General features: G+C 74.3%; 59 protein-coding genes (1 of these 59 running past the window's edge). 13 read left to right on the forward strand and 46 right to left on the reverse strand.

Annotation, left to right across the window (positions count from 1 at the left end; all coding sequences use genetic code 11):
• Nucleotides 1–43: 43 nt before the first annotated feature.
• The 3 genes from RHODO2019_RS11090 to RHODO2019_RS11100 are packed head-to-tail and all read right to left on the reverse strand — an operon-like array spanning nt 44 to nt 2,915.
• Complete coding sequence (locus tag RHODO2019_RS11090) at nt 44–1,294, reverse strand: deoxyguanosinetriphosphate triphosphohydrolase (protein ID WP_265381859.1); 1,251 nt, start codon at nt 1,292–1,294, stop codon at nt 44–46.
• A gap of 5 nt (nt 1,295–1,299) precedes the next feature.
• Nucleotides 1,300–1,938: a YdcF family protein gene (locus RHODO2019_RS11095; RefSeq protein WP_265381860.1), complete on the reverse strand. Its 639-nt coding sequence runs from the start codon at nt 1,936–1,938 to the stop codon at nt 1,300–1,302.
• Entirely contained in the window at nt 1,935–2,915 is a 981-nt protein-coding gene (locus tag RHODO2019_RS11100) for an XdhC family protein (protein ID WP_265381861.1), read from the reverse strand. Before RHODO2019_RS11100 ends, RHODO2019_RS11095 begins: the two co-directional genes overlap by 4 nt.
• A gap of 138 nt (nt 2,916–3,053) precedes the next feature.
• On the opposite strand from RHODO2019_RS11100, the gene RHODO2019_RS11105 reads away from it, so the two are divergent.
• Nucleotides 3,054–4,253, forward strand: coding sequence for a DUF4032 domain-containing protein (locus RHODO2019_RS11105; protein WP_435532217.1), 1,200 nt, complete (start codon nt 3,054–3,056; stop codon nt 4,251–4,253).
• A 3-nt stretch (nt 4,254–4,256) separates the two neighbouring features.
• On the opposite strand, the gene RHODO2019_RS11110 is transcribed toward RHODO2019_RS11105, so the two are convergent.
• The 6 genes from RHODO2019_RS11110 to RHODO2019_RS11135 form a co-directional block, all read right to left on the reverse strand.
• Nucleotides 4,257–4,805, reverse strand: a complete 549-nt coding sequence (locus tag RHODO2019_RS11110; RefSeq protein WP_265384733.1) for a response regulator transcription factor — start codon at nt 4,803–4,805, stop codon at nt 4,257–4,259.
• Nucleotides 4,806–4,858: 53 nt separating this feature from the next.
• Entirely contained in the window at nt 4,859–6,010 is a 1,152-nt protein-coding gene (locus tag RHODO2019_RS11115) for a sensor histidine kinase (protein ID WP_265381863.1), read from the reverse strand.
• A gap of 41 nt (nt 6,011–6,051) precedes the next feature.
• A complete protein-coding gene (locus RHODO2019_RS11120) occupies nt 6,052–6,837 on the reverse strand; it encodes an ABC transporter permease (RefSeq protein ID WP_265381864.1) in 786 nt (261 codons plus the stop codon).
• Nucleotide 6,838: 1 nt separating this feature from the next.
• On the reverse strand, nt 6,839–7,768 hold the full coding sequence (locus tag RHODO2019_RS11125) for an ABC transporter ATP-binding protein (RefSeq protein WP_265381865.1): 930 nt from the start codon (nt 7,766–7,768) through the stop codon (nt 6,839–6,841).
• A gap of 84 nt (nt 7,769–7,852) precedes the next feature.
• Nucleotides 7,853–9,238 carry a glycine--tRNA ligase gene (locus RHODO2019_RS11130; RefSeq protein WP_265381866.1) on the reverse strand — a complete coding sequence of 462 codons (1,386 nt, stop codon included), beginning with the start codon at nt 9,236–9,238 and terminating at the stop codon, nt 7,853–7,855.
• Between the two features lie 10 nt (nt 9,239–9,248).
• On the reverse strand, nt 9,249–9,626 hold the full coding sequence (locus tag RHODO2019_RS11135) for an antibiotic biosynthesis monooxygenase (RefSeq protein ID WP_265381867.1): 378 nt from the start codon (nt 9,624–9,626) through the stop codon (nt 9,249–9,251).
• Between the two features lie 51 nt (nt 9,627–9,677).
• Here RHODO2019_RS11135 and RHODO2019_RS11140 point away from each other — a divergent pair, with 51 nt between their 5' ends.
• Both RHODO2019_RS11140 and RHODO2019_RS11145 read left to right on the forward strand, forming a co-directional pair.
• On the forward strand, nt 9,678–10,061 hold the full coding sequence (locus RHODO2019_RS11140) for an ArsR/SmtB family transcription factor (RefSeq protein ID WP_265381868.1): 384 nt from the start codon (nt 9,678–9,680) through the stop codon (nt 10,059–10,061).
• A gap of 5 nt (nt 10,062–10,066) precedes the next feature.
• Nucleotides 10,067–10,471 carry a Fur family transcriptional regulator gene (locus RHODO2019_RS11145; protein WP_265381869.1) on the forward strand — a complete coding sequence of 135 codons (405 nt, stop codon included), beginning with the start codon at nt 10,067–10,069 and terminating at the stop codon, nt 10,469–10,471.
• On the opposite strand, the gene RHODO2019_RS11150 is transcribed toward RHODO2019_RS11145, so the two are convergent.
• The 14 genes from RHODO2019_RS11150 to hrcA form a co-directional block, all read right to left on the reverse strand.
• On the reverse strand, nt 10,468–10,887 hold the full coding sequence (locus RHODO2019_RS11150; protein WP_265381870.1) for a hypothetical protein: 420 nt from the start codon (nt 10,885–10,887) through the stop codon (nt 10,468–10,470). The two genes, RHODO2019_RS11145 and RHODO2019_RS11150, sit on opposite strands and share 4 nt — an antisense overlap.
• Entirely contained in the window at nt 10,884–11,714 is an 831-nt protein-coding gene (locus tag RHODO2019_RS11155; RefSeq protein WP_265381871.1) for an isoprenyl transferase, read from the reverse strand. Before RHODO2019_RS11155 ends, RHODO2019_RS11150 begins: the two co-directional genes overlap by 4 nt.
• On the reverse strand, nt 11,671–12,519 hold the full coding sequence (gene recO, locus RHODO2019_RS11160; protein ID WP_265381872.1) for a DNA repair protein RecO: 849 nt from the start codon (nt 12,517–12,519) through the stop codon (nt 11,671–11,673). Before recO ends, RHODO2019_RS11155 begins: the two co-directional genes overlap by 44 nt.
• 38 nt (nt 12,520–12,557) lie before the next feature.
• Nucleotides 12,558–12,923, reverse strand: coding sequence for a DUF2752 domain-containing protein (locus RHODO2019_RS11165; RefSeq protein ID WP_435532218.1), 366 nt, complete (start codon nt 12,921–12,923; stop codon nt 12,558–12,560).
• Between the two features lie 53 nt (nt 12,924–12,976).
• The gene (locus RHODO2019_RS11170) at nt 12,977–13,774 is read right to left on the reverse strand and encodes an RDD family protein (RefSeq protein WP_265381874.1); all 798 of its coding nucleotides are present in this window, start codon (nt 13,772–13,774) and stop codon (nt 12,977–12,979) included.
• A gap of 108 nt (nt 13,775–13,882) precedes the next feature.
• Nucleotides 13,883–14,797 (reverse strand): GTPase Era, encoded by a 915-nt coding sequence (gene era, locus RHODO2019_RS11175; RefSeq protein WP_265381875.1) that lies wholly within the window; start codon nt 14,795–14,797, stop codon nt 13,883–13,885.
• Nucleotides 14,798–14,820: 23 nt separating this feature from the next.
• Nucleotides 14,821–16,143, reverse strand: a complete 1,323-nt coding sequence (locus RHODO2019_RS11180; protein ID WP_265381876.1) for a hemolysin family protein — start codon at nt 16,141–16,143, stop codon at nt 14,821–14,823.
• Nucleotides 16,140–16,682, reverse strand: coding sequence for an rRNA maturation RNase YbeY (gene ybeY / locus RHODO2019_RS11185; RefSeq protein ID WP_265381877.1), 543 nt, complete (start codon nt 16,680–16,682; stop codon nt 16,140–16,142). Before ybeY ends, RHODO2019_RS11180 begins: the two co-directional genes overlap by 4 nt.
• Nucleotides 16,679–17,719 carry a PhoH family protein gene (locus tag RHODO2019_RS11190; RefSeq protein ID WP_265381878.1) on the reverse strand — a complete coding sequence of 347 codons (1,041 nt, stop codon included), beginning with the start codon at nt 17,717–17,719 and terminating at the stop codon, nt 16,679–16,681. The genes ybeY and RHODO2019_RS11190 overlap by 4 nt, the downstream gene beginning before the upstream one ends.
• A 48-nt stretch (nt 17,720–17,767) precedes the next feature.
• Complete coding sequence (locus RHODO2019_RS11195) at nt 17,768–18,139, reverse strand: histidine triad nucleotide-binding protein (RefSeq protein WP_265381879.1); 372 nt, start codon at nt 18,137–18,139, stop codon at nt 17,768–17,770.
• Nucleotides 18,140–18,166: 27 nt separating this feature from the next.
• The gene (locus RHODO2019_RS11200) at nt 18,167–19,057 is read right to left on the reverse strand and encodes an alpha/beta hydrolase family protein (protein ID WP_354005531.1); all 891 of its coding nucleotides are present in this window, start codon (nt 19,055–19,057) and stop codon (nt 18,167–18,169) included.
• 13 nt (nt 19,058–19,070) lie between these two features.
• On the reverse strand, nt 19,071–19,826 hold the full coding sequence (locus tag RHODO2019_RS11205) for a 16S rRNA (uracil(1498)-N(3))-methyltransferase (protein WP_265381880.1): 756 nt from the start codon (nt 19,824–19,826) through the stop codon (nt 19,071–19,073).
• Between the two features lie 18 nt (nt 19,827–19,844).
• Nucleotides 19,845–20,990, reverse strand: coding sequence for a molecular chaperone DnaJ (dnaJ, locus tag RHODO2019_RS11210; protein WP_265381881.1), 1,146 nt, complete (start codon nt 20,988–20,990; stop codon nt 19,845–19,847).
• Nucleotides 20,991–21,070: 80 nt separating this feature from the next.
• Entirely contained in the window at nt 21,071–22,105 is a 1,035-nt protein-coding gene (gene hrcA, locus RHODO2019_RS11215) for a heat-inducible transcriptional repressor HrcA (protein WP_265381882.1), read from the reverse strand.
• Between the two features lie 84 nt (nt 22,106–22,189).
• On the opposite strand from hrcA, the gene RHODO2019_RS11220 reads away from it, so the two are divergent.
• Nucleotides 22,190–22,507, forward strand: coding sequence for a type II toxin-antitoxin system VapB family antitoxin (locus RHODO2019_RS11220; protein WP_265381883.1), 318 nt, complete (start codon nt 22,190–22,192; stop codon nt 22,505–22,507).
• Between the two features lie 12 nt (nt 22,508–22,519).
• On the opposite strand, the gene hemW is transcribed toward RHODO2019_RS11220, so the two are convergent.
• Nucleotides 22,520–23,695, reverse strand: coding sequence for a radical SAM family heme chaperone HemW (hemW, locus tag RHODO2019_RS11225; protein ID WP_265384735.1), 1,176 nt, complete (start codon nt 23,693–23,695; stop codon nt 22,520–22,522).
• Between the two features lie 81 nt (nt 23,696–23,776).
• Between hemW and RHODO2019_RS11230 the strand changes: the two genes are divergently transcribed.
• The gene (locus RHODO2019_RS11230) at nt 23,777–24,577 is read left to right on the forward strand and encodes an enoyl-CoA hydratase-related protein (protein ID WP_265381884.1); all 801 of its coding nucleotides are present in this window, start codon (nt 23,777–23,779) and stop codon (nt 24,575–24,577) included.
• A gap of 125 nt (nt 24,578–24,702) precedes the next feature.
• On the opposite strand, the gene RHODO2019_RS11235 is transcribed toward RHODO2019_RS11230, so the two are convergent.
• Complete coding sequence (locus RHODO2019_RS11235) at nt 24,703–24,912, reverse strand: hypothetical protein (RefSeq protein ID WP_265381885.1); 210 nt, start codon at nt 24,910–24,912, stop codon at nt 24,703–24,705.
• Nucleotides 24,913–24,949: 37 nt separating this feature from the next.
• On the opposite strand from RHODO2019_RS11235, the gene RHODO2019_RS11240 reads away from it, so the two are divergent.
• From RHODO2019_RS11240 to RHODO2019_RS11250, 3 genes are read left to right on the forward strand one after another with little or no spacing between them, the layout of a single operon-like run.
• Nucleotides 24,950–25,915: a zinc-binding dehydrogenase gene (locus tag RHODO2019_RS11240; protein WP_265381886.1), complete on the forward strand. Its 966-nt coding sequence runs from the start codon at nt 24,950–24,952 to the stop codon at nt 25,913–25,915.
• The gene (locus RHODO2019_RS11245; RefSeq protein WP_265381887.1) at nt 25,915–27,882 is read left to right on the forward strand and encodes a glycoside hydrolase family 15 protein; all 1,968 of its coding nucleotides are present in this window, start codon (nt 25,915–25,917) and stop codon (nt 27,880–27,882) included. The genes RHODO2019_RS11240 and RHODO2019_RS11245 overlap by 1 nt, the downstream gene beginning before the upstream one ends.
• Nucleotides 27,883–27,938: 56 nt before the next feature.
• A complete protein-coding gene (locus RHODO2019_RS11250; protein WP_265381888.1) occupies nt 27,939–28,874 on the forward strand; it encodes a DNA-3-methyladenine glycosylase family protein in 936 nt (311 codons plus the stop codon).
• 28 nt (nt 28,875–28,902) lie between these two features.
• Here the strand turns inward: RHODO2019_RS11250 and RHODO2019_RS11255 are convergent, their stop codons facing one another.
• Nucleotides 28,903–29,967: an NAD(P)H-dependent flavin oxidoreductase gene (locus RHODO2019_RS11255; protein ID WP_265381889.1), complete on the reverse strand. Its 1,065-nt coding sequence runs from the start codon at nt 29,965–29,967 to the stop codon at nt 28,903–28,905.
• Nucleotides 29,968–30,013: 46 nt separating this feature from the next.
• Nucleotides 30,014–31,909 (reverse strand): translation elongation factor 4, encoded by a 1,896-nt coding sequence (lepA, locus tag RHODO2019_RS11260; RefSeq protein WP_265381890.1) that lies wholly within the window; start codon nt 31,907–31,909, stop codon nt 30,014–30,016.
• Between the two features lie 54 nt (nt 31,910–31,963).
• Between lepA and RHODO2019_RS11265 the strand changes: the two genes are divergently transcribed.
• Nucleotides 31,964–32,527 (forward strand): type II toxin-antitoxin system PemK/MazF family toxin, encoded by a 564-nt coding sequence (locus RHODO2019_RS11265; protein ID WP_265381891.1) that lies wholly within the window; start codon nt 31,964–31,966, stop codon nt 32,525–32,527.
• A gap of 28 nt (nt 32,528–32,555) precedes the next feature.
• Here the strand turns inward: RHODO2019_RS11265 and RHODO2019_RS11270 are convergent, their stop codons facing one another.
• The 4 genes from RHODO2019_RS11270 to RHODO2019_RS11285 all read right to left on the reverse strand — a co-directional run bounded on the left by RHODO2019_RS11270 (nt 32,556) and on the right by RHODO2019_RS11285 (nt 36,938).
• Entirely contained in the window at nt 32,556–33,398 is an 843-nt protein-coding gene (locus RHODO2019_RS11270) for a transglutaminase family protein (protein WP_265381892.1), read from the reverse strand.
• Between the two features lie 19 nt (nt 33,399–33,417).
• On the reverse strand, nt 33,418–34,392 hold the full coding sequence (locus RHODO2019_RS11275; protein ID WP_265381893.1) for an alpha-E domain-containing protein: 975 nt from the start codon (nt 34,390–34,392) through the stop codon (nt 33,418–33,420).
• Nucleotides 34,392–35,912 carry a circularly permuted type 2 ATP-grasp protein gene (locus tag RHODO2019_RS11280; protein WP_265384736.1) on the reverse strand — a complete coding sequence of 507 codons (1,521 nt, stop codon included), beginning with the start codon at nt 35,910–35,912 and terminating at the stop codon, nt 34,392–34,394. The genes RHODO2019_RS11275 and RHODO2019_RS11280 overlap by 1 nt, the downstream gene beginning before the upstream one ends.
• Before the next feature lie 222 nt (nt 35,913–36,134).
• The gene (locus RHODO2019_RS11285; RefSeq protein ID WP_265381894.1) at nt 36,135–36,938 is read right to left on the reverse strand and encodes a TSUP family transporter; all 804 of its coding nucleotides are present in this window, start codon (nt 36,936–36,938) and stop codon (nt 36,135–36,137) included.
• A gap of 104 nt (nt 36,939–37,042) precedes the next feature.
• Between RHODO2019_RS11285 and rpsT the strand changes: the two genes are divergently transcribed.
• The gene (gene rpsT / locus RHODO2019_RS11290) at nt 37,043–37,303 is read left to right on the forward strand and encodes a 30S ribosomal protein S20 (protein WP_265381895.1); all 261 of its coding nucleotides are present in this window, start codon (nt 37,043–37,045) and stop codon (nt 37,301–37,303) included.
• Nucleotides 37,304–37,379: 76 nt separating this feature from the next.
• Here the strand turns inward: rpsT and holA are convergent, their stop codons facing one another.
• The 11 genes from holA to RHODO2019_RS11345 form a co-directional block, all read right to left on the reverse strand.
• Nucleotides 37,380–38,342, reverse strand: a complete 963-nt coding sequence (gene holA / locus RHODO2019_RS11295; protein ID WP_265381896.1) for a DNA polymerase III subunit delta — start codon at nt 38,340–38,342, stop codon at nt 37,380–37,382.
• 36 nt (nt 38,343–38,378) lie between these two features.
• Nucleotides 38,379–40,727 (reverse strand): ComEC/Rec2 family competence protein, encoded by a 2,349-nt coding sequence (locus RHODO2019_RS11300; RefSeq protein WP_265381897.1) that lies wholly within the window; start codon nt 40,725–40,727, stop codon nt 38,379–38,381.
• Nucleotides 40,724–41,503, reverse strand: coding sequence for a helix-hairpin-helix domain-containing protein (locus RHODO2019_RS11305; protein WP_435532219.1), 780 nt, complete (start codon nt 41,501–41,503; stop codon nt 40,724–40,726). Before RHODO2019_RS11305 ends, RHODO2019_RS11300 begins: the two co-directional genes overlap by 4 nt.
• A gap of 63 nt (nt 41,504–41,566) precedes the next feature.
• Nucleotides 41,567–42,478 (reverse strand): DegV family protein, encoded by a 912-nt coding sequence (locus tag RHODO2019_RS11310; RefSeq protein ID WP_265381899.1) that lies wholly within the window; start codon nt 42,476–42,478, stop codon nt 41,567–41,569.
• Nucleotides 42,479–42,504: 26 nt separating this feature from the next.
• Nucleotides 42,505–43,254: a diglucosylglycerate octanoyltransferase gene (octT, locus tag RHODO2019_RS11315; RefSeq protein ID WP_265381900.1), complete on the reverse strand. Its 750-nt coding sequence runs from the start codon at nt 43,252–43,254 to the stop codon at nt 42,505–42,507.
• Nucleotides 43,247–43,792: a histidine phosphatase family protein gene (locus RHODO2019_RS11320; RefSeq protein ID WP_435532220.1), complete on the reverse strand. Its 546-nt coding sequence runs from the start codon at nt 43,790–43,792 to the stop codon at nt 43,247–43,249. The genes octT and RHODO2019_RS11320 overlap by 8 nt, the downstream gene beginning before the upstream one ends.
• Nucleotides 43,793–43,857: 65 nt before the next feature.
• On the reverse strand, nt 43,858–44,310 hold the full coding sequence (gene rsfS, locus RHODO2019_RS11325; protein ID WP_265381902.1) for a ribosome silencing factor: 453 nt from the start codon (nt 44,308–44,310) through the stop codon (nt 43,858–43,860).
• Entirely contained in the window at nt 44,307–44,987 is a 681-nt protein-coding gene (nadD, locus tag RHODO2019_RS11330) for a nicotinate-nucleotide adenylyltransferase (protein WP_265384737.1), read from the reverse strand. The genes rsfS and nadD overlap by 4 nt, the downstream gene beginning before the upstream one ends.
• Before the next feature lie 52 nt (nt 44,988–45,039).
• Nucleotides 45,040–46,494, reverse strand: a complete 1,455-nt coding sequence (locus RHODO2019_RS11335) for a vWA domain-containing protein (RefSeq protein WP_265381903.1) — start codon at nt 46,492–46,494, stop codon at nt 45,040–45,042.
• Nucleotides 46,494–47,360, reverse strand: a complete 867-nt coding sequence (locus tag RHODO2019_RS11340) for an AAA family ATPase (RefSeq protein WP_435532221.1) — start codon at nt 47,358–47,360, stop codon at nt 46,494–46,496. The genes RHODO2019_RS11335 and RHODO2019_RS11340 overlap by 1 nt, the downstream gene beginning before the upstream one ends.
• A 68-nt stretch (nt 47,361–47,428) precedes the next feature.
• Nucleotides 47,429–48,703, reverse strand: coding sequence for a glutamate-5-semialdehyde dehydrogenase (locus RHODO2019_RS11345; protein ID WP_265381905.1), 1,275 nt, complete (start codon nt 48,701–48,703; stop codon nt 47,429–47,431).
• 53 nt (nt 48,704–48,756) lie between these two features.
• On the opposite strand from RHODO2019_RS11345, the gene RHODO2019_RS11350 reads away from it, so the two are divergent.
• Nucleotides 48,757–50,928: a RecQ family ATP-dependent DNA helicase gene (locus RHODO2019_RS11350; RefSeq protein WP_265381906.1), complete on the forward strand. Its 2,172-nt coding sequence runs from the start codon at nt 48,757–48,759 to the stop codon at nt 50,926–50,928.
• Between the two features lie 36 nt (nt 50,929–50,964).
• Here RHODO2019_RS11350 and RHODO2019_RS11355 read toward each other — a convergent pair whose 3' ends face one another.
• Nucleotides 50,965–51,189, reverse strand: coding sequence for a DUF3072 domain-containing protein (locus RHODO2019_RS11355; RefSeq protein ID WP_265381907.1), 225 nt, complete (start codon nt 51,187–51,189; stop codon nt 50,965–50,967).
• 66 nt (nt 51,190–51,255) lie between these two features.
• Between RHODO2019_RS11355 and RHODO2019_RS11360 the strand changes: the two genes are divergently transcribed.
• Both RHODO2019_RS11360 and RHODO2019_RS11365 read left to right on the forward strand, forming a co-directional pair.
• The gene (locus RHODO2019_RS11360) at nt 51,256–51,858 is read left to right on the forward strand and encodes a molybdopterin-dependent oxidoreductase (protein ID WP_265381908.1); all 603 of its coding nucleotides are present in this window, start codon (nt 51,256–51,258) and stop codon (nt 51,856–51,858) included.
• 18 nt (nt 51,859–51,876) lie between these two features.
• Nucleotides 51,877–52,584 carry an FAD-binding oxidoreductase gene (locus RHODO2019_RS11365; RefSeq protein ID WP_265381909.1) on the forward strand — a complete coding sequence of 236 codons (708 nt, stop codon included), beginning with the start codon at nt 51,877–51,879 and terminating at the stop codon, nt 52,582–52,584.
• Nucleotide 52,585: 1 nt separating this feature from the next.
• On the opposite strand, the gene proB is transcribed toward RHODO2019_RS11365, so the two are convergent.
• The 3 genes from proB to rpmA all read right to left on the reverse strand — a co-directional run.
• Nucleotides 52,586–53,710 carry a glutamate 5-kinase gene (gene proB, locus RHODO2019_RS11370; RefSeq protein WP_265381910.1) on the reverse strand — a complete coding sequence of 375 codons (1,125 nt, stop codon included), beginning with the start codon at nt 53,708–53,710 and terminating at the stop codon, nt 52,586–52,588.
• 2 nt (nt 53,711–53,712) lie between these two features.
• Nucleotides 53,713–55,167, reverse strand: coding sequence for a GTPase ObgE (obgE, locus tag RHODO2019_RS11375; RefSeq protein WP_265381911.1), 1,455 nt, complete (start codon nt 55,165–55,167; stop codon nt 53,713–53,715).
• Between the two features lie 159 nt (nt 55,168–55,326).
• Nucleotides 55,327–55,431, reverse strand: the end of a protein-coding gene (gene rpmA / locus RHODO2019_RS11380; RefSeq protein WP_265381912.1) for a 50S ribosomal protein L27. The gene runs 171 nt beyond the window's last position; only the last 105 of its 276 coding nucleotides appear in the window; its start codon lies off the right edge, out of view; the stop codon is at nt 55,327–55,329.

Consider the following 55,431-nt stretch of genomic DNA (forward strand, 5'->3'; position numbering starts at 1 on the left):
CGGGCTGAGCGGTCGGGGGGAGCGTCCGGCCGGGGGCGCACGGTCACATGCGCTCGAGGCGCCCCTCGGTCACCGACGCGATCTGGTCCACCACCACGCGCAGCCGGGCGGCGTCGTCGAGCGCTGCGTCCCACTCCGCGGCGAAGAACGGGTCCAGCGCCGACGAACCTGCCGCACACAGCCTCTCGGCCACCGCGTGCACCGTCTCCCGCTGGCGCTCCTGCGCGGCCAGGTGCAACGCGTCGGACATCACGTACCGCAGCGCCATCGCCTTGAGCAGCGCCACCTCCGCGGCCACCACGGCCGGCACCACCAGCTGGGCCTCGTACCGGCGCACCGGACGCCCGTCGGCCGCCGCCCGGGTGCCCGTGGTCGCCGCGGAGGCGAAGCGGCCCACGAGCTCGCTCGTCAGCCGCTTGAGCGCCACCGCCGCGGTGAGGGTCCCGTCGTAGACCCCGAGACCGGCCACCACGGGCAGCGCCGCGAGACGCTGGGCGGCCTCGACCAGCACGGCGTGGTCCGCGCCCCGCACGTAGGCCAGGCCCAGGTCGGCCAGGGCGTCGCGCTCGCCCGACGATCCCAGGGCGCGCAGGTCCAGGCGCCCGGCGAGGATCCCGTCCTCCACGTCGTGCACCGAGTACGCCACGTCGTCGGACCAGTCCATCACCTGCGCCTCGACGCACTGCCGCACCCCGGGTGCACCCTCGCGGATCCAGGCCAGGGCCGCGGCGTCCTCGGCGTAGGCGCCGTACTTCGAGCCCGGCGCGGTGCGCACCCACGGGTACTTGGTGGCCGCGTCCAGCGCGGCGCGGGTGAGGTTGAGCCCGGCCGAGGACCCGTCGGCGGCCAGCACCTTGGGCTCCAGGCGCGTGAGGATCCGCAGGTTCTGGGCGTTGCTCTCGAACCCGCCGCAGCCGGGCAGCCCGCCGCAGCCGGCAGCCACCTCGTCCAGGGCGCGCTCCCCGTTGTGCCCGTAGGGCGGGTGGCCGATGTCGTGGGCCAGGCCCGCGGCATCGACCAGGTCGGGGTCGCAGCCCAGCTCCTCGGCGATGCCGCGGCCGATCTGGGCGACCTCGAGGGAGTGGGTGAGCCGGGTGCGCGGGGTGTCGCCCTCGCGCGGGCCGACCACCTGGGTCTTGTCGGCCAGCCGGCGCAGGGCTGCGGAGTGCAGGACGCGCGCGCGGTCGCGGGAGAAGGCGGAACGGTCCACGGTGCTGCCGGGCAGGCCTGCGGTCTTGGCGACCTCGGGGACGTGCCGGGCGGTGGCGTGGCCGTCGTAGGCGCCCCCGACCACCGGGTTCACCCGCTCGCGTTCGACGTCGCGGCGAAGTCGGCCGAGGCGTGGCTGAGCCGGTAGTACAGCAGCGCTCCGGTCTCCCGGACGATGCCGTGCCACTGGGCGTCCCGGGTGAGCACCGCCGGGCCCTGCCGGGTGGGCGAGGTGTGCACGTCCAGACCCGCGTCGGCGGCCATGATCCGGGTGCGCAGCGAGTGCCACGGGTCGCTCACCAGCACCGCGCTGGAGAGCCCGTCTGCGCGCAGGGTGTCGGCCACGGCCCGGATGCTCTGCAGCGTGTCCGAGCCCACCTCGACGGCGACCACGGCCCCGGCGGGAACGCCCTCGGCCACCAGGTAGCTCTTGCCCGCGGCGGCCTCGGTGTACACGTCCCCGGGCTGCTTGCCGCCGACGGTGACGATCCGCGGAGCCACACCGGAGTCGTAGAGATCCTTGGCCTGCTCCAGGCGTGCGGCGAACACCGAGGACGGGGTGCCGTCGTACTGGGCCGCCCCGAGCACCACGAGCGCGTCGGCCGGCCTGCGGTCGTCGACCCGCGCCACCTGCCACACCCGCACGGCGGTCCCGCCGACCACGAGCAGCCCGAGCAGCACGGTGCCCGCGACGAGCCGTCCGGCCCAGCGACGCAGACCCCCGCTCACACCCCGATCCTGCCTGCGGTCGCGCCGAGGGCCGCCGGTGTGCGCCCGCCCCGTCGCGCCAGCACCTCGGCCACCACGCTGACCGCGGTCTCGGCCGGGGTGCGCGCGCCGAGGTCGAGGCCGACGGGTCCCCGGACGCGATCGAGCTCGGCCTCGCTGGCCCCGGCCGCGGTGAGCCGGTCGCGACGGGCCGACTGGGTGTGCCTGGACCCCAGGGCGCCCGCGAAGGCCGGGCCCCGCGCGCACGCCAGCAGTGCGCCGTCGAAGTCGGGGCTGTGGTCCAGGAGCACCAGCACGTCCGCCGCGGTCAGCGTGGCCACGGCCGCCTCGGTCTCGGCCACCGCGGTCACGGTCTCGCTGGTCCACCCCAGCATAGCGGCCTGGGCGGCGATCGCGGCCCCGAGCACCCCGGCGCCCACCAGGAGCACCCGGGGCACCGGCACCCACAGGTCCAGCAGCACGTCCTCGCCGTCCACCTCCAGGTGCTCGGTGGCGCTCACCCCGCGGCGGAGCAGCTGGCCGGCCCGCTCGTCGACGGCGGTGCCACCCACGGACCCGGCGCTGCGCTCCAGCGCGGCACCTACGAGCACCCGTGCCCCGCGCGGGCCCGCCGCGAGCACGGCCGGCTCGCCCCCGGACAGGGCAGAGCCCAGCAGGTGGGCGGCGTCCACGTCGAGCCGGTGGGCGAGCAGGGTGACGGTGCCTGCGCAGGCCAGCCCCGCGGCCACCGCGGCGTCCTCACCGAGCGCAACCGTGCGGCCGGCCACGGGGGTCCCACCGAGGACCTCGCCCGCCAGCTCGGCGACCGCGGTGTCCAGGGCCCCACCCAGCAGCTCGCCGGCCGAACCGCGGGCGGTGCGCACCACGAGCTCGCCGGAGGTCACCGAGCCGAGCCCGCTGCGGTCGGAGACCCGCACCACGCAGACCGCGTCGGTGGCTCCCGTCAGCTCGGCCCCGGGGGTCATCTGCTCGTCCATGCCCCCAGTGTCCCCGACCCCGTGCCCGACGGTGGTCCGGCGCGCACGGCACCCGCTAGGTTCGGCGGTGCCGTCGACCGCGAGGAAGTGACCGCCGTGGCCCTGCACCTCATCGGCTCCCCCGACGAGCCGGAGCTGATGTTCCTGCCCTGGGAGACCCCGCTGGACAGCTGGCCGGAGCAGCACCTGGTGCACCTGCCCCGCGGCATCTCCCGGCACGTCGTGCGGTTCACCCGGTTGAACAACCGCATCTACGCGGTCAAGGAGGTGGGCACCTACCTCGCCGAGCACGAGTACCAGCTGCTGCGGCGCCTGGAGAAGCTCGACGTGCCGTGCGTGCACCCCGTCGGCATCGTCACCGGGCGCGTCTCGGTCACCGGCGAGGAGCTCGAGCCCGCCCTGGTCACCGAGCACCTGCAGTTCTCGCTGCCCTACCGCGCCCTGTTCTCCACCACGCTGCGGCCGAACACGGCCAACCGCCTGCTCGACGCGCTCACCGCCCTGCTGGTGCGGCTGCACCTCTCCGGGTTCGCGTGGAAGGACTGCTCGCTGTCGAACACGCTGTTCCGCCGCGACGCCGGCGCCTTCGCCGCGCACCTGGTGGACGCCGAGACCGGGGAGCTGCACGACGAGCTCTCGACCGGCCAGCGCGAGAACGACGTGGAGGTGGCCTTCCTCAACATCTACGGCGAGCTGCTGGACCTGCAGGCCGGCGGGCTGCTGCACGAGGGGATCGATCCCGAGCACACCGCCGACGCCGTGCTGCGCCGCTACCACCGGCTGTGGGCCGAGCTCTCCTCGGCCGTCGTCATCGACCGCACCGAGCGCTACAAGGTGGAGGAGAAGGTCCGCACCCTCAACGAGCTGGGCTTCGACGTCGGGGAGTTCCAGGTGGTGGCCGAGCCGGACGGCTCGCACGTGCGGGTCCAGCCGAAGGTGGTCGACGCGGGCCACCACAGCCGTCGGCTGCTGCGGCTGACCGGCCTCGACGTGCAGGAGAACCAGGCGCGGCGGCTGCTCAACGACCTCGACACCTACCGCGCGTCGCTGGGCATCGCCACCGAGGACGAGCAGATCGCCGCGCACCGCTGGGTCACCGAGGTGTTCGAACCCGTCGTCCGGCAGGTGCCGAAGGCCCTGCGGGGCAAGCTCGAGCCGGCCGAGATCTTCCACGAGGTGCTCGAGCACCGGTGGTTCCTGTCCGAGGCCGCGGGCAAGGACGTGGGTTCGCTGCCCGCCGCGCGCTCGTACGTCAGCGAGGTGCTGGCCCACAAGCCGGACGAGCAGGCGGTGCTGGGCGAGGCCACCGGGGCGCTCCCGGTGCGCGCCGACGACTGACCGCTACAGCCAGCCCCTCAGCTCCGCCACCCGCACGGCGTCGGCCCGGCTGCGCGCGCCGGTCTTGCCGATGGCGGCCGACAGGTGGTTGCGCACCGTGCCCTGCGAGAGGTGCACCCGCGCCGCCACCTCCGACACCGGCGCACCGTCGGCGGCGAACCGCAGCACCTCGTGCTCCCGGGGCGTGAGCGGGCTCGTGCCACTGGCCAGCGACTCGGCCGCGAGCACCGGGTCCACCACCCGCAGCCCGGAGTGCACCCGCCGCACCGCGTCCACGAGCTGCTCGGGCGGAGCGTCCTTGACGACGAAGCCGGCCGCACCGGCCGCCATGGCCCGCGCGAGGTAGCCCGGCCGGCCGAAGGTGGTGCACACCAGGACACGGCACTGCGGGACCCGATCGCGCAGCTGCTCGGCCGCGGTGAGCCCGTCCACCCCGGGCATCTGGACGTCGAGCAGGGCCACGTCGGGGCGGGTGCGCACCGCCTCGGCCACGGCGGCCGCACCGTCGCCGACCTGGGCCACCACCTCGATGTCGTGCTCCAGGCCCAGCATCGCGGCCAGCGCCCCGCGCACGAGCGCCTGGTCGTCGGCGATCAGCACGCGGATCACGCCGGCACCGCCGTGGCGGGCTCGTCGGCGCTCACCCGGAGCAGGAAGCCACCGCCCGGGGCGGGCCCCGCGTGCACCGTCGCGCCCAGAGGCCCCAGCCGCTCGCGCAGCCCGGCGATCCCGGTGCCCGGTGCGCTGCCCACCACCGCGCCGCTGCCGTCGTCGCGCACCTCCACCCAGCTGGGGCCGAGCCGGACCTCGCACCGGCGGGCCCCGCTGTGGCGCACCACGTTCGTCACCGCCTCCCGGAGCACGTGGGCGAAGGCCTCCCGGTAGGGCTCGGCGACCTCGTCGGTGGCCTGCGGCAGCACGGCCTCGATACCGGCGGCGGTGAGCACGGCGCGGCTGCCGGCGAGCTCGGCGGGCAGCGAGGCCCGGCGCTGCGCGGAGACGGTGGAGCGCACGTCGGCCAAGGTCTGGCGGGTGAGCACCTCCACGTCGGTGATCTCGGCCGTGGCGCGCGCGGTCTCCCCCGCCTCCATCAGCCGCCGGGCCAGCGCGGCCTTGACGGTGATGGTGGTGAGGCTGTGGCCGAGCACGTCGTGCAGGTCCCGGGCCAGGCGGGCACGCTCGTCGGCGACGGCGAGCCGGGCCACCTCGTCGTTGGCCTCGCGCAGCGCGAACACCGCCGTCCGCAGGCTCATCAGGATCACGAGCATGAGCGCGGTGCCGCCGTAGACGCTGACCTCGGCCCAGTGCGGGCCGTCCCCCACCAGTCCGGTGTAGAGCAGCATCCCCGCGCAGGTGACCCACACCACGGGGATCGCCCGCGCGGGCGGCAGCGTCGTCGCCGCGCTGACGAGGGCGTACATCAACAGCCCGATGCTGTCCGGTCCGAGCAGGGCCACCAGGACGACACCCAGCGTCCCGAGCACCGCGACGGTCCGCGCGTCCCGGTAGCTCGCCACCTCGCTGGGCAGGACGGCGAGGTAGACCGCGCCGTAGGCCGTCATCAGGCTGAGCACCAGGACCTTGAGCGCGAGCGGGTCGCCGGAGCGGACCTCCTCGACCGCGGCCACCACCAGGAAGCTCAGGAAACCCAGGGCCACCACCCGCCACACCCACGGGTTGCGCACCCAGAACGGACGGGGCAACGGGTCGGGGACGGCGGCGGGGGCCACGTCACGGGAGGGCTCGGGCGGGGCCACGTCCGCGACGCTAGCCCCGCCCGCGGCCGAGAGGGCTCTCATCAGACCCGACGGGTGTCGCGACGGAACAGCAGCACGGCACCACCGGTGAAGACCGTGGCCCAGACGAGCACGTTGAGCACCGAGGCGACGGTGAACCCGTCGCCGGTCAGCGCGGCGTGCGCGAGCTGGGACAGACCGTAGGTGGGCATGAGCTGGGAGAAGGTGGCGAACCAGCCGCTGGTGACCGGGCCGGTGAACAACCCGCCGGCCAGCGCGAGCAGGGCCAGACCGGGCCCGAGGATCTGCATGACGTTCTCCGAGGGCATCAGGTAGCCCATGAAGAGCCCGAACGCGGCGAACACCACGGACCCGATCCAGGCCACCAGGGCCGTGGTCACCCAGACCCAGCCCTGCATCGACGCCCCGACCGCCGCACCGACCACGAAGACCACGACCACCGACGCGAGCCCGATGACCATGGCCACCAGCAGCTTCACCGCGATGTAGGCCGCCGGACGCAGCGGGGTGAGCCGGAGCTGGCGGCTCCAGCCCTGGGCCCGCTCGACGGACACCATGGCGCCGCCGCTGGTGGTGGAGAGCATCGCGCCGTACACGGCGAGGCTGATCATGACGTAGGCCGTCACGTTGCCGCGGCCCACCGACGTGCCGTTGTAGCCGTCGCTGGTGCCGAAGAGCAGGAAGAACACCGACGGCATGACGAGGGCGAACACCAGGGTCCGGCGGTTGCGCATCATCCGGCGCACCTCCAGGCCCAGGAAGGTCAGGTTGAACCCGCCCATCGACGGGACGGAGCGGGCGATCGGGGTGGCGGGCGTCGTGGTCATCTCAGGCCTCCTGCAGGGTGTTCGCGGGGGTGGTCGACCCGGCCGTGCCGGTGAGGGCGAGGAACGCGTCCTCGAGGTTGCGCGAGGTGATCTCCAGGTCGGTGGCTGCGGTGGCCGTGAGCAGGTGCCGGGCCACCACGTCGGAGTCGCCGGTGTGCAGCAGCACGCGCTCCCCGCGGATCTCCACGGAGTCGACGCCGGGCAGCGCGCGCAGCTCGTGCTCAGAGGCCCCCGGCAGGGTCGCGGCCACGACCCGCCCGGCCGCGAGGTTCCGGACCTCCGCAGCGGTGCCGTCAGCGACCACCCGCCCGTTCGCGACCAGGACGATCCGGTCGGCGTAGGCGTCGGCCTCCTCGAGGTAGTGGGTCGCGAACAGGACGGTGCGACCCCTCGACGCGTCGTCCCGGATGGCGGCCCAGAAGTCCCGCCGACCGCCCACGTCCATTCCCGTGGTGGGCTCGTCGAGCACCAGCAGGTCCGGGTCGCTGAGCAGGGCCATGGCGAAGCGCAGCCGCTGCTGCTCGCCGCCGGAGCACTTGACCACCCGGCGGTCGGCCTTGTCGGTGAGCCCGGCCCGCTCCAGCACCTCGGCCACCGGCCGGGTGTGGCTGAACAGGCTCTTCGTGAGCCGGAGGGTCTCGGCGACGGTGAGGTCGCGCAACAGCCCCCCGCTCTGCATCACCGCCGAGATCCGGCCCTGGGCCACCGCCAGCTGTGGGGTACCCCCGAACACGGTCAGCGACCCGCTGTCGGGCTGGGCGAGGCCGAGCATCATGTCGATGGTCGTGGTCTTGCCCGCGCCGTTGGGACCCAGGAAGGCCACCACCTCGCCCGGCTCGACGGTGAGCGTGATCCCGTCGACCGCCTGCACGGACCCGTAGGCCTTGCGCACGTCCCTCAGCGCCAGCGCGGGCGCGCTCGTCGTGGTCATGGGAGGAACTCTGCTGCGCGACGGGGTGGCGCACCCCGGCTGTCCGTCACGACACGCCCGTGACAGGTGTCACGGGCGGGGATGTCAGCAGCCGATGAGCCGCGCGGCGAGGTACCCCTCGACCTGGTCCAGCGCGACGCGCTCCTGGGCCATGCTGTCGCGCTCACGCACGGTGACGGCGTGGTCCTCGAGGGTGTCGAAGTCGATCGTGAGGCAGAACGGGGTGCCGATCTCGTCCTGGCGGCGGTAGCGCTTGCCGATCGCACCCGCGTCGTCGAAGTCGACGTTCCAGTGCTGGCGCAGGGTGGCGGCGAGCTCCTTGGCCCGCGGCGTCAGGTCGGCGTTGCGGCTCAGCGGCAGCACGGCGGCCTTCACCGGCGCGAGGCGCCGGTCGAGCTTGAGCACCACGCGCTTGTCCATGCCCCCCTTGGTGTTCGGCGCCTCGTCCTCGGAGTAGGCGTCGAGCAGGAACGCCATCATCGCGCGCCCCACGCCGGCCGCCGGCTCGATGACGTAGGGCGTGTAGCGGGTCTCGTTCGCCTGGTCGTAGAAGTCGAGGGTGGTGCCGGAGGCCTCCGAGTGCGTGCGCAGGTCGTAGTCGGTCCGGTTGGCGACGCCCTCCAGCTCGCCCCACTCGCTGCCACCGAAGCGGAAGCGGTACTCGATGTCGGCCGTGCGCGCGGAGTAGTGGCTCAGCTTCTCCGCCGGGTGCTCGAAGAAGCGCAGGTTGTCGGCGGAGATGCCGAGGTCGGTGTACCAGGCCATCCGGCGCTCGAGCCAGTACTCGTGCCACTCGGGCGCGGAGGACGGCTCGACGAAGAACTCCATCTCCATCTGCTCGAACTCGCGGGTGCGGAAGATGAAGTTTCCGGGGGTGATCTCGTTGCGGAAGCTCTTGCCGATCTGGGCGATGCCGAAGGGCGGCTTGCGGCGCGAGGACGTCACCACGTTGGCGTAGTTGACGAAGATGCCCTGCGCGGTCTCCGGGCGCAGGTAGTGCAACCCGCTCGCGTCCTCCACCGGGCCCAGGAAGGTCTTGAGCAGGCCGGAGAACGCCTTGGGCTCGGTCCACTCCCCCCGGGTGCCGCAGTTCGTGCAGACGATGTCGCCGAGGCCGTTCTCGGGCACCCGGCCCTTCTTCTCCTCGAACTCCTCGAGCAGGTGGTCCTCGCGGTAGCGCTTGTGGCAGCTCAGGCACTCCACCAGCGGGTCGCTGAACGTGGCGACGTGGCCGGAGGCCTCCCACACCTGCTTGGGCAGGATCACCGAGGAGTCCAGCCCCACCACGTCCTCGCGGCCGGTGACCATCGAGCGCCACCACTGCCGCTTGATGTTGTCCTTGAGCTCCACGCCGAGCGGGCCGTAGTCCCACGCCGACCGGGTGCCGCCGTAGATCTCGCCGCAGGGGTAGACGAAGCCCCGGCGCTTGCTGAGGCTGACGACGGCGTCGATCGGGGTGGAGGCAACCATGCGGTCGAGCCTATCGGTCGTCGCTCGGCGGATCCGCCGCCCAGGGTCGGGGCCCCGAGTCCGTCCCGTGCAGGCTCACCGACTCCACGACCGCCCCGTCGACGCCGTCCAGCAGCAGCTCGAAGGTGGTGGGCACCCCGCCCCGGCACTGCGCGAGCAGGGGAGCCACGTGCTCGCGGACAGCGAACGGGGACAGCGACCGCCGGTAGGCCGGCACCGAGTCGAAGCGGGCGGTGAGCACCCACGTCGACGGCTCGTCGACGGCGGGACCGGCGCAGACAGCCCGGCAGCCCGGCTGCTGCGCGAGCAGCGACACGGCCGTGCGGGCGCGGGCGGTGAAGGCGACGAGCTCCGCCCCGGGCACGTCGAACAGGCACACCAGCAGCACCGGGGAACCGTAGCCGGTGACCGCGGCAGCCCCTGCTCCTACGATGGGGCCGTGAGCACACCGACAGCGACGACCAGGGCGGACCTCGCCACCGACGAGGTCGACGCCGTCCACGCGCCCGACCGCGCCCCCGCGCCGGAGAGCACGCCACCCCCCAAGCAGACCCTGGTAGCCGCGGGTGACCTGCTCCGCGCGCTCGCCGCCCCGGTCCGCATCGCCATCGTGCTGCAGCTGCGGGAGTCCGAGCGCTGCGTCCACGAGCTCGTCGACGCGCTCGGGGTGACCCAGCCGCTCATCAGCCAGCACCTGCGCGTGCTGAAGTCGGCCGGGGTGGTGCAGGGCGAGCGGCACGGGCGCGAGGTGGTCTACCGCCTGGTGGACTCCCACCTCAGCCACATCGTCGTCGACGCCGTGACCCACGCGGCCGAGGGCTGAGCGTCGTGGTCGGCACCCCGAGCCCGGTCGTCCGCTCCACCCGGCAGCGCAGCGCCGTCTCCAGCCTGCTCGACGCCACCGAGGAGTTCCGCTCGGCGCAGGACCTGCACGAGGAGCTGCGGCGCCGCGGCGAGGGCATCGGCCTCACCACCGTGTACCGGACCCTGCAGACCCTCGCCGACGCCGGCAGCGTGGACGTGCTGCGCACCGACTCCGGCGAGGCCGTCTACCGCCGCTGCTCCGCCGGGCACCACCACCACCTGGTCTGCCGGGACTGCGGGCGCACCGTCGAGGTGGAGGGTCCGGCGGTGGAGCGCTGGGCGCAGGCCGTGGCCGCCGAGCACGGGTTCGTCGACGTCAGCCACACCGTCGAGGTCTTCGGCCGCTGCGCGGAGTGCGCCCGACGCTAGGTCGGCAGCGACAGACCGAGCTCCTCGCGCAGCTCGGTGCGCGCCCGGGAGGCCCCCGAGACCACGAGCAGCAGCAGCGTCGCCAGCGGTTCCGGCTGGAGCCCGGCGGCGGGGAACGCGTAGCGCAGCGTGACGTCGGCGGTGCGCTCCAGCTGCACCAGCCCGAGGCCGCCGAACTGCACCTGCGACCCGAGACGGGCCACGAGCTCGCTGACCCGCGGGTCGGGCTCGAGGTCCCAGGCCAGCACGCACGTGGTGGAGAGCACCACCAGACCCTCCGCGAGCTGCACGGCCTGCACCGCGCAGGGCACCCCCGAGTGCACGAAGGACAGCGCCCCGTCGGCGTCGACGACCACGTCCACGTAGCGCTCCAGCGCTGTGCGCGCGGCCGCCAGCAGCTCGTCGGCCGCGCTCACGAGCGGGCCCCCGGCGCCTCGGGCACGCCACCGAAGCGGCGGTCGCGGGAGGCGTACTCCACGCACGCCGCCCAGAGGTCGCGCCGGTCGAAGTCCGGGAACAGCGTGTGCTGGAAGACCAGCTCGGCGTACGCGGACTGCCACGGCAGGAAGTTGGAGGTGCGCAGCTCGCCGGAGGGCCGCAGGAACAGGTCCACGTCCGGCATGTCCGGCTCGTCGAGGTGGCGCGCGAGCATCGCCTCGTCGACCCTCTCCGGGTTCACCTTGCCGGCGGCCACCAGGCGGGCGATCTCCCGGGCGGCGTCGGCGATCTCGGCCCGCCCGCCGTAGTTCACGCACATCGTCAGGGTCAGCCCGGTGTTGTGTCCGGTCAGCTCCTGGGCCACCTCGAGCTCTCGAATGACGCTGGCCCACAGCCGCGGACGGCGCCCGGCCCAGCGCACCCGCACCCCCATCTCGTGCATCTCGTCGCGCCGCCGCCGGATGACGTCGCGGTTGAAGCCCATCAGGAAGCGCACCTCCTCGGGACTGCGCTTCCAGTTCTCGGTGGAGAACGCGTAGGCGGATATGTGGCTGATGCCGAGCTCGATGCCGCCGCAGATGACGTCCATCAGGACGGCCTCGCCCTTCTCGTGCCCGGCGGTGCGCGGCAGGCCACGCTCCTGGGCCCAGCGCCCGTTGCCGTCCATCACGAGGGCGACGTGGCGCGGGACCAGCTCGGGCTGGATCAGCGGGGGGCGGGCGCCGGAGGGGTGCGGGTCCGGCGGGCGGACCGGGCCGCGCTCAGCCGTGGGGGACGGGCGTCGGCGTGAGATCACGGTCCCCATCCTGCCCCAGCGGCTCGTCCGGGCCAGGGTCCGCGGGCGCCTCGCGGGCCTCGCGGGTGGGGAACACCTCGGGCGCGTTCCGCTCCACCAGGGGCAGGGTGCGCAGCGAGCGCTCCAGGTGCCACTGCAGGTGTGCGGCCACCAGCCCGCTGGCCTGGGCACGGACCTGGGCCGACGCGTCCTCGGTGTCCGACCACCGGCCCTCCAGCAGCGCCAGCAGCAGCGGCACCACCTCGGGGGCGGGCGTGGTGGACCCGGCGGGGCGGCAGTGCACGCACACCACTCCCCCGCCGGCCACGTGGAAGCCGCGGTGCGGGCCGGGTGCGCCGCAGCGGGCACACTCGGCCAGCGCGGGGGCGTACCCCGCGAAGGTCATGGCGCGCAGCAGGAACGCGTCCAGCACGAGCTGGGGGTCGCGCTGCCCGGCGGCCAGGGCGCGCAGGGCTCCCACGGTGAGCAGGTGCAGCCGCGGCACCGGGGACCGTTCCTCACCGGCGAGCCGCTCGGCGGTCTCCAGCACGGCGCACGCGGTGGTGTAGCGGCCGTAGTCGGCCACCAGGTCGGCGCCGAACGCGTCGGCGGTGACCACCTGGGTGACGATGTCGAGGTTGCGGCCCGGGTAGAGCTGCACGTCCACGTGGGCGAAGGGCTCCAGCCGGGCCCCGAACTTGCTCCGGGTGCGGCGCACCCCCTTGGCCACGGCACGCACCAGCCCGTGCTCGCGGGTCAGCAGGGTGACGATGCGGTCCGCCTCGCCGAGCTTGTGCAGCCGGAGCACCACGGCGTGGTCGCGGTACAGCCTCACCGCCCCAGTGTCCCACCGGGGACGGCCCACGGCTGCGCTCAGACGTGCGGCACGCCGAGGGGCAGCAGCCGGACGACGAACCAGACGGCGGCCAGCAGGTACAGCACGGGGAGCAGGCGGTGCAGGAGGTCACGGTGCAGCCCGGGGCGGCCGGTCCGGGCCCCCCGCACCCACGTGGCACCCACCCATCCCCCGACCACGAGCAGCACGAGGGCGAAGGCGTTGTAGCGCAGGGCCCCGACGAGGTCGCCGTGCAGCAGGGCGTAGGCCGCCCGCAGTCCACCGCAGAAGGGGCAGTCGATGCCCAGCAGCGCCTTCGTCGGGCAGACCGGGAGGATCCCGCCGGGGGTCGTCGGGTCCGCCAACCACACCACCGCGCACCCCGCGACACCCACGACGGCCAGCGCGGCCGGGCCCCGCCAGTGGGCCGACCGCGCCGTCGAGGAACCCGGGAGGGTCAGAACTTCTTCTGGGCGGGGTCCCCGCCCGGGACGACCACGGTGTGCATGATCTTGTCGGACACCGTCTGCCGCTTGGCGTCCCACAGCGGGAACAGCCAGCCGACGTAGCAGATGATGCTGTCGACGATCTTGGCCAGGTACCGCACGAACGTCATGCCGCCACCGGGCGGACGACCGGTCTGCTCGTCGATGAGCATGATGCCGAACAGCCCCTTGCCGATGGACTGACCGGTCTTGCCCTGGCGGATGAACAGGTTCCAGATCTCGAAGCCCAGCAGGCCGAGGTACAGCAGGCCGCCGATGATGCCCAGGGCGTTGCTGATGGAGCTCAGGATGATGACGATGACATACACGACGATGACCGGGCCGAGGTAGTCGACCGCGAAGGCACCGAGCCGGGTTCCCCAGTGCGCGTACGCGTTCGGCGAACCCCCGGGGTAGCCGCCCTGCCCGTACCCCTGCGGCTGGCCGTAGGGCTGCTGCCCGTAGCCCTGCGGGGGCTGCTGCCCGTAGGGCTGCTGCCCGTAGCCCTGCGGGGGCTGCTGCCCGTAGGGCTGCTGCCCGTAGCCCTGCGGGGGCTGCTGCCCGTAGGGCTGCTGCCCGTAGCCCTGCGGCGGCTGCTGCCCGTAGCCCTGCGGGGGCTGCTGCCCGTAGCCGCCCTGCGCGGGGGGCTGCTGGCCGTAGGGCGAGGGACCCGCCGGGGGCGTCTCCTTGCTGAAGGACGGCGGCGTGCTCGGCTGTCCGGCGTTGGGATCCTCGTCGGGCTGGGAACCGCCGTACGGGTTGTCGCTCACTGCTGCTCCCTCGGAGTGCCGGTCGCACGCTGCGGCCGGCTCCTGGAGAACGTAGCGAACCCGGGACCACCGGGACATGAACTCGCCCGAACCGGGGCAGACCCGCCGTCAGAACCCGAGCCGGCCCATCTGCTTGGGGTCGCGCTGCCAGTCCTTGGCCACCTTGACGTGCAGGTTGAGGAAGACACGGGTGCCCAGCAGGGCCTCGATCCCCGCCCGGGACCGGGTGCCGACGTCCTTGAGGCGCTCGCCGCCCTTGCCGATGACGATCGACTTCTGGCTGGGCCGCTCCACGTACAGGACGCCGTGCACGTCGAGGAAGTCGTCCCGGCCGTCCCGCGGGGTGATCTCCTCGATGACCACGGCCAGGCTGTGCGGCAGCTCGTCGCCCAGACCCTCCAGCGCGGCCTCGCGGATGAGCTCGGCCATCATGTGGGTGTCGTTCTCGTCGGTGTGCTCGTCGGCCGGGTAGAGCATCGGCCCCTCCGGCACGGCCTTGGACAGGACGTCGACCAGCACCTCGACCTGCTGCCCCTTGACCGCGGAGACCGGCACCACGTCGTTCTCCGGTCCGAGCAGCGCGGACACGGCCAGCAGCTGCTCCATCAGGCGGGCCTTGGAGAGCTTGTCGATCTTGGTGACGACCCCGATGACGCGGGTGCTCGGCGCGACCACGCGCAGCTGCTCGAGGATCCAGCGGTCGCCGGGCCCGATCTTCTCGTCGGCGGGGATGCACAGCCCGATGACGTCGACCTCGGAGTACGTGTCCTTGACGAGGTCGTTCAGCCGCTGGCCGAGCAGGGTGCGCGGACGGTGCAGGCCGGGGGTGTCCACCAGCACCAGCTGCGCGTGCGGACGGTGCACGATGCCGCGGATGGTGTGCCGGGTGGTCTGCGGACGGCTGGAGGTGATGGCCACCTTCTGCCCCACGAGGGCGTTGGTCAGCGTCGACTTGCCGGTGTTCGGCCGCCCGACGAACGCGACGAAGCCGGAGCGGTGCGGGGGCTGACCAGGGGTGCTCACCTCCCCATCCTCCCCCACCGGGGTCAGCGCCCCTGCACGGTCCCGGTGGCCTCGGAGTCGACGTGCCCGGGTTCCGGCTCGGGCACGCGGCGCACCACCACCGTGCTCACCCGCACCCGGCCGCGCACCTCGGCCCCGCCCTCCGCGCGCAGGACAAGCCCGTGCGCGGTCACCTCCGAGCCCGGCAGCGGGACCCGGCCCAGCGCCTGGCCCAGCAGGCCACCGACGCTCTCCACGTCCTCCGCCGGGAGCTCCACGCCGAACAGCTCACCGAGGTCCTCGACGCTGAGCCGCGAGGACACCCGCACCGAACCGTCGCCGAGGTGCTCCACCGGGTCGCGCTCGTCGGTGTCGTACTCGTCGACGATCTCCCCGACGATCTCCTCGAGGATGTCCTCGATGGTGACCAGCCCGGCCACCCCGCCGTACTCGTCGACCAGCACGGCCATGTGGTTGCGGCCGCGCTGCATCTCCCGCAGCAGGTCGTCGAGGCGCTTGGCGTCCGGGACGAACTCCGCCGGGCGCATGAGCTCGGCCACCGGGGCGCCCGGGTCCTTCTTGCGCAGCGTGAAGGAGTGCTGGACGAGGTCCTTGAGGTACACGACGCCCAGCACGTCGTCGACGTTCTCGCCGACGACGGGGATCCGGGAGTGCCCGCTGCGCACGGCCAGCGACATCGCCTGGCGGGCGGTCTTGTCCTGCTCGATCCAGACGATGTCGGTGCGCGGGACCATCACCTCGCGGGCGATGGTGTCGCCGAGCTCGAAGACCGACTGGATCATCCGCCGCTCCTCGGCGTCGACCACCCCGCCCTGCTGGGCCATGTCCACCAGCTCGCGCAGCTCCACCTCCGAGGACCACGGCCCCTGGCGGAAGCCCTTGCCGGGGGTGATGGCGTTCCCGAGCAGGATGAGCAGCCGGCTCAGGGGTCCGAGCACGGTGCCGATGAGCCGGAGCGCGCCGGAGGCCCGCAGCGCGATGGCGTACGCGTGCTGGCGGCCGAGCGTGCGGGGGCCCACCCCGACGACGACGTAGGTGAGCACCACCATGAGCACCGCGGCCACCACCAGGGCCGCGCCGAGGGAGAGGGCGCGGTCGATCAGCAGGGTGACGATGACGGTGGCGGTGACCTCGCAGGTCAGGCGCAGCAGCACCAGCAGGTTCACGTGGCGGGGCCGGTCGGCCACCACCGCCAGCAGCCGGGTCGCACCGGGGGTGTCCTCCCGCTCGAGCTCGACCAGCCGGGCGCGGGAGACGGTGCTCAGCGCGGCGTCGGCGGCCGTGAACAGCCCGGCGAGCGGGACCAGGACGACGGCGAGCAGGACCAGCGCGACGGAACCGCTCACCGGTCGGGCCGCTCGTCCAGCCCCACCACCCCCAGCACGCGGGAGTCGACGTCGTCGAGCACGGCCTGGTGCGCCGCACGGCGCTGCTGCGCCTGCCAGTCGGCGAGGAGGCTGTTCTGCAGGCCGAACATCGCCTTCTCGTCCTCGGGCTCGGCGTGGTCGTAGCCCAGCAGGTGCAGCACGCCGTGCACGGTGAGCAGGTGCAGCTCGTCGTCCAGGCTGTGGCCGGCGGTGGCGGCCTGCTCCGCCGCGAACGGCGGGCACAGCACGATGTCCCCGAGCACCGCCGGGCCCAGGTCCGCGGCGTCGGGGCGCCCGCCGGGACGCAGCTCGTCCATCGGGAAGGCCATGACGTCGGTGGGACCGGGCAGGTCCATCCACTGCACGTGCAGGTCGGCCATGGTGGAGGAGTCGACCAGCACCACGGAGAGCTCCGCGGCCGGGTGCACGTCCATCCGGCCCAGGGCGTAGCGCGCGACGCTGACCAGGTCCGCCTCGACCACCTCGGTGCCGGACTCGTTGGACACCTCGATGCTCACCGGCGCACCCCCCGCTGGGCGCGGTGCTCGACCGGCGCGATCCGGGCGGAGTCCCGGCGGGCCTGCTCGGCGTCGTCGTGGCGGGCGTAGGCGTCGACGATCTCGCCCACCAGCCGGTGACGCACCACGTCGCTGCTGGTCAGGGTGGAGAAGTGCACGTCGTCGATGCCCTCGAGGATGCCGCGCACCACCCGAAGACCGCTGGTGGCACCGCCGGGCAGGTCCACCTGGGTCACGTCGCCGGTCACCACGATCTTCGAGCCGAACCCCAGCCGGGTCAGGAACATCTTCATCTGCTCGGCGGTCGTGTTCTGCGCCTCGTCGAGGATGATGAACGCGTTGTTCAGCGTCCTGCCGCGCATGTAGGCCAGCGGGGCGACCTCGATGGTGCCGGCCTGGGTGAGCTTGGCGGCGGCCTCGGGATCCATCATGTCGTTGAGGGCGTCGTGCAGCGGCCGCAGGTACGGGTCGATCTTGTCGTGCAGGGTGCCGGGCAGGAACCCGAGGCGCTCACCGGCCTCGACCGCGGGACGGGTGAGGATGATCTTGGTGACCTGCTTGGCCTGCAGCGCCTGCACGGCCTTGGCCATGGCCAGGTAGGTCTTGCCGGTCCCGGCGGGACCGATGCCGAAGACGATGGTGTGGGTGTCGATGGCGTCGACGTAGTGCTTCTGGTTCAGCGTCTTGGGCCGCACGGTCTTGCCTCGCCGGGACAGGATGTCCAGGCTCAGCACCTCGGCCGGGGACGCACCGCTGCCCTCGGTGAGCATGGAGACGGTGCGGCGCACGGTCTCCGGGGCGAGCGCGCCGCCCCCGGCCATGGCCACGAGCTCGGACAGCGCCCGCTCGGCGAACGCGACGTCGGCCGGGGCACCGGTGAGGGTGACCTCGTTGCCGCGGACGTGCACGTCCGCGACGAGCAGCTCCTCGAGCAGGCGGAGGTTGACGTCGGCCGGACCCAGCAGCGCCATGACGGCGGCCTGCGGGACGGTCGTGGTGGAGCGGGCGGCGACGGGCTGGTCGGGTGTGGACGTCACGAGGGGGTGGTGCCCTGCTTCCTGGGGTCGTTCCGGGACCTCCCCATCCTACCCAGCGACCTTCAGCGGGCCACCGGTCATCCCGCCGAGCCCCTCGCCGCCGAGGACGTGCACGTGGAGGTGGAACACGGTCTGGCCGGCGTCGCGCCCGGTGTTGGTGATCAGCCGGTAGCCGGTCCCGGCGAGGCCCTCCTGCTCGGCGACGGCCACCGCGTCGGCGATCACCTCCGCCATCAGGGCCGGGTCGGCGGCGGTGAGCCGCGCGGCGTCGGGCTGGTGGGTGGTGGGCACCACGAGCACGTGGACCGGCGCCTGCGGGTTGATGTCCCGGAAGGCGACCGTGCGCTCGCCGCGGCGCACGACCGTCGCGGGCACGTCACCGGTGACGATCTTGCAGAACAGGCAGTCCGGTGCGGTCATGGGGCTGACGCTAGCCGGGGCCACGACTCAGCCGAGCAGGGCGTCCCGGCAGGCCGCCCACGCCGTGGTGCTCACGTCGATGAGCGCGAAGTGGTCGACCCCGGGCAGCGTCACCAGCACGGCCGGGTCCCCCGTGGCGGTCGCGGCCGCCACGTAGGTCTCGCTCTGGCTGATCGGCACCGTGACGTCGGCGTCGCCGTGCACGCAGGTCACCGGCCGCCCGATCGGCAGCCGGGCCAGCGGCGAGGCGAGCGCGTACCGCTCGGGCTGCGCTGCGGACGGACCGCCCAGCAGCTCGTCGCTGGCGCCCCCACCGAGACCCAGCTCGGAGGCTCCCACCAGGTCGAGCACCCCGGCCTGGCTGACCACGCGGGTGAGCCGGACGGCCGGACCGGCTCCGGGTGCGCCCGCGGGCAGCGACGGACGGCCCGCCGCCCACACCGCGAGGTGCCCGCCCGCGGAGTGGCCCACCGCGCGCACGTCGTTGAGGTCGAGCCGACCACCGGCCGCGTCCTGCACCGCTCCGGCGAGGGCGTCGACCGCGGCGGCCACGTCGAGGAACGTCGCGGGCCAGCCCCCGCCGTCGCCGACCCGGCGGTACTCGATGTTCCAGGCCGCCACCCCCCGGTTGGCGAGGTCCGCCGCGAGGGGGGTGCCCAGGTCGTAGCCGTAGGCCGCCCGCCAGTAGCCGCCGTGCACCACCACGACCACGGGCACCGGGCCGGTACCCGCCGGCAGGTGCAGCTCGCCGAGCTGCGACGGGTCGGCGCCGTAGGTGATCTTCACGGGCTCGGGCACTCCCTCGGCACGGGGTGGTTCGGGGGTCGCGGCGGAGGGGGTGGCGGCGGTGGAGGTGCAGGCCGCGAGCAGCAGCACCCCGGCGGCCCCCAGCAGCACGGAGCGGCGGCGGGTGGTCACGGTCGCCAGCCTCTCAGGTCGGTGGGGCGGTGTCCCACCGTTCGGTGAGCGCCCCCAGCGCACCCAGGGCCACGGCGGCCGCGGTGGAGGTGCGCAGCACGGTCGGCCCCAGGTGCACCGCCCGGGCCCCGGCGACGGTCAGGGCCGCGAGCTCGGCGTCGTCCAGCCCGCCCTCCGGGCCCACCACCAGCAGCACCTCGGGCGCCAGCGCCGCCTGCCGCAGCCCGACCGTGGCCGACTCGTGCAGCAGCAGCGCGACGCCACCGGCCCGTACCCGCGCCTCGACGAGGGCGAGCAGCGCCGCCGTCGTCGCGAGCTCGTGCACCACGGGGACGTGCGCGCGCCGGGACTGCTTGGCGGCCTCCCGGGCCACGGCCCGCCAGCGCGCCACTCCCTTGTCCGCCCTGGGGCCGGTCCAGCGGGCCACGCACCGGGCGGCCGACCACGGCACCAGCTCGTCGACGCCCGCCTCGGTGGCGAGCTCCACGGCCAGCTCGGAGCGCTCGCTCTTGGGCAGCGCCTGCACCACGGTCACCCTCGTGGCCGGTGGCGGGACGTCCCGACGGGCGCCCACCTCCAGCTCGAGACGGTCCTTGCCCACCGCGGTCACCACGGCCTCGGCCACCCCGCCCCGGCCGTCGGTCAGCATCAGCCGCTCCCCCGTCCGCAGCCGGCGCACGGTGGCCGCGTGCCGCCCCTCCGCCCCGTCGAGCACCGCGGTGGCGCCCACCGGGGGCAGGTCGTCGAGGTGGAACACGGGCGGAGCCACGGCGCTACCGGGGTCGGGTCAGCGGCCGGCGAAGGCGTCGCGCAGGCGGGAGAACATGCCGCCGCTCTGCCTCGAGCCGGCGTGCACCACCTCCGCGACGTCGTCGCGGCGCGCGGTCGCGAACTTGCGCAGCAGGTCCTTCTGCTTGTGGTCCAGGCGCGTGGGCACCACGACGTCCAGGTGCACGTGCACGTCACCGCGCACGCCGGAGCGCAGCCGGGGCATGCCGTGCCCGCGCAGGGTCACCACCGAGGACGGCTGCGTGCCCGCCTCCACCTCGATGTCGGCCTGGCCGTCGATGGTCTCCAGCTTGACGGTGGTGCCGAGCACGGCATCGACCACCGGCACCCGGACGGTGCAGTGCAGGTCGTCGCCGTCGCGGACGAACACCTCGTGCGGCTCCTCGGACACCTCGACGTAGAGGTCACCGGCGGGGCCGCCACCGGGGCCCACCTCGCCCTGGCCGGAGAGCCGGATGCGCATGCCCTCGGCCACCCCGGCGGGGATCTTGACCGTCACGGTGCGGCGCGAGCGGACCCGGCCGTCGCCCCCGCACTGCACGCACGGCTCGGGGATGGTCTCGCCGGTTCCGCGGCAGGTGGGGCACACCCGGGCGGTGACGACCTGGCCGAGGAAGCTCCGCTGGACCGACTGGACCTCGCCGGCCCCGCCGCAGGTGTCGCACTGCACGGCGTGCGTTCCGGGCGAGGTGCCCGCACCGGTGCACACGCTGCAGAGCACGGCGGTGTCCACGCTGATCTCGCGGTTCACTCCCGTGGCGCACTCGGCGAGGGTGAGCTCGGCCCGCAGCAGCGCGTCGGAGCCGGGCTGCACCCGGCTGCGGGGGCCGCGGCCGCTGCCGCCGCCCTGGCCGCCGAAGAACGCGTCCATGATGTCGCCGAGGCCGAAGCCCTGGGCGCTGCCCCCGAACCCGCCGCCGCCCGCGGACTCCATCGGGTCCCCCCCGAGGTCCACCACCTGGCGCTTGGCCGGGTCGGAGAGCACCTCGTAGGCGGTGGTCACCTCGCGGAAGCGGGCCTGCGCGGCCTCGTCCGGGTTGACGTCGGGGTGCAGCTCGCGGGCGAGCTTGCGGTAGGCGCGCTTGATCTCGTCACCGCTCGCCTTGGTCCCCACGCCGAGCGTCCCGTAGTAGTCCCGTGCCACGTCTGATCCACACCCTCGTCCTGTTGGTCCTGCTCGTGTCCGTGCCGGCGCGGCCGACCGCTCGCACCCAGTGTGCGGTGCTAGCGCCCGGCCAGCACCTCGCCGACGTAGCGGGCGACCGCGCTGACCGAGGCGATGGTGCCGGGGTAGTCCATCCTCGTCGGTCCCAGAACGCCCATGCCCCCCAGAACTGTTCCTGCCGAGCCGTAGCCGATGGACACCATCGAGGTGCCCCGCATCTCCTGGGCCTCGTTCTCCTCACCGATCCGCACGGTCACGGTGCCCGCGTCCTGCGCGGCGGCGAGCAGCTTGAGCACCACCACCTGCTCCTCCAGCGCCTCCAGCACCGCCCGGAGCGAGCCGGGGAAGGCGCTGAAGTCGGCGGCGTTGCGGGTGAGGTTCGAGGCCCCGCCGAGCACCAGCCGCTCCTCGGGGTGCTCCACCAGGGTCTCCACCAGCACGGTCGAGGCTCGGATGACGGCGTCCCGCAGGTGCGCCGGCGCGTCCTCGGCGAGCTCGGCCACGGCGCTCGAGGCCGCGGCCAGCCGCTTGCCCTCCAGCGCGCCGCCGAGCAGGCCACGCAGCTGGACCAGCTCGTCGTCGGCGATGACGTCGCCCAGCTCGACGATGCGCTGGTCCACCCGGCCGGAGTCGGTGATGAGCACCAGCAGCAGCCGGGCCGGGGTGAGCGCGACCACCTCGAGGTGCCGGACCGAGGACACCGAGAGCGTCGGGTACTGCACCACGGCGACCTGCCGGGTCAGCTGGGCCAGCAGCCGGACCCCGCGGCGCAGCACGTCGTCGAGGTCCACCCCCGTCTCCAGGAACGACTGGATGGCCCGGCGCTCCGGACCGGAGAGCGGCTTGACCTGGGCGATGCGGTCGACGAACTGGCGGTAGCCCTTGTCGGTGGGGATGCGCCCGGCGGAGGTGTGGGGCTGCGCGATGTAGCCCTCCTCCTCCAGCGCCGCCATGTCGTTGCGGACGGTCGCGCTGGACACGCCGAGGTTGTGCCGCTCGACGAGGACCCTGGAGCCGACGGGCTCCTGGGTGGCCACGTAGTCGGCGACGATGGCGCGCAGCACCGCGAAGCGACGCTCCTCCGTGCTCGACACGGGCCCTCCTCTCCACGGTCGGTGACCTGTGGCAAGTCTAGGCGGGGTCGCGGGGCCACCGGCGCGGGTGGCTACTCTGCAGGCGTGATCTTCCGCGCCGTCCAGGAGGGCAAGCCGTACCCCGAGCACGGCCTGTCCACCAAGGACTGGGCGAAGATCCCGCCGCGGCAGGTGCGCCTGGACGAGCTGGTGACCATCAAGAAGGTGCTCGAGCTCGAGACGCTGCTCGCCGAGGACTCGACCTTCTACGGCGACCTGTTCCCGCACGCCGTGCAGTGGGGCGGGAAGATCTACCTGGAGGACGGGCTGCACCGCGCGGTGCGGGCGGCGCTGCGCAACCGGACGGTCCTGCACGCGCGGGTCTTCGAGCTCGACTTCCTCACCGCGCCGGCCCGGGACTGACCCGGACGGCGCTCAGTCCCCGGCGACGAGGACGTCGCGGACCACGGCGTCGGCCAGCAGGCGCCCGCGCGGGGTGAGCACCAACCGCCCGGCCGTCTCGACCAGGAGTCCGTCGGCCACCCGCTCCCGCGCCACCGCCAACTCGGCCGGCGCCAGCTCGGCCGGGTCCAGCCCGCTGCGCAGGCGGGCGGTCAGCATCACCCGCTCGGTGTGCACCTCGGCCGGCTCCAGCAGCTCCCGGGCCGCCGCCGGGGACTCCCCGCGGGCCAGGACCTCGGCGTACCGGGCCGGGTGCTTCACGTTCCACCACCGCACCCCGCCCACGTGGCTGTGCGCCCCGGGGCCGGCACCCCACCAGTCGCCGCCGTCCCAGTAGCCCACGTTGTGCCGGCACTCCGCGCCCGGCCGCGACCAGTTGCTCACCTCGTACCAGTCCAGCCCGGCCGCCACCAGCCCGGCGTCGAGGCGCTCGTACCGGCTGGCGAGCACGTCGTCGTCGGGCATCGGCAGCTCGCCGCGGCGGACCTTGCGCGCCATGGCCGTGCCGTCCTCGACGATGAGGGCGTAGGCGCTGACGTGGTCCACCCCGGCCTCGAGCACGGCCGCGAGGGACGCGTCGAGGTCGGCGTCGGTCTCCCCCGGGGTGCCGTAGATGAGGTCCAGGTTGACGTGGGCGAACCCGGCGGCGCGGGCCTCCAGCGCGGCCGCGACGGCCCGGCCCGGCGTGTGGGTGCGGTCCAGGGTGCGCAGCACGTGGGCGGCGGCGGACTGCATGCCCAGCGACACCCGGGTGTAGCCGGCGTCCAGGATGCCGTCGAAGAAGGCCGGCGAGGTCGACTCCGGGTTGGACTCGGTGCTGACCTCAGCGCCCGGGGCCAGCCCGAAGGTGTCCCGCACGGCCGCCAGCACCTCGGCCAGACCGTCCGCCCCGAGCAGCGACGGCGTGCCCCCGCCCACGAACACCGTCCCCGCTGCCGGCCCACCCGTCACCCGGGCGCCCAGCGCCAGCTCCGCGCGCAGCCCCTCCATCCAGCTCTGCGGGGAGGCGGAGGTGCCCAGCTCGCCGGCGGTGTAGGTGTTGAAGTCGCAGTAGCCGCAGCGGGTGGCGCAGAACGGCACGTGCACGTAGACGCCGAACGGCGCCCGCCCCACCCCCGCCAGCGCCGAGGCGGGCAGGGAGCCGTCCATCACCGCGGTGTCCACCCCCCCATCCTCCCCGCTGCGCAGCCGATGGGCACCCGCGCCCACCGGCGGTCTAGCGTCGGGACCATGGCTGAGAACACCGTGACCGAGACGTCCGAGCTGGTCCACCTGCACGTGGTCGACGGCGTCGCCACCATCACCCTGGACTCCCCGGACAACCGCAATGCCCTGTCGGCCCAGCTGCGCCGCGAGCTCACCGCACACCTGGCGGCGACCGCGGACGACGACGCCGTGCGGGTGGTGGTGCTCGACCACACCGGGCACGTGTTCTGCGCGGGGATGGACCTGCGCGAGTCCCGCGGGGCCGGCGCGTCCGCCCAGGGGGTCAACGAGTTCCCGCAGATCCTCGAGGCCATCTGGCGCCACCCCAAGCCCGTCATCGCCGCGCTCTCCGGCCTGGCCCGTGCGGGCGGGGTGGGCCTGGTGGCGGCCTGCGACATCGCCGTCGCCTCCACCGCGGCCAGCTTCGCCTTCAGCGAGGTCCGCATCGGCGTGGTGCCGGCCGTCATCTCGGTGACCGTGCTCCCGCGGCTGGCCCCCCGGGCCGCCCAGGAGCTCTTCCTCACCGGCGACGTGTTCTCGGCCGATCGCGCTGCGGAGATCGGGCTGCTCACCGCGGCGGTCGCGCCCGAGGACCTCCGCGAGCGCGTGCTGCACTACGTCACCGCGCTGGGCAAGGGTGCCCCGTTGGCGCTGGCCCGCACCAAGAAGCTGCTCTCGGAGGGCACCGCGGACGGGATGGGTGCACGGTTCGGCGAGATGCTGGAGCTCTCGGCCGGGTTCTTCGCCGCCCCCGAGGCCCAGGAGGGCATGGCGGCGTTCGCGGAGAAGCGACCGGCGAGCTGGGTTCCCACCCACACGATCTGAGCGCCGGGGCCGTCGGTCAGAGCAGGCGCACGAGGTAGGCGACGGCCACCAGCACGAGCAGCACCACCAGCGCGAGACGGATGCGGGCGCCGGGGTTCACGCCTGGAGCCTAGGCGCGTGCGGGGTCAGCCCTCCCGCGGAGGGGTGGGCACGTCCTGCTCGGGTCGGACCTTGCCCAGCAGCCCCGTGCCGAGGCCGACGATGCGGTCCAGCCCGCGCGCGGCCAGCGCGCACAGCGGCGCGACGACCACGAGAACCACGGTCACCTGGGCGATGAAGGGGAGGCCGGTGGCCCACAGCTCGACGCCGTCCCACCACCGCGCCAGACCGCCCATCCCCCGACCCTAGCCGCGGCTGGCTAGGGTCCTGCTCATGTTTGCCGTCTACGCTGCCGAGCCCAACGCCGAGAACCCCCTGGAGAGCCTGCGGGTGGGTGAGAAGGACGCCCCCGTGGCCCCCGAGGGCTGGGTCACGGTGGACGTGCGGGCCGCGAGCCTCAACATGCACGACCTGTGGACCCTGCGCGGGGTCGGCATCAAGCCGGAGCAGTTCCCGATGACCCTGGGCTGCGACGGGGCGGGCACCCTGGAGGACGGCACCCCGGTGGTGCTGCACTCGGTCATCACCTCCCCCGGCTACGTCGGCGAGGAGACGCTCGACCCGCGGCGCACCCTGCTCACCGAGAAGGCCCAGGGCGCGATGGCCGAGCAGGTCGTGGTTCCCGCCCGCAACGTGGTCCCGCTGCCCTCCGACCTCAGCTTCAGCCAGGGTGCGGTCATGGGCACGGCCTGGCTGACGGCCTACCGCATGCTGTTCGTGAAGTCTGGCCTGCGCCCCGGGCAGACGATCCTGGTGCAGGGTGCCTCGGGCGGGGTCTCCACCGCCCTGGTGCAGATCGCGTCGGCGGCCGGCTACCGGGTGTGGGTCACCGGCCGCACGGAGGCGAAGCGGGCGCTGGCCACCCGGCTCGGCGCGAACGCGGTCTTCGAGTCCGGTGCGCGCCTGCCGGAGAAGGTCGACGGCGTCTTCGAGACCGTCGGCAAGGCCACCTGGAGCCACTCGATGCGCTCGCTGAAGCCGGGCGGGGTCATCGTCGTCTCCGGCTCCACGTCGGGCCCGGACCCGTCGGCGGACCTGCAGCGGCTGTTCTTCCTGCAGATGCGCGTGGTCGGTTCCACCATGGGCACCAAGGAGGAGCTGGCGGACCTGCTCACCTTCTGCGCCACCACCGGGACCCGCCCGGAGATCGGCCTGGAGCTGCCGATGGAGCAGGCGGAGCAGGGCTTCCGGGCGATGCTGGACGGCGACACCGCGGGCAAGATCGTCTTCACCCGTTGATGGACGAGGTCACCCACAGCCCCCCGCTGCCGGCGACCGGGGCGGTCGACACCAGCACCGTCCCGGTGCGTCGCAGCGCCTTTCCCCCCATCTCGGACTACGCGTTCCTCTCCGACTGCGAGACCACCTGCCTCGTCGCGCCGAACGGGGCGGTGGAGTGGATGTGCTTGCCGCGCCCGGACTCCCCCAGCGTGTTCGGCGCGATCCTCGACCGCTCCGCCGGGCACTTCAAGCTCGCGCCGTACGGGGTGAGCGTGCCCGCCGCGCGCCGCTACATGCCCGGCGGTCTCATGGTGGAGACCACCTGGCAGACGGAGACGGGCTGGATCATCGTCCGGGACGCGCTGGTGATGGGCCCCTGGCACAACACCGACGCGCGCTCCCGCACGCACAAGCGCACCCCCACCGACTGGGACGCCCGGCACGTCCTGCTGCGCACGGTGCGCTGCGTCTCCGGCACCGTGGAGCTGGCGCTGAGCTGCGAGCCGGCCTTCGACTACCACCGCAGCGGAGCGCGCTGGGAGTACACCGGGGACGTCTACGACGAGGCCGTCGCGGTCGCCACGGCCGATGAGGGCGACCACCCCACGCTCAAGCTCACCTCGAACCTGCGCCTGGGGCTGGAGGGCCGCGAGGCGAGGGCCCGCACCCGGCTCACCGAGGGCGACGACGTCTTCGTCGCGCTGAGCTGGTCGGACCTGCCGGCCCCGCAGACCTGGGCCGAGGCCACCGACGCGATGTGGCAGACCCAGGAGTGCTGGCGGCAGTGGATATCCATGGGGCGCTTCCCCGACCACCCGTGGCGGGCCTACCTCCAGCAGAGCGCGCTCGCGCTCAAGGGCCTGACCTACGCACCGACCGGGGCGCTGCTGGCCGCCTCGTCGACCTCGCTGCCGGAGACCCCGGGCGGCGAGCGGAACTGGGACTACCGGTACGCGTGGGTGCGGGACTCGACCTTCGCGCTGTGGGGGCTGTACACCCTGGGGCTCGACCGTGAGGCCAACGACTTCTTCAGCTTCATCAGCGACGTCTCGAGCAGCCAGGACGGCTCTCCGCACCCGCTGCAGGTGATGTACGGGGTGGGTGGGGAGCGCAAGCTGGACGAGGAGACCCTCGACCACCTCTCGGGCTACGACGGCGCCCGGCCGGTCCGGATCGGCAACGGCGCCTACGACCAGACCCAGCACGACATCTGGGGTGCCGTGCTCGACTCGGTGTACCTGCACACGCGCTCCCGCGAGCAGGTCCCGGAGTCCTTGTGGCCGTTGCTCAAGGAGCAGGTGGAGCAGGCGGTGGCGCACTGGCGCGAGCCCGACCGCGGCATCTGGGAGGTCCGCGGGCAGCCCCAGCACTTCACGTCGTCGAAGGTCATGTGCTGGGTGGCGCTGGACCGCGGCGCCAAGCTCGCCCGGGTGCACGGCGAGCACGACTACGCGCAGACGTGGCAGGCGATCGCCGACAAGATCCACGCCGACGTCCTGGAGCACGGCGTCGACTCCCGCGGGGTGCTCACCCAGGCCTACGGCGTGGACCACCTCGACGCCTCGCTCCTGCTCGCGGTGCTGCTGCGCTTCCTGCCGCCGGAGCACCCCGTCGCCCGGGCCACCGTGCTCGCCATCGCCGACGAGCTCACCCTGGACGGGCTGGTGCTTCGCTACCAGGTCGACACCACCGACGACGGGCTCTCCGGCGAGGAGGGCACGTTCACCATCTGCTCGTTCTGGCTGGTCAGCGCACTGGTGGAGATCGGCGAGCTCGAGCGGGCCCGACACCTGTGCGAGCGGCTGCTCGGCTTCGCGAGCTCGCTGCTGCTCTACGCCGAGGAGATCGATCCCCGTACCGGCCGCCACTGGGGCAACTTCCCGCAGGCCTTCACCCACCTCGCGCTGATCAACGCCGTGGTGCACGTCATCCGCGCCGAGGAGGACGCGCAGGGCAACTTCCAGCCGGCGCACGCCGGCGGCTGAGCGGCGCCGGACCCGCGGCCGCGGGGACTGTCGGGGGTCGGTGCGACGGTGCGTCCATGACCACCGCCACCCGTTCCTCCGTCCGGCTGGTCGCCCTCCGCGGTGCCTTCGACCTGCGGCTGACCTCGGCCTTCGGCTTCGGCCAGCGGGAGGCGGGCCACGACCAGGACGTGCTGGAGCTCGCGTTCCTGCTGGAGCCCACCTGGGAGCCCGTCGCCGTCCTGGTCCGCCAGCCGGCCCCGGACGCCCTCGAGCTGGAGGTCACCGGCCCGGCGGACGTGGACGCCGCCGTGGCCCAGGCGCTGCGGGTGATCTCCGCGGACGTCGACGCCACCGGGTGGGACGCCCTGTGCGCGGCTGATCCCGTGCTGGGGCGCATCCGCTCCGCGAAGCCGGGTCTGCGGCCGCCGCTGTTCCACTCCGCGTACGAGGCGCTGGCCTGGTGCGTGCTCTCCGCGCGGCGCCCCCACGCGCAGGGTGTCGCCCTCCGCGAGCGGCTGAACCGCGCCCACGGGACCGTGCTGGACGTCGCCGCCGGGCCCGGGGCCGGGGGCGGGGGCGGGGGCGCCGAGCTGACCGTGCTGCCGTCCCCGGAGCAGCTGCTGGCGGTCACCGAGCTTCCCGGGCTGCCCGAGGTGAAGCTGCGCCGGTTGCACGGCATCGCCCGGGCCGCGCTGGACGGACAGCTCGCCACCGACGAGCTGCGTGCGGTGGACCCGGTGGACGCGATCCTCCGGCTGCGCGAGCTGGAGGGCATCGGCCCGTGCTACGCCGAGCTCGTCACCGTCCGCGCGCTCGGGCACACCGACGTCGTCCCCCTGCTGGAGCCGGCGGTGGCCGCCGTCGCCGGCGCGCTGCTCACCGGCAACGGTCCGCTCACCGCCGCCGAGCTCGCCACCCGCACCGCCGCGTGGAGCCCGTGGCGCACCTGGGCCTGCGTGGCCATGCGCTCCGCCGGTCCTGCGCTGGTGGGCGCGACCACCTCACGGTGACGTCCTGGCGGGACCGTCCGCGGGACCGTCAGCCGATCCTGCCGCCCACCCCCGCGAGCGCCTCGCGCGCCTGCGCCACCACCGTCGCGACCACCTCGGCCGCGGGCACGGCCCGGGCCAGGTGGTGGGTCTGGCCCGCCCACATCGCCACGGCCGTCTCGTCCCCGGCGGCGGCAGCGGCGGCGCGCACCGGTTGGGACGCGCGGTTCAGGTGCGGGTAGGCGGCGGGCGCGTCCTCGGTCAGCTCGTCGAGCATCACGTTGCGCACCCCGCGGGCGGGGCGGCCGGAGAAGGCGCGGGTCACGGCCGTCGGGCGGTCGGCCGCCACGGCAGCCCGGTGCGGGGCGGACGTGCCGGCCTCGGGGGTCAGCAGGAACGCCGAACCCAGCTGCGCCGCGCGGGCGCCCGCCACCAGCACCGCGGCCACGTCCGCCCCGTGCACCAGCCCGCCGGCCACCACCAGCGGCAGGTCCGTCACGCCCTGCACCAGCCGGAGCAGGGCGAGGAGCCCGGGGTCGCCGTCCGGGTCGGGCGAACCGGTGTTGGTGAACGTCCCGCGGTGCCCACCCGCCTCCCGCCCCTGCACCACCAGCACGTCCAGCCCCGCCGAGGTGGCCAGCACCGCCTCCGCGCGCGAGGTCACCGTCGTCCACACCTCCGAGCCCACGGCGTGCAGCGCGTCCACCACGTCCCGGGGTGGGCAGCCGAAGTAGAACGCGACCACGGGGACGGGGTCCGCCACGAGCAGGTCGACCTTCGCGCGCCAGCCGTCGTCGTCCCAGGTCGGGGCCCCGCGATCCACCCCGAGCTGCCGCGCCCACCGGTCGAGGGCCGCCAGGTGCGGGCCCAGGTCGGGTGCGGGATCGGGCTCCGCCGTCGGGAGGAACACGTTGACCCCGAACGGCTCGTCCCCCAGCGCCTCCCGTGTCGCCGTGACCCGGGCCGCGAGGGCGTCCGGGGCGAGGTTCGCGCCGGCCAGCATCCCGAGTCCGCCGGCCCGGGAGACCGCGACCGCGAGCTCCACCGTGCTCGGACCACCCGCCATGGGAGCGCCGACGATCGGGACGGTCAGGGCGTCGAGCGTGGCACTCATGCTGGCCAGGGAACCACACAGGCCCCCCGACGACGCGGCGCGAGCGCTACTTCTTGGGCTTGTCGCCCGCGGACTCGGAGGACAGCGCGGCCACGAAGGCCTCCTGGGGGACCTCGACGCGGCCGATGGTCTTCATCCGCTTCTTGCCCTCCTTCTGCTTCTCCAGCAGCTTGCGCTTGCGGCTGATGTCACCGCCGTAGCACTTGGCCAGCACGTCCTTGCGGATGGCCCGGATGTTCTCGCGGCTGATGATCTTGGCCCCGATCGCGGCCTGGATGGGCACCTCGAACTGCTGGCGCGGGATGAGCTGCCGGAGCTTGCCCGTCATCCGGTTGCCGTAGGCGCTGGAGTTGTCGCGGTGCACGATCGAGCTGAACGCGTCCACGGCCTCGCCCTGCAGCAGGATGTCCACCTTGACCAGGTCGGAAACCTGCTCGCCGGCCTCCTCGTAGTCGAGGCTCGCGTAGCCCTTGGTGCGGCTCTTCAGGGCGTCGAAGAAGTCGAACATGATCTCGCCCATCGGCAACGTGTAGCGCAGCTCGACACGGGTCTCGGAGAGGTAGTCCATGCCGAGCAGCTCGCCGCGCCGGCTCTGGCACAGCTCCATGATCGCGCCGATGTACTCGCTCGGTGCGATCACCGTGGTCTTCACGACGGGCTCGTGCACCGCGCGCACCTTGCCCTCCGGCCAGTAGGAGGGGTTCGTGACGATGGTCTCCTCACCCGCCTCCATCTCCACGCGGTACACCACGTTCGGCGCCGTGGAGATGAGCTCGAGGTTGAACTCGCGCTCGAGCCGGTCGCGGGTGATCTCCATGTGCAGCAGCCCGAGGAACCCGCAGCGGAAGCCGAAGCCCAGCGCCACCGACGTCTCCGGCTCGTAGGCCAGCGCGGCGTCGTTGAGCCGCAGCTTGTCCAGCGCGTCCCGCAGCACCGGGTAGTCGGAGCCGTCCATCGGGTACAGCCCGGAGTAGACCATCGGCTTGGGGTCGCGGTAGCCGACGAGCGGCTCGGTGGCCCCCTTGCGCGCCGAGGTCACCGTGTCGCCCACCCGGGACTCGCGGACGTCCTTCACCCCGGTGATGAGGTAGCCCACCTCGCCGACGCCCAGGCCCACGCTCGCCTGCGGCTCGGGCGAGATGATCCCGACCTCCAGCAGCTCGTGCGTGGTGCCGGTGGACATCATGGTCACCTTCTCGCGCGGGGTGATCCGCCCGTCGACCACCCGCACGTAGGTGATGACGCCGCGGTAGGCGTCGTAGACGGAGTCGAAGATCATCGCCCGCGCCGGACCCTCGGCCCTGCCCACCGGGGCCGGCACCAGGCGCACCACCTCGTCGAGCAGCTCCTTGACGCCCTCCCCGGTCTTGCCGCTCACGCGGAGCACCGAGTCCGCGTCGCAGCCGACGATGTGCGCGATCTCGGCGGCGTAGCGGTCCGGGTCGGCGGCCGGCAGGTCGATCTTGTTGAGCACCGGGATGATCGTGAGGTCCTTCTCCATGGCCAGGTAGAGGTTGGCCAGGGTCTGCGCCTCGATGCCCTGCGCGGCGTCCACCAGCAGCACCGCGCCCTCGCAGGCCTCCAGCGCGCGGGACACCTCGTAGGTGAAGTCGACGTGGCCGGGGGTGTCGATGAGGTGGAGCACGATCTCGGTGCTGACCCCGTCGACGTCGGCCACCCACGGCAGCCGCACGTTCTGGGCCTTGATCGTGATGCCACGCTCGCGCTCGATGTCCATCCGGTCCAGGTACTGCGCGCGCATCTGCCGCGGGTCGACGACGCCGGTCAGCTGCAGCATCCGGTCGGCCAGCGTCGACTTGCCGTGGTCGATGTGGGCGATGATGCAGAAGTTGCGGATGCGCTCCGGCGGCGTGAACGTCTGGTCGGCGAAGCTGGGCACGGAGCTCCCTGGTCGTGAGGGCAAGGCTGGACTGGCCCCCATCGTCCCACGACCGCGGACGGGGACCCGACGGACGCCCGACGTACTGTTCGGGGCGTGGCGAGCGCGTGGAGCAGGATCGGCAGCACCCTGGGCAGGCTGCTCGTGCAGCAGGGCCCCCGGATCGCGCGCGAGGCGCCGAAGCTGCTGCGACAGATCCAGTCCGGGCGTGGGAGCAGTGGTCCACAGGCACGGCAGCCCGCCCCGGGCACCGGTCGCCCCGTCGCCTCGCGCACCCGTCCGAGCTCCGACCGTGCGCGGACCGTCTCCTACTCCCCCGACCTGGACGGCAAGGCCGACCCGGGCGAGATCGTGTGGACGTGGGTGGTCTACGAGGAGGACGCCAGCCAGGGCAAGGACCGTCCGGTGCTCGTGGTCGGCCGCGACGGGACCACGGTGCTCGGGCTGATGCTCTCCAGCCAGTCCCGGCGCGACGGAGATCCCGACTGGCTGGCCCTGGGACCGGGCTCCTGGGACGCCGAGCGCCGTGAGAGCTGGGTGCGCCTGGACCGCGTTCTCGACGTCCCCGAGGACGGCATCCGCCGCGAGGGTGCGGTGCTCGGGCGCAGCAGGTTCGACGCCGTGGCCGCCCGGCTGCGCGCCGAGCACGGCTGGCGCTGACCCCTCGACGCTGAACCCGCGGCGGCGCTCAGGCCAGGCGGGTGATCTCCACGACCACGTCGAGGGCGGTGGAGCCGCCCCCGGAGTAGATGCCCTTGAGCGGCGGCACGTCGTGGTAGTCGCGGCCCACGCCCACGGTCACGTGCTGCTCGTTCACCTCGACGTCGTTGGTCGGGTCGTAGCCCCACCAGCCACCGGTCCACGCCTCGATCCACGCGTGGCTCTGGCCCTCGACGGTCTCCCCGACCACGGCGCTGCGCCGGGGGTGCAGGTAGCCGGAGACGTAGCGCGACGGGATCCCCATGCCGCGCAGCAGGAGCAGGGTCAGGTGCGCGTAGTCCTGGCAGACGCCCTTCTTCTCGCCCCAGGCCTCCACGGCCGAGGTGTGCACGCCCGTGGTGCCCGGCACGTAGGACATCTCCGAGTGCACCCAGGTGGCCGCCGCGCGCACGGCCTCCTCCGGGGTGAGGCCCTTGGCCAGCCTGGCCGCCACGCCGAGCAGGCCCTTGTGCGCGGGCACGTAGTCGGAGAACCCGAGGACCTCGGTGAACCGGTCGATGATCGGCTCGCTGGCCAGGTCCTCCCAGCTCGCCCGCTCCTCGGGGACCACGGTGGCCTCGGTCTCCACGACCGAGGACCCGACGACCTCCAGGCCCGTGTGCGGGGCGTGCAGGTCGAACGCGGTGACCACGCTGCCCCAGTAGTCGGTGTACCGGTAGGACCGGGTGGACGGGGTGGTCTCCACGCGGCTGAGGATGACGTTCTGCCGTCCGTCGTTTCGCGGGGTGAGCCGGGCCTCGTTGTAGGACGACGTGACCGGGGTCGCGTAGTCGTACCCGGTGGTGTGGACGACCCGCATGCGCCAGCTCATCGCTCGTCCTCCAGCAGTGTCACAGCTCTCCCTGTGCTTCGTCGAGGGGTTCGGACATGGCCCCCGCGTCCGACCAGGCCACCCAGGGGGCGGCGTGGAAGTACTGCAGCGAGATGGCCTCGCCGAGCTCGCGGCAGATCTCCTGCAGCGTCAGGAGCCGGTTCTGCAGGTCCTCCAGCACGTCCCCGGGCTTCAGGAACTCCAGCTCGCTGCGGGCCCGGCCCAGCAGGCGCTGCGCCTCCGCGCGGGAGCCGACGCGGCTGGTGGGGCGGTGGTCGAGGTCGTGCAGGCACAGCTCGGCCTGGCGCAGGGCGTGGAACACCGAGCGCGGGAACAGCCGGTCCAGCAGCAGGAACTCCACCACCCGGTTCGCGTCGAGCGCGCCGCGGTAGGTGCGCAGGTAGGTGTCGTGCGCGCCGGCCGAGCGCAGCACCGCCACCCACGCGGGGCTGGAGGTTCGGTCGCCCGCCCGGGAGAGCAGCAGCCGCACGGTCATGTCCACCCGCTCGACGGAGCGCCCGAGCACGAGGAAGCGGTAGCCGTCGTCGCGGCTCATGGTGGAGTCGGCCAGGCCCGCGAACATGGCGGCGCGCTCCTCCACGAAGGAGAAGAACTCGTGCGGGCCGAGCCTGCGGGCTGCGCGCTGGCGCTCGGGCAGCGCGTTGAACGTGGTGTTCAGGCACTCCCACATCTCGCTGGAGGTGACCTCGCGGGCACCACGGGCGTTCTCCCGGGCGCTGGAGACCGAGGCGATGATGGAGCCGCCGTGCTCGCGGCCGTAGGCCACCAGCTCGGTCAGCGACCACACGTCCAGCTCGCCCTCGGGCGGGTCGATGCCCAGCACCCGGCACAGCGTGCGCGAGTGGCGGTCGGGATCGACGGTGGCGTCCTCGAGGAGCTGGTGGACCGACACGTCGAGGATGCGGGCGGTGTCGTCGGCCCGCTCCACGTAGCGGCCGATCCAGTACAGCGACTCGGCGTTGCGGGCGAGCACTACCGTCCACCTCCCTGTTGCTGCTGCTGTTGCTGCTCCTGGAGCGCGGAGAGCTCGGGGCCGTGCTCGGCCTCCACGCCCAGAGGCACCTCGCTGACGAGCTCCTCCCCGGCGAGCTCGCGCTCGTCGGTGGACCCGCGCCCGGCCAGCACCCAGGTGTCCTTGCTGCCGCCACCCTGGCTGGAGTTGACCACCAGGCTGTCCTCGGGCAGGGCGACGCGCGTCAGCCCGCCCGGCAGGACCCAGATGCCGTCACCGTCGTTGACCGCGAAGGGGCGCAGGTCCACGTGCCGCGGGACCAGCTCGTCGCCGATCTTGGTGGGCACGGTGGAGAGCTGGACGACGGGCTGGGCGATCCAGCCGCGCGGGTCCTCCCTGATCTTCTTGCGGATGGCCTTGAGCTCGCGCGGCCCCGCGTCCGGGCCGAAGACGATGCCGTAGCCGCCGGAACCCTCCACCGGCTTGATGACGAGCTCCTCGGCGCGGTCGAGCACCTCGGTGCACTCCTCGTCGAGCCAGCAGCGAAAGGTGTCGACGTTGGCCAGCAGGGGCTTCTCGCCCAGGTAGTAGTCGATCATCGTGGGCACGTAGGTGTAGACGAGCTTGTCGTCGCCGACCCCGTTTCCGACGGCCGAGGAGATCACCACGTTGCCCGCACGGGCCGCGTTGATGATCCCCGCGACGCCCAGCACCGAGTCGGGCTTGAAGTGCATGGGGTCCAGGTACTCGTCGTCGATGCGGCGGTAGACGACGTCCACCTGGCGCTCGCCCTCGGTGGTGCGCATGTAGACGGTGTTGTCGCGGCAGAACAGGTCGCGACCCTCGACGAGCTCCACGCCCATCTGCCGGGCCAGCAGCGAGTGCTCGAAGTAGGCCGAGTTCGCGACGCCCGGGGTGAGCACGACCACCGTCGGGTCGGCCACGTTGCTGGCCGCCGACGCGCGCAGGGCCCGCAGCAGGTGGTTGGCGTAGTCGCCGACCGCGCGCACCTTGTGGCTGGCGAACAGGTCGGGGAACACCCGTGCCATGGTGCGGCGGTTCTCCATGACGTAGCTGACGCCGGACGGGCTGCGGAGGTTGTCCTCCAGCACCCGGAACGTCCCCTGTGCGTCGCGCACCAGGTCGATGCCCGAGACGTGGATGCGCACCCCGTTGGGCGGCACGATCCCGGCGGCCTCGCGGTGGAAGTGCTCGCAGGAGGTGATCAGCCGCTTCGGCAGGACGCCGTCGCGGAGGATCTCCTGCTCGCCGTAGACGTCGGCGAGGAACGCCTCGATCGCCCGGACGCGCTGGACGATGCCCTTCTCCAGCTTCGTCCACTCCGCGGCCGAGATCACCCGGGGGACGAGGTCCAGCGGGAACGGCCGCTCCTGGCCGGACAGCGAGAACGTGATGCCCTGGTCCACGAACGCGCGTCCGAGCGCGTCCGAGCGGGTGGCCAGGTCCGCCGCGTCGGACGGCGCGAGCGCGGCGTGCAGTCCCTTGTAGGGCGGGCGCACCGAACCGTCGTGGTGGAACATCTCGTCGTAGGCCTGCGCGTAGTGCTCGCTGCGCTGGTACCCGTTGAACAGGTCCCCCGATGTGCCCTGGCCCTGCGTCGCCGCACGCGACGTCTGGGACTGCGCGAGCGCCTGGATGCGGGGCAGCGGTCTGGTCACGCCCTCATCCTGTCCGACGAGACACCCCCCGTGCGCACCGACCTCGACTGGCGTGTCGACGGGTGCGCACCGGTCAGCGGCTCGTCACGCCGACGTGACGAGCTGGACGATCAGCGACACCACGAGCACGGCCACCACCACGAGGAACACCCGACGCACGAAGGCCGAGCCCCGCCGCACCGCGACCCTGGCGCCCAGCGTCGCACCGAGCAGGTTCGCCACGGCCATGCACAGCGCCAGCCCCCACACGACGTGCCCCGCCGGGATGAAGTACGCCAGCGCGCCCAGGTTGGTGGCGACGTTGACCAGCTTGGCCGTGGCCGAGGCGTGCAGGAACGCGTAGCCCACCGCTCCGACCAGCAGGAACACCAGGAACGAGCCGGTTCCCGGCCCCGCCAGCCCGTCGTAGCCGCCGATGACCGCACCGCCGGTGGCCATGAGCACCAGCTGCGGGCGCCGCCCGAAGCGGAGCCGCTGCGTGGACCCCAGGTGCGGCGTGCGGAGGGTGTAGATCCCCACCCCGAGCACGGCCACGAGGACCACGACCCGCAGGACGGTGGCCGGGAGGGCCCCGGCGAACGCCGCTCCCCCGACCGAGCCCGCGAACGCGGTGCCCGCCATCAGCACGGCCGCACGCCAGTCCACCCGGGTGCCCCGGGCGTAGGTGACCGTGGCCGCGGTCGTGCCGACGACGGAGGCCACCTTGTTCGTCGCCAGGGCCAGCACCGGCGCCCCCGGCAGGAGCAGCAGCAGAGCCGGCAGCTGCACCAGCCCGCCCCCGCCGACCACGGCGTCCACCACCCCGGCGACGAGGGCGGCCGCCAGCAGGGCCAGCAGGGCCAGCAGGGTGATCTCGCCGAACCCGGGCCAGCCCAGTGGTGACAGCACGGCCGGTAGTGTGGTGGGTCGAGCACGGGTTTGGGTGATCAGCGCACCCGCTGCTAATCTCTGAGGTCGGTAACTCCCAACACACATGATCTGAGGGTGCACGCGTGGCCAACATCAAGTCCCAGGTGAAGCGGATCCGCACGAACGAGCGTCAGCGGCTGCGCAACCAGTCGGTGAAGTCGTCCCTGCGCACCGCCATCCGCCAGTTCCGTGCGGCCGTGGCCACGGGGGACAAGGACAAGGCCAGCACGACTCTCGTCGAGGCCAGCCGCAAGCTCGACAAGGCAGCCGGCAAGGGCGTCATCCACGCCAACCAGGCCGCCAACAAGAAGTCCGCCATGGCGCAGGCGGTCAACAAGCTCTGATCCACCTCGCCACCAGAGCAGCCCCGGTCGGTCCCCGACCGGGGCTGCTCTGCGTCCGGGCCTGCCGGCAACGGGCTCAGGCCGCGCGGAGGTCGACGACGGCGAGCACGGCGCGCTCGATGGCGTAGGCCGGATCGGCCGCCGCACCCTTGACGTCGGCGTTGAGCGCGGCCACCACCTGCAGCGCTGCCCCGACCGAGCGGGGACTCCACCCCCGCGACTGGGCCTGCGCCTTCTTCACCTTCCAGGGCGGCATCCCGAGCTCGGAGGCCATCCGGAACGGGTCCCCGCGGCCGGCCGCCCCGACCCGGGCGATGGTGCGCACCGCGTCGGCCAGGGCATCGGCCAGCAGCACGTCGGCCACGCCGCGGTGCACGGCCCACCGCAGCGCCTCCAGGGCGGCAGCGCGGTCCCCCGAGACGGCCGCGTCGGCCACGTCGAAACCGGTGACCTCGGCGCGGCCCTGGTGGTAGCGACGCACGGCCACCACGTCGACCCGGCCGCCGGTGTCCGCGACGAGCTGCGAGCAGGCCGCGGCGAGCTCGCGCAGGTCCGAGCCCACGGCGTCGACCAGGGCGGAGACCGCGTCGCCGGCGGCCCGGGCCCCGGCCGCCGCGAGCTCGGCGCGCACGAAGGTGGGCAGGAAGGCGGCCAGCTCAGCCCCCTTGAGCCTGGCCGCCCGGTGCGTGGTGGCCCCGGCCCCGACCAGCGCGTCCGCGATCGCCCTGCCCCTCGCGCCCCCGGCGTGCCGGACGACCAGCGTGACCCCGTCCGGCAGGTCGGCGGCCGCGGAGACGACCAGCGCGGCGGCGTCCTTGCCCGCCTCGTGCACGGACTCCAGCACGATCACCCGGGCCTCGGCGAACAGCGAGGGGCTCAGCATCTCGGCCAGCTCCGGTGCGGAGACCTCACCCGCCCTGCGGTGCTGCACGTCCGCGGTGGGGTCCTGTGCGCGGACCGCCGCGACGACGGCGGACACGGCGCGCTCGGCCAGCAGCTCCTCGTCCCCGAGGACGAGGTGCAGAGCGGGGTTCGTCACGCCGGCAAGCGTCCCACGCGGCGCCGACAGGACCGTCTACGGCGGCGGTCGGGGGTCGCCGCGCTCGACCACCACCGGACCGTCCGGCCCCGGCCGCAGAGCCACGTCACCGGCCTGGTCGGTGCGCTCCACGGGCACGCCCACAGCCGCCAGGTGCTCCAGGACGGGCGCGCTGGGGTGGCCGTAGGGGTTTCCCTGCCCCGCGCTGATCACCGCCACCCGCGGGGCGACGGCGTCGAAGAACTCCGGGAGGCTGAACCGCGAGCCGTGGTGGGGCACCTTGAGCACGTCGGCGTGCAGGTCGAGCCCGCTGCTGAGCAGCTCGCCCTGCGCGCCGAGCTCGACGTCGCCGGGCAGCAGCACCCGACCGAGGGTGGTCTGCGCGGCCAGGACGAGGGAGAACTCGTCGATCTGGGTGCCGGGGTCACCGCCGAGCCGGGTGGGCGGGGTCCTCGTGGGCGCCAGCACGTCGAGGGTGAGACCGGGCCACTGCAGCCGCTGCCCGGCGGCGAGGTCCACCACGGGCACCCCGTGCTCGGCGGCGGTGGCCTGGACACCGGCCACGGCGTCCTCGGGCAGGTGCAGCGGCCCCACCGCCACCGCCCCCACGCTGCGGCCCTCGAGCACTCCGGCGAGCCCACGCACGTGGTCGGCGTGCAGGTGGCTGAGCACCACCAGCGGCACCTGCGTCACGCCGAGGCGGTCGAGGCAGCCGTCGATGACCGACGGGTCCGGCCCGGTGTCCACCACCACGGCCGAACCCTCCCCGGCGGAGAGCACGAGCGCATCACCCTGGCCGACGTCGCAGGCCACCAGCGCCCACCCGGTCACGGGCCAGCCCGGCAGGAGGAGTCGGGTGGGCACCACCACCAGCCCGGCCCCGACGACCACCGCCACCACCAGGCCGCGCACGGCCGCGCTGCGGGCCAGCACCAGCGCCACGACGGTCGCCGCGGCCATCCCCACGGCCCCGGCCGCTCCCCCGGGCACCGCGACGACGGCCCCCGGCACGTCTGCGGCCCGGTGGGTCACCTCCACCAGCCACCACACGGGCGGTCCGGCCAGGCGCACGAGCACCTCGCCGGCCGGGGTCCACACCGGCAGCACCACGGCGGCAGCGACCCCTGCGACGGTGGCCACCCCCACGGCCGGCGCCGCGAGCAGGTTCGCCAGCACGGCCACCAGGCTCAGCTGGGACGACAGCCCGGCGATCACCGGCGCCGTGACGACGTGCGCGGCGGCCGGGACCGCGAGCAGCTCGGCCACCCCGGCCGGCACCCCGCGACGCCGCAGGGCCAGCACCCAGCGCGGGGCCAGCAGCACCAGGGCCCCGGTGGCCAGGACCGAGAGCGCGAACCCGGCGTCCACGGCGAGCGCCGGCCGCACGGCGAGCAGCACGAGCACGGCCCCGCTCAGCGCGGGCAGCGCCTGCCTGCGCCGCCCGGTGACCAGGGCCAGCAGGGCCACCGTCCCCATCACCGCCGCGCGGAGCACGCTCGGCGAGGGGCGCGCCAGCACCACGAAACCGACCAGCGCGAGCCCGGCGAGCACAGCCGCCGTCCGCGGCCCGGCCCCGAGCCCGCGCACCAGCAGGACCACCGCCCCGAGCACGATGGTGATGTTGGTGCCGGACACGGCGGTCAGGTGCGTGAGCCCGGCGACCTTGGCGTCGGCCACCAGGTCGTCGGACAGGGCGGACGTGTCACCGACCACCAGACCGGGGAGCAGGCCCGCCGAGTCCGGGCCGAGGGTGCGGGCGGCGGCCTCGCGCAGGCCCGTGCGCAGCGAGCCGGCGGCGCGCTGGGCCGCTGAGGGCAGCCCGAGCACCTCGGGCGCCCGGTCGACCCGCAGGGCCGCCACGGTGAGGTCGTGGCGCTGGGGCGCGGCCACCTGCCCGCGCACGCGGACGTGCTGGCCCGGCAGCAGACCGGCCCACCCCTGCGCGGGGGCCAGCACCACCACCGCACCGCCGAGGTGGGCGTGGTCGGTGGAGGACACCAGGTCGGCGGCGACGAGCACGCGCGGCGGGGCCCCGGGCAGGGCCGCCCCGCGCAGGGCCTTCGGGTCGTCGGTGAGGACAATCTCGACGGTCGTGCTCCGCCCGGGCCCACCGGCCAGCGGGTTCGTGCTGACGGCGTGGCTGCGCAGGGCGGTGGCCAGCCCGAACGCGGTGACCACGGCGAGGACGGCGAGCAGCCCGGCCGCCCCGGCGCGGTGCCGGTGCCGGGCGAGCACCACCGCCGCGGCGGGAACGGCCACGGCGGCGAGCACCACGCCCGCGAGCGTCCCGGCCAGGATCCCGGTGCCCACGGTGAGCCAGGCGGCCAGCGCGGACGGGACGAGGCGGACGTCCAGGGTGGGTGCGTGCTGCTCGGACGGGCTCACACGGTGACCAGGTCGACGAGCTGGGCGAGCCGGGCAGCCCCCACCCCGCTCACGTCGTCGAGCTGGTCGACGCTGGTGAAGGGACCGTTCTGGGTGCGGAAGTCGATGATCGCCCCGGCCATCACCGGACCCACCCCGGGCAGCTCCTCCAGCTCGGGCTGCGTGGCGGTGTTGAGGTTGACCAGTCCGCCGGCGGCGGACGCCCCCGGAGCCGGGGAGACCGCCACCGCCGGTGGTCCGACGACCCCGACGAGGACCTGCTCGCCGTCGGTGAGCGGCTGCGCCAGGTTCAGGGTCAGCAGGTCGGTGCCGGGCAGGGCTCCCCCGGCGGCGGTCAGCGCGTCGGCCACCCGGGCGCCGGCGCGCAGGGTGACCAGCCCCGGGGTAGCGACCGACCCAGCCACGCTGACCACGAGCTCACCCGTCGGCGCCGGGCCGGTGGGGCTCGCCGTCGGCGCGCTGACCACCACCGGGGCGAGCGGCAGGACAGCCTGGGGCACCGGGCGGTCGCGCCACACGCCCACGGCGGCGAGCACCGCGGCCACGGCCGCGACCCCGGCGAGCGCGAGCGCGCCCCTGCGGCCGGGATCGGCGCGGGCTCCGCGCCAGGAGGCCGGCAACCAGCGCTCCCGCCACCCGCGCGGACGGGCGTGCTGGGGCTGCGGCGGTGCCTCGTCGGCGGGCTCCGGCTCCGGGGGCATCGGCCCGTCCGCCGTCACCGCGCTCAACCGGTGCCGGGCGCGCGCGCTGGAGTGGGACGGGTCGCTGGTCTGCACGAACGTCGACGCTAGGAGGGCGGCCGCGTCCCGGACTGCCACCGCAGGCTGCCTGTGGACAGCTCAGCGGGGTGTGGACAACCCGGCCGCTCCAGGGTCGCCGGCGCCACCGGGACACACCACCACGCCCACCATGCCGGGCCCCAGGTGCGCACCCACGACGGCGCCGACGGACGACACGTGCAGCTCGATGACCGACGGCAGCCGCTCGCGCAGGGCCACCGCCAGGGCCTGGGCCCGCTCCGGCGCACCGAGGTGGTGCACGGCCACGGCGGTGGGCGCGTCCCCGGCGGCCAGGGCGGCGAGCTCCACGAGCCGGACCAGCGCCCGCGCCGAGGTGCGCACCTTCTCCAGCGCCTCGATGTGGCCGTCCACGACGTGCAGCAGCGGCTTGACCGCGAGCGCGGTGCCCAGGGCCGCGGCGGCCGCCCCGATCCGGCCGCCGCGGCGCAGGTGCTCCAGGGTGTCCAGGCACAGCAGGGTGCGGCAGCGCGCCGCGACGTCGACGGCAGCGGCGTGCACCTCGTCCAGGTCGGCGCCGGCTGCCGCCGCCCGCGCCGCGGCCAGCACCGGGAAGCCCAGCCCCATCGCCGTCGAGCCGGAGTCCACCACCCGCACCCGTCGCCCGGCTGCGGCGCCCGCACGGGCCGCCAGCCGGCCGGCGTCCCAGGTGCCGCTGAGCTGGCGGGACAGGTGCACCGCGAGCACGTCGGAGCCGTCGTCCCCGGCGGCGGTGTAGGCCTGCTCGAGCTCGCCGACCGAGCAGCGGGAGGTGGTGACGGCTTCGGGCTGGCGCCGCAGGCCCGGCCGACCGGAACCCAGCGCCGCGACGAGCTCGTCGGGCCCGATGTCGACCCCGTCGAGGTGCGCGACCCCGTCGAGCAGCACGTGCAGCGGCACGACGACGATGCCGTGCTCCGCAGCCACCCCGGGCGCGAGGTGCGCGCTGGAGTCGGTGACGACGCTCACGGGCACGGCCCTGACACTAGAGCGCGGAGCGGCTAGGACAGTCCGCCCACCCCGCTCGCACGCACCTGGGCCGCCGTGGTCGCACGCACCTGGGCGACCACGGCGTCGGCGACGGAGCGGTGACCCTCCCACCCCCAGTGCAGCCCGTCGGGGTTGCCGCGCCCGGACAGCACGTGCTCCCCCACCGCCGCCCGCAGGTCCACCAGCGGCACCCCCGAGGTCGCCGACCACACCCGCAGCGCCCGCTCGGCGGCCGGACGCCCGGCGTGCACGCCGGCGTAGGCGGCGCTGCGGTGCACCGAGGGCAGGGTGCCGATGACGGGCAGATCGGGCCGCAGGGCGTGCAGCGCCGCCCGGCACAGCTCCAGGTGCTCGACGCTGAGCCGGGGCGGCAGCGCCACCGGCCGGCCGAGCGGGGACAGCCGCGGCTGCGCCCACCCGTACGCGGCGCGGGCGACGCGACGCAGGGCCGGGGGCCGGAGGTAGCGCAGCTGCTCACGCAGCGCCGTCGGCAGCGGGGACGGCAGCGTGTCCATGCCGCCCACCGCCAGCACCACCGCACCGGCCTGGCCGGTCGCGGCCCACACGCGGGGGTCCTGGGTCAGCGCCCACCACGCGTCGCGGCTGGTCCAGCCGACCCGGGCGACGAGCTCGCAGCGCCACCCCAGCTCCGCCGCGGCCAGCACCGGCCAGATCCGCGGGTGGTCGGCGGGGTGGGCGCGCTCGGGGCCGTGGTGGGCGAGGCTGTCGGCGATCACGAGCAGCACGGGGGGTTCAGCCACGGGTGTCCCACGCCTCCAGCCGCCAGGAGGGACGACCGTCCACCACCCGTGGCACGAGCTCGGCCCAGCGGGTGTTCCCGAGTCCGCCGACCACCGCCCAGCGGGCGACGGGCAGCTCGAGCAGCCGGGCGGTCAGCGCCGCGACCAGGCCGCCGTGCGCCACCAGGACGACCGTGCCGGGCCCCTCGGGCAGCTCGTCGACCACCGCCGCACCGCGCTCGGCCACCTCCACCCTGGTCTCGCCACCGGGCGGGCGGTACAGCGCGTCGGAGCGCCAGGCCGGGAAACCCCCGGGGGTGTGCTCCTCGACCTCGGTGTGGGTCAGTCCCTGCCACTGGCCCAGCAGCGTCTCCCGCAGCCGCGCGTCGGGGTGGACCGCCACCCCCGCGGCGGCAGCGACCGCCGCGGCGGTGTCCGCGGCCCGGGCGAGGTCCGAGGTGACCACGAGCTCGGGGTGCAGCGCGGCGACCAGCGGTGCGACGGTCGCCGCCTGCTCGCGTCCACGGTCGTTGAGCCCGATGTCGAGCTGGCCCTGCATGCGCAGCCCGGCGTTGTGGTCGGTCTCACCGTGCCGCAGCAGGACCAGCCGGCGGTGCGACCCCGTCACTGGCCCTTGAGGAGGCGGTTGAGCCGCTCGGTCTCGGTGAGCTCGCGGCTCTCGGCGTCCGAGCTGGCCTCGGAGCCGGTGGGCTGGTGCGCGTCGGCGTCGAAGGGGATGACGGGGCAGTCCTTCCAGAGCCGCTCCAGTCCGTAGAAGCTGCGCTCCTCGTCGTGCTGGACGTGCACCACGACGTCGACGAAGTCCAGCAGCACCCAGCGCCCCTCCTTGGTGCCCTCGCGGCGCACGGGCTTCACCCCGTGGCGGCGCATCTGCTCCTCCACCTCGTCGACGATGGCGCCGACCTGGCGCTCGTTGCCGGCGGAGGCGATGACGAAGCAGTCGGTGATGACGAGCTGCTCGGACACGTCGAGGATGGTGATGTTCTTGGCGAGCTTCTCGGCGGCGGCGGCCGCCGCGACGAGCGCGGCCTCGCGGGCGGAGCTGGTGGCGGTCACGGTGTGGCTCCTGGTGCGATCGGTGGTGCAGGTGCTGTCAGTGGTGGGGCGTGGTGCGGGGACGGGTCCGAGGTGCGGACGGTGCCGTCCGGACGGGGCGCGTCGGCGGGGCGGTAGAGGTCGCGCTTGGAGATGTACTGGACCACCCCGTCGGGCACGAGGTACCAGACCGGACGCCCCTCGGCGGCGCGGGTGCGGCACTCGGTGGAGGAGATGGCCAGGGCGGGGATCTCCACGAGGTCCAGGGCCCCGGGCCGCAGGTCTCCCAGGTGGTCGGCCTCCAGCTCGAACCCGGGCCGGGTGACGCCGACGAAGTGGGCCAGGTCGAACAGGTCCTCCACCCGGTGCCAGGACAGGATGGCCGCCAGTGCGTCGGCCCCGGTGATGAAGTACAGCTCGGCGTCCGGGTGCTGGGCCCGCAGGTCGCGCAGGGTGTCGACGGTGTAGGTGGGACCCACCCGGTCGATGTCGACCCGGCTCACCGAGAACCGCGGGTTGGACGCGGTGGCGATGACCGTCATGAGGTAGCGGTCCTCGGCCGGGCTGACCAGGTGCTCACGCTTCTGGTACGGCTCGCCGGTGGGCACGAAGACCACCTCGTCGAGGGCGAACCGCTCCGCGACCTCGCTGGCGGCCACCAGGTGGCCGTGGTGCACGGGGTCGAACGTCCCGCCCATCACCCCCAGCCGTCTCGTCACCGCTCCAGGGTAGTGGCTGGCCCGCCCCCGCTCAGACCGGCAGCAGGCGGGCGACGACCTCGGCGAGCTGCTCGGCGGTGCGGCACTCGTGCATGGGGACCAGCGCGGCGTACCGGTCGGCGGCGGAGTCCCCGCTGCCCCACTGGGACCGCGGCTCGGGGTTGAGCCAGTGCACGTGCCTCGCGGTGGAGGCGAGGCGGCGCAGCACGGCCAGATTCGGGTCGCGGTAGTTGGTCCGGGCGTCGCCGAGCACCAGCACCGAGCTCTTGGTGGTGACCGCGTCGGCGAAGGTCTCCGCGAAGTCCCCCAGCGCGTTGCCGTAGTCGGAGTGCCCGTCGAAGGCGACGAGCTTCGCCTCGTGCGTCATCCGGGCCATGGCGTCGGCCAGGTCGCTGCCCGGGTCGAAGAACGAGGTGACCTCGTCGGTGGTGTCGACGAAGGCGAACACCCGCACCCGGGAGAACTGCTCGCGCAGGGCGCTGACGAGCAGCAGGGTGAAGTGGCTGAACCCCGCCACCGACCCGGAGACGTCGCAGAGGATGACGAGCTCGGGCCGCCCGGGCCGCGGCTTCTTCAGCTCCAGGCTCACCGGGACACCACCGGTGGACATCGACTTCCGCAGGGTCCGACGCAGGTCGATGGCCCCGCGGCGGCTGCGGCGCCGGCGCGCGGCGAGCCGGCTCGCGAGCCGCCGGGCCAGGGGCGCCACGGTCTTGCGCAGCTCGACGAGCTCGTCGCTGCGCGCACGGAGGAAGTCGACCTGCTCGGCGATCTTGGGCACGCTCGAGGCCGCGACCTTCTCCTTGCCGACCCGCTCGGCGGTGCGCCGACGCACCTCCTCCTCGACGTCGCGGCGGAACTCGGCGATGCGCTCCTTGGCGGTGCGACGGGCGATCTCGGTGTCGAAGTCGCTCGCCGCCCCCGCAGCCTCCTCGCCCCCGAGCAGGGCCTCGAGGATCCGGGCGAGCAGCGTGTCCGGGGAGATGTCGCGCAGCGCCTGGTAGGCCGAGAAGGACGGACCGGAGCGCGTCTCGTAGCGGCCGAGCTGCTCGGCGACCTCGCGGGCGAGCATGCGGCTGAGCCCGCGGGACCGGGCGGAGCCCTCGGCCAGGAGCTCGGCGAGCAGGTCGCGCACGGCGTCGAGATCGACGTCGCCGTCCTCGTCGCGCGGCAGCTCGGTGTCCACCGCGTCCGCCCCCCCGACGAAGCGCTCGCCGATGACGGCGGGGAACCACAGGTCGAACAGGCTGTCGTAGGTGCGGCGGTGGGTGGCGCGGCGCAGCAGGGCGGCGGCCAGGCCCTCCCGCAGCGCCTCGCGGTCGAGCAGGTCGAGGACCTCCATGACCCGTCCGGCGTCGACGGTCTCCGACGGGCCGACCCCGATGCCCCGCGAGCGCAGCGCCTCGACGAAGGAGACGAGGTGACCGGGCAGGCCGTGCGGCGCAGCCGGGCGCTCGTCGGCGAGCCAGGACGGGCGGCTGGCCACTAGTTGAGCCGCAGCTCGCCGGCCGCCCGGAGCTGGTCGCTCTGGTGCTTGAGCACCACGCCCAGGGTGGACCGCACGGCGGCGTCGTCGAGGGTGTCCAGGCCCAGCGCCAGCAGCGTGCGGCCCCAGTCGATGGTCTCCGCCACCGAGGGCAGCTTCTTGAGCTGCATGCCGCGCAGCACGCGCATGGTCCGCACGAGCTGCTCGGCCAGCGCCTCGGGCAGGTCGGGCACCCGGCTGGCCAGGATGCGCCGCTCGAGCTCGGCGTCGGGGAAGTCCAGGTGCAGGAACAGGCAGCGGCGCTTGAGGGCCTCGCTGAGCTCGCGGGTGGCGTTGGAGGTCAGCACCACGAACGGCTTGCGGGTGGCCACGATGGTCCCGAGCTCGGGGACGGTGACGGCGAAGTCGCTGAGGACCTCCAGCAGCAGGCCCTCGATCTCGACGTCGGCCTTGTCGGTCTCGTCGATGAGCAGCACCGTCGGCTCGGTGCGACGGATGGCGGTGAGCAGGGGGCGCGTCAGCAGGAACTCCTCGCTGAACACGTCCTCCTGCGTCTGCTGCCAGTCGCCGCTGCCGGCCTGGATCCGCAGCAGCTGCTTGGCGTGGTTCCACTCGTAGAGCGCCCTCGCCTCGTCGACGCCCTCGTAGCACTGCAGGCGGACGAGCCCGGCGCCGGTGGCCTCGGAGACGGCACGGGCCAGCTCGGTCTTGCCCACCCCGGCGGGGCCCTCGACGAGAAGGGGCTTGCCGAGCCGGTCGGCCAGGAACACCGAGGTCGCGGTGGCCTTGTCGGCCAGGTAGCCGGTGGTGGCCAGCTTCTCCACGACGTCGTCGACGCTGGTGAACAACGGCGGGCTGGTGGTCACGGCGTGCGAGTCACTGCGGGCCACGGGGTGCGCTCCTCGGGGGTGGGGTTGGCGGCCATGATGCCCGGTCAGTCACGCACGTGCCCGTCACCCCAGGCGATCCACTTGGTGGACGTCAGCTCGGTGAGGCCCATCGGGCCGCGGGCGTGCAGCTTCTGGGTGGAGATGCCGATCTCGGCCCCGAGGCCGAGCTGCTCGCCGTCGGTGAACGCGGTGGAGGCGTTGACCATCACCGCCGCGGCGTCCACCCGGCGGGTGAACGCCTCCGCCGCAGCGAGGTCGGTGGTCACGATCGCCTCGGTGTGCCCGGTCCCCCAGGTGTCGATGTGCGCGACGGCGGCGTCGAGGTCGTCGACCACGGTGAGCGCGACGTCCATCGACAGGTACTCGCTCGCCCAGTCGTCGTCGGTGGCCGGGACCGTCCCCAGCTCCGCGCCGCCCTCGACGTCGGAGTGGACGGTGACCCCGGCCGCCTGCAGGGCCGAGACCAGCTGCGGCACGGCGACACCAGCGACCGCCCGGTCGACGAGCACGGTCTCCAGCGCGTTGCACACGCTCACCCGACGGGTCTTCGCGTTGAGCACGAGCCGTTGCGCGACGGCCAGGTCCGCGGCCGCGTGCACGTACAGGTGGCAGTTGCCCACCCCGGTCTCGATGGTGGGCACGGTGGCGTCGCGGACCACGGCCTGGATCAGCCCGGCCCCGCCCCGGGGGATGACGACGTCCACGAGCCCGCGGGCCTGGACGAGGTGGGTGACGGTGGCCCGGTCGGTCGCGTCGAGGAGCTGGACCGCGTCGGCCGGCAGACCCTGGGCCTCCAGGGCACCGCGCAGCGCCACGACCAGGGCACGGTTGGACCGGGCCGCGGACGACGAGCCGCGCAGGAGGACGGCGTTGCCGGACTTCAGGGCGAGCCCGGCGGCGTCGACCGTGACGTTCGGCCGGGCCTCGTAGACCATCCCGAGCACCCCCAGGGGCACCCGCAGCTGCCGCAGCCGGATGCCGTTGGCCAGCGTGGAGCCACGGACGACCTCGCCCACGGGGTCGGGCAGCCCGGCCACCTGGCGCAGCCCGGCCGCGATGCCGTCCAGGCGCTCGGGGCTCAGCCGCAGCCGGTCGAGCAGCCCGGCGTCCAGACCCGCGTCGCGCCCCGCCCGGACGTCGTCGTCGTTGGCGCGCAGCACGTCCGGCGCGGCGGCGAGCACCGCGTCCGCACACGCGTGCAGGGCGGCGTCCTTCTCGGCACGGTTGAGCAGGGCCAGCGCGCGGGCGGCCGTACGGGCCCGGCGGGCGGCGTCGTGGACGTCCTGGCGGAGGGTGTCGGTGGGCGTGCTGGTGGTCACCGCCCAAGCGTAGGCGTCCGGTCCTGTCGGTCGTGTCGGGGAGAGTGGTGCCCATGACCGCTCCCCCCGACCCCCCGAGCGCCGACCCCTCGAGCCCCGACCCCTCGAGCGCCGACCCCTCGAGCGCGGACCCCTCGAGCCCCGACCTGCGCGCGGACGCCGAGGCCCTGCTGCGCGAGCTGGCCGGCCCGGCGGCGGTGCTGCGGGAGGACCAGTGGACCGCCATCGAGGCCCTGGTGGTCGGCCGACGCCGCGCGCTCGTCGTGCAGCGCACCGGGTGGGGCAAGTCGGCGGTGTACTTCATCGCGGCGAAGCTGCTGCGCGCCCGGGGGTCCGGGCCCACCATCATCGTCTCGCCGCTGCTGGCGCTCATGCGCAACCAGGTCGAGGCCGCCGCACGGGCGGGGGTCCGGGCGGCCACCATCAACTCCGGAAACGTCACCGAGTGGGACGACGTTCGCGCGCAGGTCACCGCCGGCGAGCTCGACGTCCTGCTGGTCAGCCCGGAGCGGCTGAACAACCCGGACTTCCGCGACCAGGTCCTGCCGAGCCTGGCCGCCGACGCCGGGCTCGTGGTGGTGGACGAGGCGCACTGCGTCTCCGACTGGGGACACGACTTCCGGCCGGACTACCGCCGCATCCGCACGCTGCTGGCCGACCTGCCCGACGGGGTGCCCGTGCTCGCCACCACGGCCACGGCCAACGACCGCGTGGTCACCGACGTGGCCGCCCAGCTCGGGGTGGGCGCCGGGCACGGGGACACCCTGGTGCTCCGCGGGGGCCTCGACCGCGAGTCGCTGCACCTCTCGGTGGTCACCGTGCCGGGTCCGCAGCGTCCGGCGTGGCTCGCGCAGCACCTGGACGAGCTGCCGGGCTCCGGCATCGTCTACACCCTCACCGTGGCCCAGGCCGAGGACCTCGCGGGGCTGCTTCGGGAGCAGGGCCACGCGGTGGCCGCCTACACCGGACGCACCGACACCGCTGAGCGCGAGGTGCTGGAGGGCGACCTGCTGGCCAACCGGGTCAAGGCGCTCGTCGCCACCTCGGCGCTCGGCATGGGCTTCGACAAGCCCGACCTGGGGTTCGTCGTGCACGTGGGGGCCCCGTCCAGCCCCATCAGCTACTACCAGCAGGTGGGGCGCGCCGGCCGTGCGACCGACCGGGCCGAGGTGGTGCTGCTGCCCGCCGGGGAGGACCAGGCCATCTGGTCGTACTTCGGCTCGCTGGCCTTTCCGTCCGAGTCCCTGGTGCGCTCGGTGCTCGCCGCGCTGGCCGAGGCGGGGCGCGCCGTGTCGACCGCCGCGCTGGAGCCGCTGGTGGACCTGGGGCGCAGCCGGCTGGAGATGGTGCTCAAGGTGCTGGACGTGGACGGCGCGGTGCAGCGGGTCCGGGGCGGCTGGGTCTCCACCGGGGCGGAGTGGTCCTACGACGGCGAGCGGTACGGCCGCCTGGCCGACGCCCGACGCTCCGAGCAGCGTGCGGTGCTGGACTACGAGAGCACCGACGGCTGCCGGATGGCCTTCCTGCGGGCCCAGCTCGACGACCCGGAGCTCGTGGACGGCTGGACCTGCGGCCGCTGCGACCGCTGCACCGGGGTCGCACCGTCGGCGACCGTGGACCCGGCTGCGCTGCAGGCCGCGCGGGCCCGCTTCGACCGGCCGGGGGTGGACCTGCCCGAGCGCAAGCAGTGGCCCAGCGGGATGGCGAAGCTCGGGGTGCCGCTCTCCGGCAAGATCACCGCCGGAGCGGAGCCGGGCCGGGCGATCGGCAGGCTGACCGACCTGGGCTGGGGCCAGCGGCTGCGCGCGCTGCTCGACGGGCCGGACGACGAGGCGGACGACGCGCTGCTCTCGGCCTGCGTCGCGGTGCTCGCCTCCTGGCGCTGGGACCAGCGTCCGACGAGCATCCTCGGGCTGGAGTCGCAGACCCACCCGGTGCTGCTGACGAGCGTGGTGGAGCGGCTGGCCCAGGTGGGGCGGCTGGCCGACCTCGGGACGCTGCAGCGCCGCCCGGAGCACCCCGCGGTCCACGCCGCCAACTCCGCGCACCGGGTGGCCGGGCTGCAGGGAGCGTGGCTGCTGCCGGACCTGGCCGCCGTCCAGGGGCCCGTCCTGCTGGTCACCGACAGGGCCGACACCGGGTGGACGCTGGCCGTCGCGGCCTGGGAGCTGCGGGCGGCGGGGGCCGACGCGGTGCTGCCGTTCGCCCTGGCCGCCACGGCCTGAGCGTCGGGTCCCGCGGGACCCGACGCTGCGGGAGCGCTACCGGCCGCGGCCGGTCCTGCCCTGGAGCTCGTCGATCATCTCCGAGGCCTTTGCCTTGGTCGTGTCCTCGGGGACGTCGACGCCCGCCTCCTGGGCCAGCGTCGACAGGTAGCTCTTCTGCGGGCCCGTCATGGGCTCGTCGCCGGTGACCCAGTCCTCCGGGTCCTTCTCGGGGTTCGTGCTCACGTCGTTCTGCTGGTCGCCGCTGGGCTGGTCGCTCATGTGTTCGACGGTAGCGGCGCCCGTGGGCCGGCGCAGATCGACCGGTGGACGGGGGACACTGGGTCCGTGCCTCCCGTCACCCGCGGCTTCCACGGCCGCCGCCCCGCCTCGGACCGCGTCCTGCCCCCGGGCCAGCACGACGTCGGAGACGACTTCCCCGTCCTCTCCATCGGACCCACCCCGCGCACCCACCCGACCCGGTGGGACCTGCAGGTGACCGGCGGAGCGGGGCTGCCCCGCCGCTGGAGCACCGCGGAGTTCGCGGCCCTGCCCCACGAGGACCTCACCACCGACCTGCACTGCGTCACCACGTGGTCGAAGTTCGGCACCTCCTGGCGCGGGGTGTCGGTCGACCTGCTCCTGGAGGGGGTGTCGGCCGACGCCACCCACGTGCTCGTCGGGGCCGACGGTGGGTACAGCACCAACCTGCCGCTGAGCGAGGTCACGGGGGGCCGGGCCTGGGTCGTCGACACCTACGCCGGCGCGCCGCTGACCCCCGAGCACGGCGGGCCGGCCCGGCTGCTGGTGCCGCACCTGTACCTGTGGAAGTCGGCCAAGTGGGTGCGCAGCCTCGAGCTGAGGAGCACCGACCAGCCCGGGTTCTGGGAGAACCTCGGCTACCACGAGCTCGGCGACCCGTGGCGCGAGCAGCGCTACAGCGGCGACTAGGCCCGCGCCGTGCCCTGGATGCCTGCGCGCGTGGTCGCCACCCGCCCCGAGACCACGCACGCCAGCCGCCTGCTGCTCGACGTGCCCGCGTGGCCCGGCCACCGCGCCGGCAACCACCTCGACGTGCGGCTGACCGCGGCCGACGGCTACACCGCGCAGCGGTCGTACTCCATCGCCTCAGCACCCGGGGAGCACGGCCTCAGCCTCGTCGTGGAGCTGCTCGACGACGGGGAGGTCTCGCCCTGGTTGGTCCGCGAGGCCCGGGCGGGGGACGAGCTGGAGGTCAACGGACCCGTCGGGGGGCACCTGGAGTGGACGCCCGGGGAACCGCGCCCGGTGCAGATGGTCGCCGGGGGGTCGGGGGTGGTCCCCTTCCTGGCCGTGCTCACCGAGCGCGCGCGGGTGGGGGGCGTCCCCGCGGCCCGGCTGCTGCTCTCGGCCCGCTCCCCCGACGAGGTGATCGGCGCCGACACCCTCGCCCGTCCCCAGCCCGGGCTGCTCGTGACCACCACGATGAGCCGGTACGCGCGGCCGGAGTGGACCGGGCTGCGCGGCCGCCTCACCCCGGACGTGCTGCGGCAGAACACCATCGGGCCGGGGGAGCGACCGCTGGTCCTCGTCTGCGGGCCGACCGCCTTCGTCGAGGCGGTGGCCGACGGGCTGCTCGAGCTCGGCCACGACCCCGCGCTGGTGCGCACGGAGCGCTTCGGGGCGTCGGGCGGGTAGCTCAGCCGGCGACGAGGTCGTCGGCGTGCACCACCGGACGGCGCAGCTCGACGGGCAGGTCGGCCGAGGACCGTCCGACCATCGTGTGGAGCTCCGCGGCGTCGAAGGCGACCACTCCGCGGGCGGCGAGCGCCCCGTCGGGAGCGAGCAGGTCCACCACGTCACCGGCGTGGAACTCCCCCTCGGTCCCGGTGACCCCCGCGGCGAGCAGCGACCGGCGCCCCGTGACCACCGCGGCCACCGCCCCGGCGTCGAGGTGCAGGGCGCCCGCGGCGTCGGCCGTGTGCCGCACCCAGAACTTGCGGGCCGAGAGCCGGGCCCCCCGGGCGGCGAACGCGGTCCCCACCTCGGCCGCACCGAGCGCGGCGCCAGCCTCGGCGGCCGACGCCAGGAGCACGGGCACCCCGGCGTCGGCGGCGAGCCGGGCCGCGGAGAGCTTGGACGCCATCCCCCCGGTGCCCAGCGCTCCCCCGGTGCCGGCGCTCACCCCGAGCAGGTCGCCATCACCTCCCACCTCGCGCACCAGCGTGGCGCCGCCCAGCCTCGGGTCGCCGTCGTGCAGCCCGGCCACGTCGGAGAGCAGCACGAGGGCGTCCGCGCCGACGAGGTGCGCCACCAGGGCGGCGAGCCGGTCGTTGTCGCCGAACCGGATCTCCGCAGTGGCCACGGTGTCGTTCTCGTTGACCACCGCGACCACGCCGAGCACGCGCAGCCGCTCCAGGGTGCGCTGGGCGTTGCGGTGGTTGCTGCGACGGCTGAGGTCCTCGGCGGTGAGCAGGACCTGTCCGACGGTGCGGCCGTGCCGTGCGAACGACGCGCTCCAGGCCTGGGCGAGCACGAGCTGGCCCACGCTCGCCGCTGCCTGCTGGCTGGCGAGGTCGCGGGGGCGGCGGGTGAGCCCGAGGGGAGCCAGTCCGGCCGCGATGGCACCGGAGGACACCACGACCACGTCGGCACCGGCGGCGACCCGAGCCGCCACCGCGTCCACCAGCGCGTCCAGCCGCACCGGGTCGAGCCCGCCCGCCAGGCTGGTCAGCGCCGACGAGCCGACCTTGACCACCACCCGACGGGCACCGGACACGGCGGCCCGCGTCGAGAGCGGGGTGGACGCATGGGCGCCGCCCACCGTCAGTCCATGCCCTCGACGTCCAGCCCGCGGCGCACGCGGTGGGCGACCTTGCGCTCGGAGGCCCCGATGCGGTCCACGGCGTCCAGCCGGGGGTCGGTTCCGCGGCCGGTGCGGGTGAGCGCGATGCCGGCCGGGGTGGACGGCTCCCAGTCGAAGGTCATCTCCCCGATCGTGACCGGGGAACCGGGCACGGCGCCCATCTTCGCGAGCTTGTCCTCCACGCCGAGCCGCGCCAACCGGTCGCCGAGGTAGCCGACGGCCTCGTCGTTGTCGAACTGGGTCTGGGCGATCCAGCGCTCGGGCCGCGTCCCACGCACGATGAACCCGCCCTCGATCTCCTCGTCGTGCTCGACGCTGAAGCCCACCGCGTCCACGGCCACCGGGCGCAGCACCGTCCGGGTGGGGGGCGGCGGCGGGTTCTCGGTGCGGTAGGTGTTCACCGCGGTGGCCAGGGCGAAGGTCAGCGCCCGCAGGCCCTCCCGGCTCACGGCCGAGATGGTGAACACCGGCCAGCCCCGGGCTTCCAGCTCGGGGGTGACGAGCTCGGCCAGCTCGGCGGCGTCGGGCACGTCCACCTTGTTCAGCACCACCACGCGCGGGCGCCGGTCGAGGCTGCCGAGCTCCGCGTCGTCGTGCAGCACGGGGGTGTAGGCGGCGAGCTCCGCCTCCAGGGCGTCGATGTCGCTGAGCGGGTCGCGGCCGGGCTCCATCGTGGCGCAGTCCACGACGTGCACCAGGACGGCGCAGCGCTCGAGGTGGCGCAGGAACTCCAGGCCGAGCCCCCGCCCGTCGCTCGCCCCCGGGATGAGCCCCGGGACGTCGGCCACGGTGAACGTGGTCTCCCCGGCCGTCACCACCCCGAGGTTGGGCACCAGGGTGGTGAACGGGTAGTCGGCGATCTTGGGCCGGGCGGCCGACAGCACGCTGACCAGCGACGACTTGCCGGCCGAGGGGAACCCCACCAGGCCGACGTCGGCCACCGACTTCAGCTCGAGGACGAGGTCGCGGGTGACCCCGGTCTCGCCGAGCAGCGCGAAGCCGGGAGCGCGCCGGGCCTTGGAGGCCAGCGCCGCGTTGCCGAGCCCACCACGGCCGCCGGGAGCCACGTCGAAGCGGGTGCCGTTGCCCACGAGGTCCGCGAGCATGCGGCCGTCGGAGTCGAGGACCACGGTGCCGTCCGGGACGCGGAGCACGAGGTCCCCGCCCTGCGCGCCGTCGCGGTTGCCACCCATGCCCTGCTTGCCGCGCTCGGCCTGGGCGTGCGGGTGGTGGTGGAAGTCGAGCAGCGTGTGGACGCTGTCATCGACCTCGAGGACGATCGACCCACCCTTGCCGCCGTTGCCGCCGTCCGGGCCGCCGAGAGGCCTGAACTTCTCCCGGTGCACCGAGGAGCACCCGTTGCCGCCACCTCCGGCGGAGACGTGCAGGACGACGCGGTCGACGAAGCGGGACATCGAGCGATCCTCCAGGTGGAGCGGGTGGGACGGGACGTTCGGCGGCACGGGCGCAATGCCGACAAGGGCGGGCGCAACGCCGACAGGGGCGGGCGGGGTCGGTGACCCTGCCCGCCCCTGTCAGGGACGCTGGAGCTCGGCGCTCAGGCGTGGAGGCGCTCAGGCCTCGACGAGCTCGGGCACGACCGACGGCACGATGTTGATGAGCTTGCGACCACGCTTGCGGCCGAACTCGACCGCACCGGCGGTGAGCGCGAACAGCGT

This window comes from Rhodococcus antarcticus, from assembly GCF_026153295.1.
GTDB lineage: Bacteria > Actinomycetota > Actinomycetes > Mycobacteriales > Mycobacteriaceae > Rhodococcus_D > Rhodococcus_D antarcticus.

Excerpts from the sequence above, each read along its gene's own strand:
- RHODO2019_RS11100 (WP_265381861.1), bottom strand. The coding sequence starts at position 2,915 with ATGGACGAGCAGATGACCCCCGGGGCCGAGCTGACGGGAGCCACCGAC.
- RHODO2019_RS11105 (WP_435532217.1), top strand. The coding sequence starts at position 3,054 with ATGTTCCTGCCCTGGGAGACCCCGCTGGACAGCTGGCCGGAGCAGCAC.
- RHODO2019_RS11110 (WP_265384733.1), bottom strand. The coding sequence starts at position 4,805 with ATGCTGGGCCTGGAGCACGACATCGAGGTGGTGGCCCAGGTCGGCGAC.
- RHODO2019_RS11120 (WP_265381864.1), bottom strand. The coding sequence starts at position 6,837 with ATGACCACGACGCCCGCCACCCCGATCGCCCGCTCCGTCCCGTCGATG.
- RHODO2019_RS11125 (WP_265381865.1), bottom strand. The coding sequence starts at position 7,768 with ATGACCACGACGAGCGCGCCCGCGCTGGCGCTGAGGGACGTGCGCAAG.
- RHODO2019_RS11130 (WP_265381866.1), bottom strand. The coding sequence starts at position 9,238 with ATGGTTGCCTCCACCCCGATCGACGCCGTCGTCAGCCTCAGCAAGCGC.
- RHODO2019_RS11155 (WP_265381871.1), bottom strand. The coding sequence starts at position 11,714 with ATGGGGACCGTGATCTCACGCCGACGCCCGTCCCCCACGGCTGAGCGC.
- RHODO2019_RS11195 (WP_265381879.1), bottom strand. The coding sequence starts at position 18,139 with ATGACCGCACCGGACTGCCTGTTCTGCAAGATCGTCACCGGTGACGTG.
- hemW (WP_265384735.1), bottom strand. The coding sequence starts at position 23,695 with ATGGACGGCTCCCTGCCCGCCTCGGCGCTGGCGGGGGTGGGGCGGGCG.
- RHODO2019_RS11230 (WP_265381884.1), top strand. The coding sequence starts at position 23,777 with ATGGCTGAGAACACCGTGACCGAGACGTCCGAGCTGGTCCACCTGCAC.
- RHODO2019_RS11235 (WP_265381885.1), bottom strand. The coding sequence starts at position 24,912 with ATGGGCGGTCTGGCGCGGTGGTGGGACGGCGTCGAGCTGTGGGCCACC.
- RHODO2019_RS11240 (WP_265381886.1), top strand. The coding sequence starts at position 24,950 with ATGTTTGCCGTCTACGCTGCCGAGCCCAACGCCGAGAACCCCCTGGAG.
- RHODO2019_RS11245 (WP_265381887.1), top strand. The coding sequence starts at position 25,915 with ATGGACGAGGTCACCCACAGCCCCCCGCTGCCGGCGACCGGGGCGGTC.
- RHODO2019_RS11250 (WP_265381888.1), top strand. The coding sequence starts at position 27,939 with ATGACCACCGCCACCCGTTCCTCCGTCCGGCTGGTCGCCCTCCGCGGT.
- RHODO2019_RS11255 (WP_265381889.1), bottom strand. The coding sequence starts at position 29,967 with ATGAGTGCCACGCTCGACGCCCTGACCGTCCCGATCGTCGGCGCTCCC.
- lepA (WP_265381890.1), bottom strand. The coding sequence starts at position 31,909 with ATGGGGGCCAGTCCAGCCTTGCCCTCACGACCAGGGAGCTCCGTGCCC.
- RHODO2019_RS11270 (WP_265381892.1), bottom strand. The coding sequence starts at position 33,398 with ATGAGCTGGCGCATGCGGGTCGTCCACACCACCGGGTACGACTACGCG.
- RHODO2019_RS11280 (WP_265384736.1), bottom strand. The coding sequence starts at position 35,912 with ATGTTCCACCACGACGGTTCGGTGCGCCCGCCCTACAAGGGACTGCAC.
- RHODO2019_RS11320 (WP_435532220.1), bottom strand. The coding sequence starts at position 43,792 with ATGCAGGGCCAGCTCGACATCGGGCTCAACGACCGTGGACGCGAGCAG.
- nadD (WP_265384737.1), bottom strand. The coding sequence starts at position 44,987 with ATGGGCGGGACGTTCGACCCCGTGCACCACGGCCACCTGGTGGCCGCC.
- RHODO2019_RS11350 (WP_265381906.1), top strand. The coding sequence starts at position 48,757 with ATGACCGCTCCCCCCGACCCCCCGAGCGCCGACCCCTCGAGCCCCGAC.
- RHODO2019_RS11355 (WP_265381907.1), bottom strand. The coding sequence starts at position 51,189 with ATGAGCGACCAGCCCAGCGGCGACCAGCAGAACGACGTGAGCACGAAC.
- RHODO2019_RS11365 (WP_265381909.1), top strand. The coding sequence starts at position 51,877 with ATGCCTGCGCGCGTGGTCGCCACCCGCCCCGAGACCACGCACGCCAGC.
- obgE (WP_265381911.1), bottom strand. The coding sequence starts at position 55,167 with ATGTCCCGCTTCGTCGACCGCGTCGTCCTGCACGTCTCCGCCGGAGGT.